This is a genomic window from Pseudomonas sp. JS3066 (genome assembly GCF_036328175.1).
Lineage (GTDB): Bacteria > Pseudomonadota > Gammaproteobacteria > Pseudomonadales > Pseudomonadaceae > Metapseudomonas.
The window spans coordinates 788,589-844,586 of the sequence record NZ_CP143312.1 but is presented as its reverse complement, the minus strand read 5'-3'; the positions used below and the strand labels follow the sequence as shown (position 1 = coordinate 844,586).

Annotated in this window: 55 protein-coding genes and 4 tRNA genes (2 of these 59 running past the window's edge); 30 read left to right on the top strand and 29 right to left on the bottom strand. The window is 63.3% G+C overall.

Features of this window, described 5'->3' with window-relative positions:
- Together SA496_RS04120 and SA496_RS04115 are read right to left on the bottom strand one after the other, a co-directional pair.
- Positions 1-1,444 carry the 5' portion of a cation acetate symporter gene (locus tag SA496_RS04120; RefSeq protein WP_120652628.1) on the bottom strand. The gene continues 215 nt to the left of window position 1, outside the view, so the window shows 1,444 of its 1,659 coding nt (coding positions 1-1,444); the start codon lies at positions 1,442-1,444; its stop codon lies off the left edge, out of view.
- On the bottom strand, positions 1,444-1,752 hold the full coding sequence (locus SA496_RS04115; protein WP_120652629.1) for a DUF485 domain-containing protein: 309 nt from the start codon (positions 1,750-1,752) through the stop codon (positions 1,444-1,446). The genes SA496_RS04120 and SA496_RS04115 overlap by 1 nt, the downstream gene beginning before the upstream one ends.
- Positions 1,753-1,975: 223 nt before the next feature.
- On the opposite strand from SA496_RS04115, the gene SA496_RS04110 reads away from it, so the two are divergent.
- Positions 1,976-2,200: a DUF2061 domain-containing protein gene (locus SA496_RS04110; protein ID WP_120652630.1), complete on the top strand. Its 225-nt coding sequence runs from the start codon at positions 1,976-1,978 to the stop codon at positions 2,198-2,200.
- A gap of 147 nt (positions 2,201-2,347) precedes the next feature.
- Positions 2,348-3,898 (top strand): glycoside hydrolase family 17 protein, encoded by a 1,551-nt coding sequence (locus SA496_RS04105; RefSeq protein WP_153921312.1) that lies wholly within the window; start codon positions 2,348-2,350, stop codon positions 3,896-3,898.
- Positions 3,899-4,032: 134 nt separating this feature from the next.
- Here SA496_RS04105 and SA496_RS04100 read toward each other — a convergent pair whose 3' ends face one another.
- The gene (locus SA496_RS04100) at positions 4,033-4,416 is read right to left on the bottom strand and encodes a hypothetical protein (protein WP_120652632.1); all 384 of its coding nucleotides are present in this window, start codon (positions 4,414-4,416) and stop codon (positions 4,033-4,035) included.
- A 268-nt stretch (positions 4,417-4,684) separates the two neighbouring features.
- On the opposite strand from SA496_RS04100, the gene SA496_RS04095 reads away from it, so the two are divergent.
- The 3 genes from SA496_RS04095 to SA496_RS04085 all read left to right on the top strand — a co-directional run bounded on the left by SA496_RS04095 (position 4,685) and on the right by SA496_RS04085 (position 7,737).
- Complete coding sequence (locus tag SA496_RS04095) at positions 4,685-5,980, top strand: serine/threonine protein kinase (RefSeq protein ID WP_120652633.1); 1,296 nt, start codon at positions 4,685-4,687, stop codon at positions 5,978-5,980.
- Positions 5,981-5,999: 19 nt separating this feature from the next.
- Positions 6,000-6,737 (top strand): MlaA family lipoprotein, encoded by a 738-nt coding sequence (locus SA496_RS04090; protein ID WP_153921335.1) that lies wholly within the window; start codon positions 6,000-6,002, stop codon positions 6,735-6,737.
- A 154-nt stretch (positions 6,738-6,891) separates the two neighbouring features.
- A complete protein-coding gene (locus SA496_RS04085; RefSeq protein WP_120652635.1) occupies positions 6,892-7,737 on the top strand; it encodes a pirin family protein in 846 nt (281 codons plus the stop codon).
- A gap of 11 nt (positions 7,738-7,748) precedes the next feature.
- On the opposite strand, the gene SA496_RS04080 is transcribed toward SA496_RS04085, so the two are convergent.
- Positions 7,749-8,951 (bottom strand): patatin-like phospholipase family protein, encoded by a 1,203-nt coding sequence (locus SA496_RS04080; protein ID WP_153921314.1) that lies wholly within the window; start codon positions 8,949-8,951, stop codon positions 7,749-7,751.
- A gap of 43 nt (positions 8,952-8,994) precedes the next feature.
- Positions 8,995-9,915: a lipid A biosynthesis lauroyl acyltransferase gene (locus SA496_RS04075; RefSeq protein ID WP_120652637.1), complete on the bottom strand. Its 921-nt coding sequence runs from the start codon at positions 9,913-9,915 to the stop codon at positions 8,995-8,997.
- Between the two features lie 121 nt (positions 9,916-10,036).
- Here SA496_RS04075 and minC point away from each other — a divergent pair, with 121 nt between their 5' ends.
- The 7 genes from minC to lpcA all read left to right on the top strand — a co-directional run bounded on the left by minC (position 10,037) and on the right by lpcA (position 15,324).
- Entirely contained in the window at positions 10,037-10,783 is a 747-nt protein-coding gene (minC, locus tag SA496_RS04070; RefSeq protein ID WP_120652638.1) for a septum site-determining protein MinC, read from the top strand.
- 99 nt (positions 10,784-10,882) lie between these two features.
- Positions 10,883-11,698 (top strand): septum site-determining protein MinD, encoded by an 816-nt coding sequence (minD, locus tag SA496_RS04065; RefSeq protein WP_120652639.1) that lies wholly within the window; start codon positions 10,883-10,885, stop codon positions 11,696-11,698.
- Positions 11,695-11,949: a cell division topological specificity factor MinE gene (gene minE / locus SA496_RS04060; protein WP_120652640.1), complete on the top strand. Its 255-nt coding sequence runs from the start codon at positions 11,695-11,697 to the stop codon at positions 11,947-11,949. Before minD ends, minE begins: the two co-directional genes overlap by 4 nt.
- A 63-nt stretch (positions 11,950-12,012) precedes the next feature.
- Positions 12,013-12,648, top strand: coding sequence for an RluA family pseudouridine synthase (locus SA496_RS04055; RefSeq protein ID WP_120652641.1), 636 nt, complete (start codon positions 12,013-12,015; stop codon positions 12,646-12,648).
- Positions 12,649-12,685: 37 nt separating this feature from the next.
- Complete coding sequence (locus tag SA496_RS04050) at positions 12,686-13,261, top strand: class I SAM-dependent methyltransferase (RefSeq protein ID WP_120652642.1); 576 nt, start codon at positions 12,686-12,688, stop codon at positions 13,259-13,261.
- A gap of 168 nt (positions 13,262-13,429) precedes the next feature.
- On the top strand, positions 13,430-14,719 hold the full coding sequence (locus SA496_RS04045) for a M18 family aminopeptidase (protein WP_120652643.1): 1,290 nt from the start codon (positions 13,430-13,432) through the stop codon (positions 14,717-14,719).
- A 17-nt stretch (positions 14,720-14,736) separates the two neighbouring features.
- On the top strand, positions 14,737-15,324 hold the full coding sequence (gene lpcA, locus SA496_RS04040; RefSeq protein WP_120652644.1) for a D-sedoheptulose 7-phosphate isomerase: 588 nt from the start codon (positions 14,737-14,739) through the stop codon (positions 15,322-15,324).
- A 255-nt stretch (positions 15,325-15,579) separates the two neighbouring features.
- On the opposite strand, the gene SA496_RS04035 is transcribed toward lpcA, so the two are convergent.
- On the bottom strand, positions 15,580-16,296 hold the full coding sequence (locus SA496_RS04035) for a UTRA domain-containing protein (protein ID WP_120652645.1): 717 nt from the start codon (positions 16,294-16,296) through the stop codon (positions 15,580-15,582).
- Positions 16,297-16,597: 301 nt separating this feature from the next.
- Here SA496_RS04035 and SA496_RS04030 point away from each other — a divergent pair, with 301 nt between their 5' ends.
- From SA496_RS04030 to SA496_RS04005, 6 genes are read left to right on the top strand one after another with little or no spacing between them, the layout of a single operon-like run.
- The gene (locus SA496_RS04030; protein WP_120652646.1) at positions 16,598-17,656 is read left to right on the top strand and encodes an ABC transporter substrate-binding protein; all 1,059 of its coding nucleotides are present in this window, start codon (positions 16,598-16,600) and stop codon (positions 17,654-17,656) included.
- Positions 17,657-17,707: 51 nt separating this feature from the next.
- A complete protein-coding gene (locus SA496_RS04025) occupies positions 17,708-18,514 on the top strand; it encodes an alkaline phosphatase family protein (protein WP_153921316.1) in 807 nt (268 codons plus the stop codon).
- On the top strand, positions 18,511-19,353 hold the full coding sequence (locus SA496_RS04020) for an ABC transporter permease (protein ID WP_120652648.1): 843 nt from the start codon (positions 18,511-18,513) through the stop codon (positions 19,351-19,353). Before SA496_RS04025 ends, SA496_RS04020 begins: the two co-directional genes overlap by 4 nt.
- Positions 19,340-20,137 (top strand): ABC transporter permease, encoded by a 798-nt coding sequence (locus SA496_RS04015; RefSeq protein WP_120652649.1) that lies wholly within the window; start codon positions 19,340-19,342, stop codon positions 20,135-20,137. Before SA496_RS04020 ends, SA496_RS04015 begins: the two co-directional genes overlap by 14 nt.
- Positions 20,134-21,123 (top strand): ABC transporter ATP-binding protein, encoded by a 990-nt coding sequence (locus tag SA496_RS04010; protein WP_153921318.1) that lies wholly within the window; start codon positions 20,134-20,136, stop codon positions 21,121-21,123. The genes SA496_RS04015 and SA496_RS04010 overlap by 4 nt, the downstream gene beginning before the upstream one ends.
- Complete coding sequence (locus SA496_RS04005; protein ID WP_120652651.1) at positions 21,123-21,776, top strand: HAD family hydrolase; 654 nt, start codon at positions 21,123-21,125, stop codon at positions 21,774-21,776. The genes SA496_RS04010 and SA496_RS04005 overlap by 1 nt, the downstream gene beginning before the upstream one ends.
- A gap of 232 nt (positions 21,777-22,008) precedes the next feature.
- Here SA496_RS04005 and SA496_RS04000 read toward each other — a convergent pair whose 3' ends face one another.
- Positions 22,009-23,340 (bottom strand): OprD family porin, encoded by a 1,332-nt coding sequence (locus tag SA496_RS04000; RefSeq protein WP_120652652.1) that lies wholly within the window; start codon positions 23,338-23,340, stop codon positions 22,009-22,011.
- Positions 23,341-23,594: 254 nt separating this feature from the next.
- On the opposite strand from SA496_RS04000, the gene modA reads away from it, so the two are divergent.
- Complete coding sequence (modA, locus tag SA496_RS03995; RefSeq protein ID WP_330115069.1) at positions 23,595-24,347, top strand: molybdate ABC transporter substrate-binding protein; 753 nt, start codon at positions 23,595-23,597, stop codon at positions 24,345-24,347.
- A 73-nt stretch (positions 24,348-24,420) separates the two neighbouring features.
- Here the strand turns inward: modA and SA496_RS03990 are convergent, their stop codons facing one another.
- The 4 genes from SA496_RS03990 to SA496_RS03975 all read right to left on the bottom strand — a co-directional run bounded on the left by SA496_RS03990 (position 24,421) and on the right by SA496_RS03975 (position 28,579).
- A complete protein-coding gene (locus tag SA496_RS03990) occupies positions 24,421-24,960 on the bottom strand; it encodes a hypothetical protein (protein ID WP_330115068.1) in 540 nt (179 codons plus the stop codon).
- A gap of 120 nt (positions 24,961-25,080) precedes the next feature.
- Entirely contained in the window at positions 25,081-26,637 is a 1,557-nt protein-coding gene (ahpF, locus tag SA496_RS03985) for an alkyl hydroperoxide reductase subunit F (RefSeq protein WP_330115067.1), read from the bottom strand.
- A 256-nt stretch (positions 26,638-26,893) separates the two neighbouring features.
- Positions 26,894-27,457: an alkyl hydroperoxide reductase subunit C gene (ahpC, locus tag SA496_RS03980; RefSeq protein ID WP_069082528.1), complete on the bottom strand. Its 564-nt coding sequence runs from the start codon at positions 27,455-27,457 to the stop codon at positions 26,894-26,896.
- Positions 27,458-27,613: 156 nt separating this feature from the next.
- A complete protein-coding gene (locus tag SA496_RS03975) occupies positions 27,614-28,579 on the bottom strand; it encodes an NAD(P)H-quinone oxidoreductase (RefSeq protein WP_120652656.1) in 966 nt (321 codons plus the stop codon).
- A 126-nt stretch (positions 28,580-28,705) separates the two neighbouring features.
- Here SA496_RS03975 and SA496_RS03970 point away from each other — a divergent pair, with 126 nt between their 5' ends.
- Together SA496_RS03970 and SA496_RS03965 are read left to right on the top strand one after the other, a co-directional pair.
- Positions 28,706-30,787, top strand: coding sequence for a carboxy terminal-processing peptidase (locus SA496_RS03970; RefSeq protein ID WP_153918867.1), 2,082 nt, complete (start codon positions 28,706-28,708; stop codon positions 30,785-30,787).
- Between the two features lie 83 nt (positions 30,788-30,870).
- A complete protein-coding gene (locus tag SA496_RS03965) occupies positions 30,871-32,643 on the top strand; it encodes a bifunctional diguanylate cyclase/phosphodiesterase (RefSeq protein WP_120652657.1) in 1,773 nt (590 codons plus the stop codon).
- A 1-nt stretch (position 32,644) separates the two neighbouring features.
- Here the strand turns inward: SA496_RS03965 and SA496_RS03960 are convergent, their stop codons facing one another.
- The 3 genes from SA496_RS03960 to SA496_RS03950 are packed head-to-tail and all read right to left on the bottom strand — an operon-like array spanning position 32,645 to position 33,788.
- Complete coding sequence (locus SA496_RS03960) at positions 32,645-33,112, bottom strand: tetratricopeptide repeat protein (protein ID WP_120652658.1); 468 nt, start codon at positions 33,110-33,112, stop codon at positions 32,645-32,647.
- Entirely contained in the window at positions 33,112-33,477 is a 366-nt protein-coding gene (locus SA496_RS03955) for a hypothetical protein (RefSeq protein WP_153918869.1), read from the bottom strand. Before SA496_RS03955 ends, SA496_RS03960 begins: the two co-directional genes overlap by 1 nt.
- The gene (locus SA496_RS03950; RefSeq protein WP_153918872.1) at positions 33,474-33,788 is read right to left on the bottom strand and encodes a helix-turn-helix domain-containing protein; all 315 of its coding nucleotides are present in this window, start codon (positions 33,786-33,788) and stop codon (positions 33,474-33,476) included. The genes SA496_RS03955 and SA496_RS03950 overlap by 4 nt, the downstream gene beginning before the upstream one ends.
- 223 nt (positions 33,789-34,011) lie before the next feature.
- On the opposite strand from SA496_RS03950, the gene SA496_RS03945 reads away from it, so the two are divergent.
- The gene (locus tag SA496_RS03945; RefSeq protein ID WP_256672943.1) at positions 34,012-34,671 is read left to right on the top strand and encodes a substrate-binding periplasmic protein; all 660 of its coding nucleotides are present in this window, start codon (positions 34,012-34,014) and stop codon (positions 34,669-34,671) included.
- Here SA496_RS03945 and SA496_RS03940 read toward each other — a convergent pair.
- The 6 genes from SA496_RS03940 to SA496_RS03915 all read right to left on the bottom strand — a co-directional run bounded on the left by SA496_RS03940 (position 34,659) and on the right by SA496_RS03915 (position 36,799).
- On the bottom strand, positions 34,659-35,093 hold the full coding sequence (locus SA496_RS03940) for a YkvA family protein (protein ID WP_120652662.1): 435 nt from the start codon (positions 35,091-35,093) through the stop codon (positions 34,659-34,661). The two genes, SA496_RS03945 and SA496_RS03940, sit on opposite strands and share 13 nt — an antisense overlap.
- 372 nt (positions 35,094-35,465) lie before the next feature.
- Positions 35,466-36,176, bottom strand: a complete 711-nt coding sequence (locus SA496_RS03935; RefSeq protein ID WP_120652663.1) for an FKBP-type peptidyl-prolyl cis-trans isomerase — start codon at positions 36,174-36,176, stop codon at positions 35,466-35,468.
- Between the two features lie 213 nt (positions 36,177-36,389).
- Positions 36,390-36,466, bottom strand: a tRNA-Asp gene (locus tag SA496_RS03930).
- A gap of 15 nt (positions 36,467-36,481) precedes the next feature.
- Positions 36,482-36,557: transfer RNA gene (locus tag SA496_RS03925), tRNA-Val, on the bottom strand.
- 74 nt (positions 36,558-36,631) lie between these two features.
- Positions 36,632-36,708, bottom strand: a tRNA-Asp gene (locus SA496_RS03920).
- A 15-nt stretch (positions 36,709-36,723) separates the two neighbouring features.
- Positions 36,724-36,799: transfer RNA gene (locus SA496_RS03915), tRNA-Val, on the bottom strand.
- 159 nt (positions 36,800-36,958) lie between these two features.
- Here SA496_RS03915 and rdgC point away from each other — a divergent pair.
- The 3 genes from rdgC (at position 36,959) to sugE (ending at position 39,336) form a co-directional block, all read left to right on the top strand.
- Positions 36,959-37,879: a recombination-associated protein RdgC gene (rdgC, locus tag SA496_RS03910; RefSeq protein WP_120652664.1), complete on the top strand. Its 921-nt coding sequence runs from the start codon at positions 36,959-36,961 to the stop codon at positions 37,877-37,879.
- A 56-nt stretch (positions 37,880-37,935) separates the two neighbouring features.
- A complete protein-coding gene (locus tag SA496_RS03905; RefSeq protein WP_120652665.1) occupies positions 37,936-38,880 on the top strand; it encodes a bile acid:sodium symporter family protein in 945 nt (314 codons plus the stop codon).
- Between the two features lie 141 nt (positions 38,881-39,021).
- The gene (sugE, locus tag SA496_RS03900) at positions 39,022-39,336 is read left to right on the top strand and encodes a quaternary ammonium compound efflux SMR transporter SugE (protein WP_120652666.1); all 315 of its coding nucleotides are present in this window, start codon (positions 39,022-39,024) and stop codon (positions 39,334-39,336) included.
- A gap of 42 nt (positions 39,337-39,378) precedes the next feature.
- On the opposite strand, the gene SA496_RS03895 is transcribed toward sugE, so the two are convergent.
- From SA496_RS03895 to SA496_RS03875, 5 genes are all read right to left on the bottom strand, one after another.
- Complete coding sequence (locus tag SA496_RS03895; protein WP_330115066.1) at positions 39,379-41,253, bottom strand: MFS transporter; 1,875 nt, start codon at positions 41,251-41,253, stop codon at positions 39,379-39,381.
- 231 nt (positions 41,254-41,484) lie between these two features.
- The gene (locus SA496_RS03890) at positions 41,485-41,814 is read right to left on the bottom strand and encodes an AzlD domain-containing protein (protein ID WP_153918884.1); all 330 of its coding nucleotides are present in this window, start codon (positions 41,812-41,814) and stop codon (positions 41,485-41,487) included.
- Entirely contained in the window at positions 41,796-42,527 is a 732-nt protein-coding gene (locus SA496_RS03885) for an AzlC family ABC transporter permease (RefSeq protein WP_120652669.1), read from the bottom strand. Before SA496_RS03885 ends, SA496_RS03890 begins: the two co-directional genes overlap by 19 nt.
- 36 nt (positions 42,528-42,563) lie before the next feature.
- Positions 42,564-43,406 carry an AraC family transcriptional regulator gene (locus SA496_RS03880; protein WP_120652670.1) on the bottom strand — a complete coding sequence of 281 codons (843 nt, stop codon included), beginning with the start codon at positions 43,404-43,406 and terminating at the stop codon, positions 42,564-42,566.
- Positions 43,407-43,408: 2 nt separating this feature from the next.
- Complete coding sequence (locus SA496_RS03875; protein ID WP_120652671.1) at positions 43,409-43,978, bottom strand: GNAT family N-acetyltransferase; 570 nt, start codon at positions 43,976-43,978, stop codon at positions 43,409-43,411.
- 251 nt (positions 43,979-44,229) lie between these two features.
- Between SA496_RS03875 and SA496_RS03870 the strand changes: the two genes are divergently transcribed.
- Complete coding sequence (locus SA496_RS03870) at positions 44,230-47,709, top strand: hybrid sensor histidine kinase/response regulator (RefSeq protein WP_153918886.1); 3,480 nt, start codon at positions 44,230-44,232, stop codon at positions 47,707-47,709.
- A 53-nt stretch (positions 47,710-47,762) separates the two neighbouring features.
- Here the strand turns inward: SA496_RS03870 and SA496_RS03865 are convergent, their stop codons facing one another.
- Complete coding sequence (locus SA496_RS03865) at positions 47,763-48,182, bottom strand: hypothetical protein (RefSeq protein WP_120655258.1); 420 nt, start codon at positions 48,180-48,182, stop codon at positions 47,763-47,765.
- Positions 48,183-48,350: 168 nt separating this feature from the next.
- Here SA496_RS03865 and SA496_RS03860 point away from each other — a divergent pair, with 168 nt between their 5' ends.
- Positions 48,351-48,941, top strand: a complete 591-nt coding sequence (locus SA496_RS03860) for a Crp/Fnr family transcriptional regulator (RefSeq protein ID WP_153918889.1) — start codon at positions 48,351-48,353, stop codon at positions 48,939-48,941.
- Here the strand turns inward: SA496_RS03860 and SA496_RS03855 are convergent.
- Positions 48,919-50,649, bottom strand: a complete 1,731-nt coding sequence (locus SA496_RS03855; protein WP_330115065.1) for an AMP-binding protein — start codon at positions 50,647-50,649, stop codon at positions 48,919-48,921. The two genes, SA496_RS03860 and SA496_RS03855, sit on opposite strands and share 23 nt — an antisense overlap.
- Positions 50,650-50,923: 274 nt before the next feature.
- Here SA496_RS03855 and SA496_RS03850 point away from each other — a divergent pair, with 274 nt between their 5' ends.
- A complete protein-coding gene (locus SA496_RS03850) occupies positions 50,924-51,280 on the top strand; it encodes a GlcG/HbpS family heme-binding protein (protein WP_256672946.1) in 357 nt (118 codons plus the stop codon).
- A 57-nt stretch (positions 51,281-51,337) separates the two neighbouring features.
- Here SA496_RS03850 and zapE read toward each other — a convergent pair whose 3' ends face one another.
- Together zapE and lysA are read right to left on the bottom strand one after the other, a co-directional pair.
- Positions 51,338-52,444 carry a cell division protein ZapE gene (gene zapE / locus SA496_RS03845; RefSeq protein WP_120652676.1) on the bottom strand — a complete coding sequence of 369 codons (1,107 nt, stop codon included), beginning with the start codon at positions 52,442-52,444 and terminating at the stop codon, positions 51,338-51,340.
- A gap of 156 nt (positions 52,445-52,600) precedes the next feature.
- On the bottom strand, positions 52,601-53,839 hold the full coding sequence (lysA, locus tag SA496_RS03840) for a diaminopimelate decarboxylase (RefSeq protein WP_120652677.1): 1,239 nt from the start codon (positions 53,837-53,839) through the stop codon (positions 52,601-52,603).
- A gap of 113 nt (positions 53,840-53,952) precedes the next feature.
- Between lysA and SA496_RS03835 the strand changes: the two genes are divergently transcribed.
- On the top strand, positions 53,953-54,879 hold the full coding sequence (locus SA496_RS03835; protein WP_120652678.1) for a LysR family transcriptional regulator: 927 nt from the start codon (positions 53,953-53,955) through the stop codon (positions 54,877-54,879).
- Positions 54,880-54,950: 71 nt separating this feature from the next.
- On the top strand, positions 54,951-55,998 hold the 5' portion of the coding sequence (gene pdxR, locus SA496_RS03830) for a MocR-like pyridoxine biosynthesis transcription factor PdxR (protein ID WP_120652679.1). It continues 449 nt past the right edge of the window; the window shows 1,048 of its 1,497 coding nt (coding positions 1-1,048); its start codon is at positions 54,951-54,953; its stop codon lies off the right edge, out of view.

Sequence of the window (55,998 nt, the reverse complement as noted above, 5' to 3'; positions counted from 1 at the left end):
CGAGAACCATCAGCGCAACGGCGGTGATCAGGCCCAGCCAGCCGCCGATCATGGCGCCACGGGTGGTCAGTTTCTTCCAGTACATGGAGAGGATCAGCACCGGGAAGTTGCAGCTGGCGGCGATCGAGAAGGCCAGACCCACCATGAAGGCGATGTTCTGCTTCTCGAACAGGATGCCGAGGCCGATGGCCACGAAGCCCAACACCACGGTGGTGATCTTCGATACGCGCAGCTCGTCCTTCTCGCTCGCCTTGCCCTTCTTGAACACGGAAGCGTAGAGGTCGTGAGACACAGCCGAAGCGCCAGCCAGGGTCAGGCCGGCAACCACCGCGAGGATGGTGGCGAAGGCCACGGCGGAGATGAAGCCCAGGAACAGGCTGCCGCCTACGGCGTTGGCCAGGTGTACCGCCGCCATGTTGTTGCCGCCCAGCAGTGCGCCGGTGGCGTCCTTGAAGGCCGGGTTGGTGCTGACCAGCAGGATGGCGCCGAAGCCGATGATGAAGGTCAGGATGTAGAAGTAGCCGATGAAGCCGGTGGCATAGAACACCGATTTACGGGCTTCCTTGGCGTCGCTGACAGTGAAGAAGCGCATCAGGATGTGCGGCAGGCCGGCGGTACCGAACATCAGTGCCAGACCCAGGGAGATCGCAGAGATCGGATCTTTCACCAGGCCACCGGGGCTCATGATGGCCTCGCCTTTCGGGTGGACCTTGATGGCCTCGCTGAACAGGGTGGCGATGTCGAAGTTGACGTGCTTGAGCACCATGATCGCCATGAAGGAAGCGCCCGAGAGCAGCAGCACGGCCTTGATGATCTGTACCCAAGTGGTAGCCAGCATGCCTCCGAACAGGACGTAGAGCACCATCAGGATACCGACCAGGACCACGGCCACGTGGTAGTTGAGGCCGAACAGCAGTTCGATCAGCTTGCCGGCACCCACCATCTGGGCGATCAGGTAGAAGGCCACCACCACCAGCGAACCGCTGGCGGACAAGGTGCGGATTTCCTTCTGTTTCAGGCGGTAGGAAGCCACGTCGGCGAAGGTGTACTTGCCGAGGTTGCGCAGCCGCTCTGCGATCAGGAAGAGAATCACCGGCCAGCCCACCAGGAAGCCGATGGAGTAGATCAGGCCGTCGTAGCCGGAGGTGAACACCAGGGCGGAAATACCCAGGAAGGACGCCGCCGACATGTAGTCACCGGCGATTGCCAGGCCGTTCTGGAAACCGGTGATGCTGCCACCGGCGGTGTAGAAGTCGGAGGCCGACTTGCTGCGCTTGGAGGCCCAATAGGTGATGTAGAGGGTGGCGCCGACGAAGGCGACGAACATGACGATGGCCGAGGTGTTCAGCGGCTGCCGCTGGACATCACCCTCGATGGCACCGGCAGCCCAGAGGGCCGGCGCCACAACCATCAGGCCGAGGACGGCAAGGATGCGCGCGATCATTACTGGACCTCCTTGAGGATTTCCGCGTTCAGACGGTCGAACTCGCCGTTGGCACGGCGGACGTAAATACCGGTCAGCACGAAGGCGGACAGGATGAGACCGACACCGATCGGGATACCCCAGGTGACAGGAGAGTCAGTGCTGATGCGAGTGCCGAGCAACTGCGGCTCGAAGGCGATCAGAAGAATGAAGGCCAGATAGAGGCCGAGCATGATGGCAGAGAGTATCCAGGCGAAGCGTTCTCGCTTGGACACCAGTTCCTGAAAGCGCGGATTCTCTTGAATCCGCTTGTAGGTGCTGTCGTTCATTATTGTTGTCCTCCACAGCGCGGGTTGCTGGTGAGCCAACAATAGAACGGCCGTACATGCGCAACAGACGACCTTAGTCTTACTCGGGGCGATTCTCGACCAAGGTCGTACTCCATCCATACAGCAAAACTATCAACGCCATGCTGGATGAACATTTCCATGTATAACGCAATGGACCTAGCCTGAGCTCACCGAATAATCATTCTCATTATCGAGGTGCGCCATGCTCAAGACCGTGACTTTCACCATCATGCACTTCTGCATCGCCTTCAGCGTGGCGTACGCCCTGACCGGCAGCATGACGGTCGGCGGCCTGGTCGCGGCGGTGGAGCCGCTGTGCAACTCGGTAGGTTTCTACTTCCATGAGAAATTCTGGAAGCGCTTCGAAAAGGCCGACAAGCCGACCCAGGAAATACCGAAGCACGCCTGGTTGCACCACCACGCATGACGCCGCGATCTCTAACTCGCGAGATCGCGGACTCTTTCTAACCCTCATGAAATCCCCTGTGCGGATTTTCCGGCTGCCGCCGTAGGAGTGTGGGGGGCTAATCCGCTAAGATGCGCGGCTTTGCCCCCCACGCAAGCACCCTTAGCCATGAGTCAGAACGACCGCTTCCCTGCGCTCCCCTACCTGCTTTCCTTCGTGATTGCCACGCTCGCCCTTGCCGGCCTCTGGTACGGCCTTGGCAAGCCGGTGATCCTGCCGGATGCCGCCACCCCCAGCCACAAGCTGCAGTGCGCCTCCTACAGCCCGTTCGACAAGGACCAATCACCGTTCGACCAGCCCTTCGTGCTACGCCCCGAGCGCATGGATGCCGATCTGGCCTTGCTGGCGACCCGTTTCCACTGCGTGCGCACTTATTCCATGACCGGTCTGGAAGCCATCCCTGAGCTGGCGCGCAAGCACGGCCTCAAGCTGATGCTGGGCGCCTGGGTGAACGGCAACCCGGTGGATACGCAGAAAGAGATCGACGCACTGGTCAAGGCGGCCAATGCCAACCCGGACGTGGTGCAGTCGGTGATCGTGGGCAACGAGACGCTGTTGCGCAAGGAAGTCACCGGCGCGCAACTGGCCACGCTGATCGGACAGGTCAAGGCCCAGGTGAAGCAACCGGTGACCTACGCAGACGTTTGGGAATTCTGGCTGCGCCATCCGGAGGTAGCGCCGGCGGTGGACTTCCTCACCATCCACCTGCTGCCATACTGGGAAGACGATCCCGCTGGCATCGACCAGGCCCTGCGCCATGTCGGCGAAATCCGCCAGGTATTCGGCAACAAGTTCGCTCCCAAGGACATCTTCATCGGCGAAACCGGCTGGCCCAGCGAAGGCCGACAGCGCGAAACCGCCGTGCCGAGCCGGGTCAACGAAGCCAAGTTCATCCGTGGATTCGTCGCCATGGCCGAGCAGAATGGCTGGGGCTACAACCTGATCGAGGCCTTCGACCAACCCTGGAAGCGCGCCAGCGAAGGTGCGGTGGGCGGTTATTGGGGTCTGTTCGACGCCGACCGCCAGGAGAAAGGCGTGCTCGCCGGCCCGGTCACCAATCTGCCTTACTGGCCCATGTGGCTGGGTGTTTCCGGCCTGATTTTCCTCGCGACCCTGGCGCTTGCCGGCCGACCCGCCTCCGCGCGCGCAGCACTGGTGCTGCCGCTGCTGGCGGCAACCGGTGCGGCGTGCATCGGCCTCTGGGGCGAAATGGCACGGGTCACCAGCCGCTTCGTCGGCGAATGGGCCTGGGCAGCCTTCCTGGTCGGTCTCAACCTGATGGTCCTGGCACACGGTGCCATGGCGCTGTCGGCTCGTGGCGGGGTACGCAGCCGCCTGTTCGACTGGCTGGAAGCCCGTGGCGGCTGGTGGTTGTTAGCCTCCGGCTTCGCCGGCGCGGTGCTGATGCTGGCGCTGGTATTCGACGCCCGCTACCGCAGCTTCCCCAGCGCCGCCCTGCTGCTACCGGCCCTGGTCTACCTGTTCCGCCCGGTAGCCGCCCCGCGCCGCGAAATCGCCCTGATGGCGGTGTTGGTCGGCGCCGGCATCGTGCCCCAGCTCTATGAAGAAACCCTGGGCAACGTCCAGGCCATCGGCTGGGCCGTCGTGAGTGCTCTGCTGCTGGGCGCCCTGTGGCGCAGCCTGCGGGTTCGCGGTTGATCCGGGACGTGGTCCGCCCCTATGGGAGCGAATTCATTCGCAATTGAAATCGCTCCCAGAGGCACGACATTCATCCTTCACCGGAAACAAAAAAGGACGCCCAAGGCGTCCTTTTTTACTGCGTGCTGGAAAACTCAGGCGTTTGCCGCCACCAGCTCAGGCTGGCGCCGCACCAGACGCAGGCCGGCGATGACGCAGGCGAACACGGCGAGGCTGGCGGTATAGAGCACCAATGCCGGCAGCGCGAACAGCAGGGCCAACAGGGCCAGGAGCCAACCGGCGCGACCCCGGACGAAGAAGGCGACGAGAGCGGCGCCCAGACCGATCCAGGCGATCACGCGGAAATGAATCAACAGACCCAGGCCTGCGCGAACCTGGCATTCCCAGCGCTGAGCCTCATCAACGCACAACCCGACCCATTGGCCGTCCTCCATCAGGACGAAACGAACGCCGTAGCTGGCGGCCAGCCAGAGCGGCAGCAGGATCAGCAGCAGGATGAGGGACGAACGGCTGGACATGGTGATCTCCGAATGGGTAAGCGGCGCCAAGGATACCCCCACGCCCACGCTATGCAAGGACCTTCCAACCATCAGTAACAACCTGGACTGACATACGGCCCGCACTCTCGGAACTTGCAGTTGTCATAGGCTCGGTATTCACTCATCACGTTCTCTTATAAGGAACATGGCCCGGCAGCCCTGAACGGGGCGGGACCAGGGGAGAGGCTGGAGCCTGCACACAACTGCGGGATCGGGCCTCCGCAGAAACTGTACAGGGACCCTTCCTATGCTCCGTCTTCGCCTCGCCGCCCTGCTGGGCAGCCTGACCTTCTGTGCCCACGTGCTGGCCACGGACCTGGATGCGGCAAGCTACGGCTTTCCGATCAGCAACCCATTCGAAGCGACCATCGCTACGACGCCGCCGGACTTGCGCAGCAAAGTGCCAGCGGACGAAGACATCGACCAGGCTGACTACGATCTGAAGCTGCGCCCAGAGCGTGAGACCGAATTACCCGACAATTTCTGGTCGGTGAAGAAACTGCGCTACCGCCTCGCCCAGCAGAAAGGCTCCGCCCCGCTGGTCTTCGTCATCGCCGGCACCGGCGGTAATTACACCAGCACCCACGCCGAGAGCCTCAAGAAGCTGTTCTATGGCGCCGGCTACCACGTTGTGCAGTTGTCCTCGCCCACCAGCTACGACTTCATGGCCGCTGCCTCGCGCCACGCCACGCCCGGACTTACAGCCGAGGATGCCGACGATCTCTACCGGGTGATGCAGGCCGTGCGCGCGCAGCATCCGGGCTTGGAGGTCACAGACTTCTACCTCACCGGCTACAGCCTTGGCGCCCTGCAGGCAGCTTTCGTCAGCCACCTGGATGAGACCCGTCGCAGCTTCAACTTCAAGCGCGTTCTGCTGCTGAATCCACCGGTGAATCTCTACACCTCGGTGACCAACCTCGACCGTCTGGTGCAAACCCGCGTGAAAGGCGTCGACGACAACACGACCTTCTATCAGGTGGTGCTCGGCAAACTGACCCGCTACTTCCAGCAGAAGGGCTACATCGATCTCAACGACGCGCTGATGTTCGACTTCCAGGAATCCAAGCAGCGGCTGTCCAATGAACAAATGGCAATGCTGATCGGCACCTCGTTCCGCTTCTCATCTTCGGATATCGCCTTCACCTCGGACCTGATCAACCATCGCGGCCTGATCACGCCGGTGAAATACCCGATCAGCGAGGGCACCAGCCTGACGCCTTTCTACAAGCGCGCCCTGCAGTGCGACTTCGATTGCTACATCACAGAGCAGCTGATCCCTTACTGGCGCGCCCGCTATGACGGCGGCAGCCTGACCCAACTGATCAACCAGGTCAGCCTCTATGCCCTGGAGGACTACCTGAAAGGCAACAGCAAGATCGCCGTCATGCACAACGCCGATGACTTGATCCTCGGCCCGGGCGACCTGGGTTTCCTGCGTCGCACCATGGGCGACCGCCTGACCGTCTATCCCCACGGCGGCCACTGCGGCAACCTCAACTACCGCGTCAACGGCGACGCCATGCTGGAGTTCTTCCGTGGCTAAGAAAGCACTCTTCGTCGCCCTGCTATTGACCAGCGGCCTGGCCTGGGCCCAGGAACCCGATCAGGACGGTTTCACCCAGCCACTCAAAGACCTGAAGTTCAACCCCGGCCTCGACCAGCGCGAGTTCGAGCGCTCGACCCTGGACGCATTGAACGTCTACGACCCCTACGAGCCCTGGAATCGGCGGATCTACCACTTCAACTACCGGTTCGACGAATGGGTGTTCCTGCCCGTTGTGCACGGCTACCGGTATGTCACGCCAGGGTTCGTGCGCAGCGGTGTGAGCAATTTCTTCAGCAACCTGGGCGATATTCCCAACTTGCTGAACAGCGTGTTGCAGCTCAAGGGCCAACGTTCCATGGAAATCACCGGGCGCCTGCTGCTGAACACCACCATCGGCGTAGTCGGTCTCTGGGACCCAGCCACGCGCATGGGGCTGCCCAAGCAGAACGAGGACTTCGGCCAGACCCTTGGCTACTACGGCGTGGGTGATGGCCCCTACCTGATGTTGCCGATCCTCGGTCCATCCAACCTGCGGGACACCGGTGGGCTGGTGGTGGATTACGTGGCCGACTACCAGATCAACTTCCTCAATGTGCCGGAAGTCAGCAGCGACCATCCAGAAATCACGGCGCTGCGGATGGTGGACAAGCGCTACACCACCAACTTCCGCTATGGCCAGCTCAATACCCCCTTCGAGTACGAGAAGCTGCGCTACGTCTACACCCAGTCGCGCAAGTTGCAGATTGCTGAGTAGGTCGCCGGCCTCGGCACCTGTGGGGGCGAATGAATTCGCCCCCACAGGAAATCAGAAATATCGACAAAAAAGATAGGAACAAAGAAAAAAGCCGCACCATTGATTCAATTATCAGGCGTAGCATCGCGCTCATTCCAACCTTGAGGAGGTTCAGATGAGCTATCGCCAGATTCTCGAACAACGCCCCGGCCAACCCGCATCCGACGGTGCCGGGGTCAACCTCACCCGTGTTTTCGCCGAGCAGGGCGTCCCGCGCTTCGACCCCTTCCTGATGCTCGACGAGTTCGGCTCGGCCAACCCGGACGACTATGTCGCCGGCTTCCCGCCGCACCCGCACCGGGGCTTCGAGACCATCACCTATATGATCGAAGGACGCATGCGCCATGAAGATCACCTGGGTAACAGCGGTCTGCTGCAGAACGGCGGCGTGCAATGGATGACCGCGGCGCGCGGGATCATCCACAGCGAAATGCCGGAGCAGGAGGAAGGCGTAATGCGCGGTTTCCAGATCTGGCTGAACCTGCCGGGCAAGGACAAGATGGGCGATCCTGGCTACCGCGACTTCGATCCGGCTGAGATTCCACGGATACGCACTGAACAAGGCGTCGAGGCGCTGGTAATTGCCGGCCGCTTCGACGATGGCCAGACCAGCCAGGACGGAGCCGTACAGCGCCCGCACAGTGAACCGCACATCTTCGACCTGGACCTGCCCGCCGGTAGCCGGGTGGCGCCACACCTCGCCGATGGCCTGCGGGTGATGCTCTACGTCTATGAGGGCGACGTAACGGTCAATGGACAGGCCATCGGCAAGGGTCGACTGGTACGCCTCGCCGAAAAAGGCGCACTGGAACTGGCCAGCGACATTGGTGCCAGGATCCTGCTGCTGGCGGGCCGTCCGCTGGGCGAACCCATTGTCCAGTACGGCCCCTTCGTAATGAACACCCGTGAAGAAATCGAGCAGGCACTGCGGGACTACCGCGACGGACGCTTCGGCGAGTAACCTGCGTCGGATCAGAGCGCCGGGAGCACCTGCGGGTGTACCGGCGCCGTCTCCAATCCGAGGAAGCTCTGCAGTTCGGCGCGTTTGGCCATGGCGTCCTGGTATCCCAGTTCGATCAACTCATTGCAATAGCCGGGCTCGAACAGCAGATAACTGAGCACCCCTGCCCCGCTCGCCCTGGTCGCTCCCGGTCCGCGCAGGAAGGTGCGGATGGCGCGCGGCATTTCGCGTCGATGGCGGGCAGCGATTTCATCCAGTGGCCGGCTCGGGGAAATCACCAGCACGTCCACCTGTTCCGAACTGAGGTTTCGCGGCCTCAACTCCGCCGGAATGGCCCGGCTCATGTGGTTGATCCTCTCCAGCAGTTCGATATCGCTTTCGAGGTTGTCGATGAAGGTGCTGTTCAGCAGGTGTCCGCTGATCTGCGCCAGGGATGGCGGACGGCCACTCTGGGGCTGCGGGATTTCCTGATTGGGGTTCATGCCCAACGGGTTGCCACTAACCCCGACCACCAGGACCCGGTTGGCCCCCAGATGCAAGGCCGGGCTGATTGGCGCCGTCTGGCGTACTGCGCCGTCGCCGAAGTATTCACGCCCCAGGCGAACCGCGGGGAAAAGCACCGGAATTGCCGCACTGGCCATAAGGTGCTCGACGCCTAGCCGTGTCGGCACGCCGACACGGCGATGGCGGAACCAGGGGTCGATGGTGGCGCGGCCCTGGTAGAAGGTCACCGCCTGCCCGGACTCATAACCGAAGGCGGTCACCGCCACGGCACGGAGTTGACGGGTGCGCACGGCGGCGGAAATGCCGGAGAAATCCAACTCGCGTTCCAGCAGTTCGCGCAATGGAGCGTTGTCCAGCAGGGCCGCGGGGATGTCGCGGCCAAGACCAAGCAGGTTATGGCCGAAGAAGCGCGAGCTCTGGTGCAGAACGCCGGGCCAGTCACTGCGATAGATCTGCCCGCAACGGAAGCCCTGCCAGACTGCGTTCAGGCGACGAATGGCCTGGCTGAAGTGCAGTGCGCCACAGGCCAGGCCGACGGCATTCACCGCGCCGGCCGAGGTGCCGACGATCACGGGGAAAGGGTTGCGCGCGGCATCCGGCAACAGGTCGGCGATGGCGCCCAGCACCCCAACCTGATAGGCCGCCCGCGAACCTCCACCGGAAAGAATCAGCCCTGTTACAGGCTTCGTGGTGGCGGCGCTGGCATCCATGGACTGCTCTCCGGGCGGGATTTTCCGAGTATAGGTTCAGCTTTCAGTAAAGCTTCGGCGCGCCTTCCGGCCGGGTCTTGAAGCGGCGATGGGCCCAGAGGTACTGCTCAGGGCATTCGCGTACGGCATCTTCGACCCACTGATTGACGCGCAGGCAGTCGGCCTCTTCGGTTTCACCAGGGAAGTCGGACAGCGGCGGATGAATCACCAGCCTGTAGCCGGTGCCATCGTCCAGGCGGCGCTGAGTGAAGGGCAGCACGATGGCCCGGCCCAGACGGGCGAACTTGGTGGTGGCAGTAACGGTAGCGGCCTCAATGCCGAACAGAGGCACGAACAGGCTCTGCTTGCGGCCATAGTCCTGGTCCGGCGCGTACCAGATTGCGCGACCAGCGCGCAGAACCTTGAGCATGGCACGCACATCCTCGCGTTCGATGGCGGTGGCATCCAGGTTGTGGCGCTCACGGCCGCGACGCTGGATGAAATCGAACAGCGCGTTCTTGTGCTCACGGTACATGCCGTCGATGGTGTGCACTTGTCCAAGCAACGCGGCACCGATTTCCAGGGTAGTGAAGTGCAGGGCCATGAGGATCACCCCCTGCCCTTCGGCCTGTGCCTTCTGCAGGTGCTCCAGCCCTTCTATATGAGAAAGCTGCGCCAGACGGGGCTTGGGCCACCACCAGCTCATGGCCATCTCGAAGAAAGCAATACCGGTGGAAGCAAAGTTCTCCCGCAGCAGACGCTCCCGCTCAGAGCTGGACAGCTCCGGGAAGCACAACTCAAGGTTGCGCCGGGCGATCTTTCTTCGCGAACCGGCCACACGCAGCATCAACGCCCCAAGTGCGCGCCCCATCCCCAGTTGCACCCGATAGGGCAACAAAGTGATCAGCCACAGCACGCCAAGTCCCAGCCACAGCGGCCAAAAGCGCGGCTGGAGGAACTGTGGGCGAAATTGAGGTCTATCCATCTCTGAATCCGCTTGAGCGAGAAAACCGCGCATTCTACTCCAAATGCGCCGCCCCCTTCCGGCTTGCTAGCGCCGGACGATCTCGCTATAAGTCCTCGCCATTCACGACCGCAGGCAGACCATGAGCCAAGCTGACCTTCTCGACCAAGACCCCGTGTTCCAGCTCAAGGGCAGCATGCTCGCCATCACCGTGATGGAGCTGGCACACAATGACCTCGAACGACTCGATCGGCAATTGGACGAGAAAGTCGCCCAGGCGCCCAACTTCTTCCAGAACACACCGCTGGTCATGGCGCTGGACAAGCTGCCAGACGGCGAGCAGCCGCTGGACCTGCCCGCGCTGCTGGAAATCTGCCGCCGCCATGGCCTGCGCACCCTGGCAATCCGCGCCAGCCGCGAAGAGCATATCGCCGCCGCCGATGCCCTGGACATCCCGGTCCTGCCGCCGTCCGGCGCCCGCGAGCGCCCCATCGACCCGGTAGAACCCGAGGCCAAGAAGAAAGTCGAGAAACCTGTCGAGCCGCCCAAACCCGAGGTGCAACCGACAAAGGTCATCACTACTCCGGTGCGCGGTGGCCAGCAGGTGTATGCTCCGGGCGGCGATCTCGTAGTGTTGGCTGCGGTCAGCCCCGGCGCGGAACTTCTCGCCGATGGCAACATCCATGTTTACGGTCCCATGCGCGGTCGTGCACTTGCAGGGATCAAGGGCGATACCAAAGCTCGCATTTTCTGCCGTCAACTGGCCGCCGAGCTGGTCTCGGTGGCGGGTCAGTACAAGGTTGCCGACGACCTGCGGCGCGACCCGCTCTGGGGTCAGCAGGTACAAGTCAGCCTGTCGGGTGACGTGTTGAACATCACCCGCCTTTAACGGATACTGCCGCGAATTTTCAGGGACCTGAAAGGGAAGAGGAATGGCTCGATCGGGCCGATAACTTCCCGATTTTCTTATCATTTGGGGTGAATCACCTTGGCCAAGATCCTCGTTGTCACGTCCGGCAAGGGTGGTGTGGGTAAAACCACCACCAGCGCCGCAATCGGTACCGGTCTCGCACTGCGCGGTCACAAGACCGTCATCGTCGACTTCGACGTCGGCCTGCGTAACCTGGACCTGATCATGGGTTGCGAACGCCGCGTGGTGTACGACTTCGTCAACGTCATCAATGGCGAAGCGTCCCTCACCCAGGCCCTGATCAAGGACAAACGCCTGGAAAACCTCTACGTCCTGGCTGCCAGCCAGACTCGCGACAAGGATGCTCTGACCCTCGAAGGCGTCGGCAAGGTCATCGAGGAACTGTCGCAGAACTTCGAATACGTGGTCTGCGATTCGCCGGCCGGTATCGAGAAAGGCGCCCACCTGGCCATGTACTACGCCGACGAGGCGATCGTCGTGACCAACCCGGAAGTCTCCTCCGTGCGTGACTCGGATCGCATGCTTGGCCTGCTGGCCAGCAAGTCCCGCCGCGCAGAGAAGGGCGAAGACCCGATCAAGGAACGCCTGCTCCTGACCCGTTACAACCCCGAGCGCGTCACCAAGGGCGAAATGCTCGGCGTCGAAGACGTCGAGGAAATCCTCGCCATCAACCTGCTCGGTGTCATCCCGGAATCCCAGGCGGTACTCAAGGCCTCCAACCAGGGTATTCCGGTCATCCTCGACGACCAGAGCGACGCCGGCCAGGCGTACAGCGATGCCGTCGACCGCCTGCTCGGCAAGGAGCTGCCCCATCGCTTCCTCGACGTGCAGAAGAAGGGACTCTTACAACGCCTGTTCGGAGGCCGTGAATGAACATTTTCGACTTCTTTCGCGAGCGGAAGAAGCAGAACAGCGCTTCGATCGCTAAGGAACGACTCCAGATCATCGTTGCCCACGAACGTGGCCAGCGTAGCCAACCCGACTATCTGCCTGCCCTGCAGAAAGATCTGGTGGACGTGATTCGCAAGTACGTCAACATCGACCAGGAACAAGTTCAGGTCATGCTGGAGAACCAGGGCAGCTGCTCCATCCTGGAACTGAACATCACCCTGCCCGATCGTTGATCGACGCAGTTGTGCAATAACGGCGGCCTCGGCCGCCGTTTGCTTTTTCGGACGCCCCAATCCATGCCGCTTTCCCAGATCGAGTTCATCCACAAGGACGATGCCCTGCTGGTGGTCAACAAGCCGACCCTGCTGCTGTCCGTGCCCGGCCGGGCCGACGACAACAAGGACTGCCTGATCACCCGCCTGCAGGAGAATGGCTACCCGGAGGCGCGCATCGTCCACCGGCTGGACTGGGAAACGTCGGGCCTGATCGTGCTGGCCCGCGACGCCGACAGCCATCGCGAACTGTCCCGGCAGTTCCACGACCGCGAGACCGAGAAGGCCTACACAGCCTTATGCTGGGGCGAACCGGAGCTGGACAGTGGCCGCATCGAACTCCCCCTGCGCTACGACCCGCCAACCAAGCCCCGCCACGTGGTGGACTTCGAGCAGGGCCGCCATGCCCTGACCTTCTGGCAGGTGGTCGAGCGCTGCGGCCATTACAGCCGCGTCGAACTCACTCCCATCACCGGCCGCTCGCACCAACTCCGCGTGCACATGCTCTCCATCGGCCACCCACTTCTGGGCGACCGCCTCTATGCCAACCCCGAGGCCCTGGCCGCCCATGACCGCCTGTGCCTGCATGCCAGCATGCTGTGCCTTACCCATCCGCAGACGGGTGAGCGCCTGAGATTCGAGTGTCCGGCGCCGTTCTGACCTAGGCTCAAGAAAAAGGCTGCAGTTCGGGAAAACCATGAGCTTCACCGAGTTCTACAACGCCACAGAAGGCCAACCTGCCCGCGTCACCCTGCGCACCGCCCTGGAACTCTGGGACGGGCCGCCCGGCCACGCACTGGACCTGGGCTGCGGTGCCGGACGCGATACCCTGGAACTGCTCAGGCGTGGCTGGCAGGTGCTGGCCGTGGATGCCGAGCCCGAAGCACTGGCCCGCCTCGAAGCCCAGGTGGACGACGAACGGCGCCAGCGACTGCAGAGCCGCTGTTGCCGTTTCGAAACCATGCCGCTGCCGGCGGCGCACCTGGTCAATTCGAGTTTCGCTCTGCCCCTCTGCCCGCCCGAGGCCTTTCCTTCCCTCTGGCAAGCGATCTGCGGCGCCCTGCCGACTGGCGGCCTGTTCGCTGGCCACTTGTTCGGCGAGCGGGACGACTGGGCCAACAACGGCATCACCATCCTGCGCCGCCGGCAACTGGAAGAACTGCTTTCGGGCTGGGATGTGCTGATGCTCGAAGAGAAAGAAGAAGACGGCATCACTGCCAAAGGCCGCAACAAGCACTGGCACCTGTTCTCGGTAGTCGCCCGGCGCCTTTGATCGGACATTCCATCCAGTGGGAGCGATTCCAATCGCGAATGAATTCGCTCCCACAACTGACGCAACTTCCCTCACTATCGGCCTGTTAGGAAAAATCACCGCTGCTCGCCCTCCTAATCCCCGGGGACGATGGGATAAACTCGCGCCACTGCTGTCTGGAGTCCCCCAATGCGCGAAGAGTTGAACCAGGGCCTGATCGATTTCCTCAAGGCCTCGCCCACCCCCTTCCACGCCACCCGCAGCCTGGCCAAGCGGCTCGAAGCCGCCGGCTATGTGCGCCTCGACGAACGCGAGGCCTGGCGTATCGAAAGCGGCGGCCGTTACTACGTCACCCGCAATGACTCCTCCATCGTCGCCATCAAGCTGGGCAAACGCCCGGTACTGGAAGGCGGTCTGCGCCTGGTCGGCGCCCACACCGACAGCCCCTGCCTGCGGGTCAAGCCGAACCCGGAGTTGCACAAGCAGGGGTTCTGGCAACTGGGCGTGGAAGTCTATGGTGGCGCCCTGCTGGCCCCGTGGTTCGACCGCGACCTGTCGCTCGCCGGCCGCGTCACCTATCGCGCCGCCGGCATGGTGGAAAGTCAACTGGTGGACTTCCAGGCGCCCATCGCCGTGATTCCCAACCTGGCCATCCACCTCAACCGTGAGGCCAATCAAGGCTGGGCCATCAACGCCCAGACCGAGCTGCCGCCGATCCTCGCCCAGCTCGCTGCCGGCCAGGCCCGCGAATTCCGCGACCTGCTGGCCGAGCAGTTGACTCTGGAACACGGCGTGGTCGCAGACGCAGTACTGGACTACGAACTGTCCTTCTACGACACCCAGAGCGCTGCGGTCATCGGCCTGGACGGGGACTTCATCGCCGGTGCGCGCCTGGACAACCTGCTGTCCTGCTATGCCGGCCTGCAAGCCCTGCTGGCCGCCGAGGCCGACGAGAGCTGCGTACTGGTCTGCACCGACCACGAGGAAGTGGGTTCCTGCTCCGCCTGCGGCGCCGACGGCCCGATGCTGGAACAGATCCTGCGCCGCGTGCTGCCCGAAGGCGACGCCTTCGCGCGCGTCATCCAGCGCTCGCTGCTGGTCTCCGCCGACAACGCCCATGGCGTTCATCCGAACTACGCCGACAAGCACGACGGTAACCACGGTCCGAAGCTCAACGCCGGCCCGGTGATCAAGGTCAACAGCAACCAGCGCTACGCCACCAACAGTGAAACCGCCGGCTTCTTCCGCCACCTGTGCCTGGAGAACGAAGTGCCGGTACAGAGCTTCGTGACCCGCAGCGACATGGGCTGCGGCTCTACCATTGGTCCGATCACCGCCAGCCAGCTCGGCGTCCGCACCGTGGACATCGGCCTGCCCACCTTCGCCATGCACTCCATCCGCGAACTGGCCGGCAGTCACGACCTGGCTCATCTGGTGAAGGTGCTGGCCGCTTTCTATTCCAGCCACGACCTGCCCTGAGCAGGAGGGATACCCGTATGCTCAGCCATATTCGCAACACCCTGGAAGAAGCCAGGCGCGCCCTGGACAACTTCATCGCCAACGAGCAGACGCTGAAGAACATCGAGCGTGCGGCGGAGTTCCTGGTCGAATCATTCGAGAAAAAGGGCAAGGCGTTTTCCTGCGGCAACGGTGGCTCCATGTGCGACGCCATGCACTTCGCCGAGGAGCTGACGGGCCGCTACCGCAAGAATCGCCCTGGCGTCGCTGCCATCTCCATCAGCGATGCCAGCCACATCAGTTGCGTGGCCAATGACTTCGGCTACGACCACATCTTCTCCCGCTATATCGAATCCCACGGTCGCGAAGGCGATGTATTGCTCGCGTTCAGCACCAGTGGCCGGAGCCCCAACGTGATCAAGGCCGCCGAAGCCGCCCGCGCCCTCGGTGTGAAAGTGATCGCCCTCACGGGTAAGCCCGGTTCTGCCCTGGAGACCCTGGCCGATGTGTGCATCTGTGCGCCCGGCGGCGACTTCGCCGACCGTGTGCAGGAACTGCACATCAAGGTCGTGCATATCCTCATAGAGCTGGTCGAGCGCAAGCTTTCCCCCGAGAACTACGCCTGAGGGGTGATCACCTCACCCCGTAAGGTTGGTTCTTAGCGCAGCAAGGCCCAACGATTTCCGGCATCAGCCACGAATCGTTGGGTTTCGTTCCTCTAACCAACCTACAAGTGCCGCCGTCTTCTGTGGGGGCGAACTCATTCGCCAAGGGCGGCGCAGCCGCCCCGTAGGTTGGCTCCGAGCGCAGCGAGGCCCAACGATTTCCGGCATCAGCCGCGAAATGTTGGGCTTCGTTCCCCTAGCCAACCTACAGTGCCCTCACTCCGGCACTTCGACGCTCACGTGAATCGCATCGTGCCGCCAGAACTCCAGGTCGCAGTCGATCAGCCGGCCATGCTGGTCACGGTTGATGCGGGTGATCCTCAGCGCCGGACTGCCGGCTGACACTTTCAGCGGCGCCGCAGCCTCCGGGTGCAGAGCGGTTGGCACCATGTCGAAGCGCACCCGGCCATAGCGGATGCCGTACTGATCGTCATACAGCTCGGTCAGTGAGCGGGTCAGGTCGAAATCGATGATGCCGGGGAAGTAGGCTGGATTGAGGTAGTGCTCCACATAGAGCACCAGGCGTCCGTCGACACGACGCGCGCGGCGTATTTGATAGACGCTGGACAGTGCCGGCAACTCCAGCAATTCGCAAATCTCCACACTGGCCGGAATCAACCGTGCCCCAAGCACTTCGGTCGCCGGAACCCGGCCCTGCCCGGCCACCATGGCGTGAAAGTGGCTGCGCACCAGTGGGTTGTAGAGCAGGCGGGGCGGCGAGACGAACCAGCCACGTCGTTCCTCGCGGTAGATCAGCCCCTGGGCCTCCAGTTGCCCCAACGCCTCCCGCAAGGTGATGCGGGTCGTATCAAACAGTTCGCTCAACTTGCGCTCGGCCGGCAGCTTGCTGCCCTGGGGTAGCAAGCCGTGTTCGATCTGTTCCTGCAGCGCACTACAGATGGCGGTCAGGGTGCGGGGCGCCTCATCGCGCATCGAAAAACTCCAATCTGGAATAGACCAGCACCACTTGGGTGCGTCATGGCCGGGCTTGCCGGCCATCCTAGGCAGCCTAGATGACTGCGGGATGACAGTCAGGCGCGCCTGCATGCGCCATGCCATCGCCAATCGCGACAACCCTGTGAATCAGCCACTGGGCCATGGTCTACGCTTTTCAGGCGTCTGCCGCCGCCAGACCGGGCGGCGACCCTGAAATCAAACCGTCATCCAAGGCTTTTAGATTTGGCCTGGGTCTTGCTGATCTAGACCAACCTCCAAACCTGCTAAGGAGCTTCACATGAAACGCCTGTTGCTGGCTTCACTGATGGGAACGGCCATCGCCCTGGGGACCCAGGCGATGGCAAGCGACGCAGATCTGAAGAGTCTCGAACAAGCTGCGCGCAAGGAAGGCGCGGTGAACAGCGTGGGCATGCCCGACAGCTGGGCCAACTGGAAGGACACCTGGATCGACCTGAACAAGCAGTACGGACTCAAGCACGTCGACACCGACATGAGTTCGGCCCAGGAAATCGCCAAGTTCGCTGCCGAGAAGGACAACGCCACCGCCGATATCGGCGACGTGGGCGCTGCCTTCGGCCCCATCGCCGTCCAGCAGGGCGTGACCCAGCCCTACAAGCCCAGCACCTGGGCGCAGATCCCCGACTGGGCCAAGGATGCCGACGGCCACTGGATGCTGGCCTATACCGGCTCCATCGCCTTCATCGTCAACAAGCAACTGGTGAAGGAAGCGCCCAAGTCCTGGGCCGACCTGAAGCAAGGCAAGTACAAGGTCGCTATCGGTGACGTCAGCGCCGCCGCCCAGGCTGTCAATGGCGTGCTCGCCGCTGCCATCGCCAACGGAGGTAACGAGAAGAACATCCAGCCGGGTCTGGACTTCTTCGCCGAGATCGCCAAACAGGGTCGCCTGTCGCTGTCCAACCCGACCATCCAGACCCTGGAGAAGGGCGAGGTGGAAGTGGGCATCGTCTGGGACTTCAATGGCCTGTCCTACCGCGACCAGATCGACCCCAGCCGCTTCGAAGTGCTGATCCCTTCGGATGGCTCGGTGATTTCCGGCTACACCACCATCATCAACAAGTACGCGAAGAACCCCAACGCCGCGAAGTTGGCCCGCGAGTACATCCTCAGCGACGCCGGCCAGATCAACCTGGCCAAGGGGAACGCCCGTCCGATCCGTGCCGAACACTTGACCCTGCCGGCTGAGGTCAAGGCCAAGCTCCTGCCCAACGAGCAGTACGCCAAGGTCCAGCCAATCAAGGATGCCAAGGCCTGGGAAGAAACCTCGAAAGCCCTGCCGCAGCTGTGGCAGGAGCACGTGATCATCGAGATGGAGTGAGTCATGGCCGGGCGCCCCTGCGGCGCCCGCCTGTCTCCAGAGGCAAGTCGAATGAAGAACAAAGTCATCCTCGTCCTGCTGGATGGCCTGAACTACGAGGTGGCCCGGCATGCGCTGGGTCACCTTCAGGCCTGGTGCGGCGCCGGCAAGGCGGTGCTCTACAAGCTCCAGTGCGAGCTACCGGCACTGTCCCGCCCGCTCTACGAATGCATCCTTACCGGCGTACCACCGATCGAGAGCGGCATCGTCCATAACGATGTCATGCGTCTGTCGAAGGAGCGCAGCATCTTTCACTACGCCAGCGCCGCCGGATTGAGCACTGCCGCCGCCGCGTACCACTGGGTCAGCGAGCTGTACAACAATTCGCCCTTCAATGCCGCCCGCGACCGCCACACAGAAGCGCCGCAGCTGCCGATCCAGAACGGCCACTTCTATTACGCGGATCATTACCCGGATTCGCACCTGTTCGCCGACGCGGAAAGCCTGCGCCAGCGCCACAACCCGGATTTCCTCCTGGTGCACCCGATGAATGTCGACGACGCCGGCCACAAGCACGGCCTGGACTCGCCGCAGTACCGCAACAGCGCGCGGGTCGCCGACATCCTGCTGGCCGAGTACCTGCAACGCTGGCTGGACGCCGGCTACCAGGTGCTGGTAACCGCCGACCACGGCATGAACAACGACCGCTCCCACAACGGCCTGCTCCCCGAAGAGCGCGAAGTTCCGCTGTTCGTGCTGGGCGATGCCTTCAGCCTGGACGCCACGGCGCAGCCGAAACAGACCGAACTGTGCGGCACCGTTTGCGAGCTGCTGGGCGCATCCCACGACAAGCCGGTCTGCCGGGAGCTGCTGAAGTGAATTCAACCAACCGGGGCAAATGGCTGGCACTGCTCTGCCTGCTGCCCTTCGCCCTGTTCTTCATCCTGTTTCAGATCGCGCCGCTGGCCTGGGTTGCTATCCACAGCCTGAACACACCGGAAGGCTGGGGCCTGGCCAACTACGCCAAGGTGTTCAGCTCCAAGTTCTACCTGCAGGCCATCAAGCACAGCCTGCAGATCGCGTTCTGGTCGAGCCTGTTCGGCATCGTAATCGCGGTGATCGGCAGCTATTCGCTGCGCAAGGTGGATTCGAAGCTGCGCGACTTCGTCATGGCCTTCTCCAACATGACCAGCAACTTCGCCGGCGTGCCACTGGCCTTCGCCTTCATCATCCTGCTCGGCTTCAACGGCGCGCTGACTATCCTGCTCAAGCAGTCAGGGGTGATCGAGGACTTCAACCTCTATTCCAAGGCCGGCCTGATCGTGCTCTACACCTACTTCCAGATTCCCCTCGGCGTGCTCCTGCTCTATCCAGCCTTCGACGCCCTGCGCGAGGACTGGCGCGAGTCGGCCGCCCTGCTGGGCGCCAGCCCCTGGCAGTTCTGGCGACACATCGGCCTGCCAGTGCTGACGCCCGCACTGCTGGGCACCTTCGTCATCCTGCTGGCCAATGCCCTGGGCGCCTACGCCACCGTCTATGCCCTGACCACTGGCAACTTCAACGTGCTGACCATCCGCATCGCGGCCATGGTCGCTGGCGATATCGCGCTCAACCCCAATCTGGCCAGCGCCCTGGCGATGGTGCTGGTGGGCCTGATGGCCCTGATCACCGTGGTCCATCAGTGGCTGTTGAAGAGGAGCTACCATGTCGCGCGCTGAACTCCGCAACGGCGGCCTCTACCATCGTGCGGTGGTCTGGATACTGTTCCTGATTCTGTTGCTACCGTTGGCCGGCACCTTGCTCTACTCGCTCTCCACCAGCTGGTCGGCGACGATCCTGCCGGACGGGCTGACGCTCAAGTGGTACCTGGCATTGTGGAGCGACGCCCGGTTCCTCACCGCCTTCGGTCAGTCGCTGCTGGTGTGCTTCGGAGCCCTGGCGCTGTCGGTGGTGCTGATCCTGCCGCTGCTGTTCGTGGTGCATTACCACTTCCCACGGCTCGACGGGCTGATGAACATACTCATCCTGCTGCCATTCGCGGTTCCGCCGGTGGTGTCCTCGGTGGGGCTGTTGCAGATCTATGGTTCCGGTCCACTGGCCATGGTCGGCACGCCCTGGATCCTGATCGGCTGTTTCTTCACCATCGCCCTGCCCTTCATGTACCGCGCCATCACCAACAACTTGCAGGCGATCAACCTGCGCGACCTGATGGACGCAGCCCAACTGCTCGGCGCCAGCACCTGGAAGGCCGCCTTCCTGGTGGTGCTGCCCAATCTGCGCAAGGGCCTGATGGTTTCGCTGTTCCTGTCGTTCTCCTTCCTCTTCGGCGAGTTCGTCTTCGCCAACCTGCTGGTGGGAACCCGCTACGAGACCCTCCAGGTCTACCTGAACAACATGCGCAACAGCAGTGGCCACTTCAACAGCGCCCTGGTGATCTCCTACTTCTTCTTCGTGCTGCTGTTCACCTGGGCAGCCAACCGTCTGAACAAGGACAACGCATGAGTTTTCTTTCCATCCGTGGCCTGCACAAGAACTACGGCCAGACCGTCATCTTCAGCGACATCCATTGCGAAATCGGCAAGGGCGAATTCGTGACCCTGCTCGGCCCCTCTGGCTGCGGCAAATCCACTCTGTTGCGCTGCATCGCCGGCCTGACCGAAGTGAATGGCGGGCAGATCCTGCTGGACGGCCAGGACCTGGTGCCCGTGTCACCCCAGAAGCGCGGCATCGGCATGGTGTTCCAGAGCTACGCGCTGTTTCCCAATATGACCGTACAGCAGAACGTCGCCTTCGGCCTGCGCATGCAAAAAGTCAGCGCCGCCGACAGCAAGCACCGAGTCGACGAAGTGCTGGCCATGGTTGAGCTGTCGGACTTCACAACGCGCTACCCCCACCAGCTCTCCGGCGGCCAGTGCCAACGCGTGGCCCTGGCACGCTCGCTGGTTACCCGCCCGCGACTGCTGCTGCTGGACGAGCCGCTGTCGGCGCTGGACGCGCGCATCCGCAAGCACCTGCGCGAGCAGATCCGCGCCATCCAGCAGGAGCTGGGATTGACCACCATCTTCGTCACCCACGACCAGGAAGAAGCCCTGACCCTGTCGGACCGCATCTTCCTGATGAACGCTGGACGCATCGTCCAGAGCGGCGATGCGGAAACCCTCTACACCGCGCCGGTGGACGCCTTCGCCGCCGGCTTCATCGGCAACTACAACCTGCTCGACGCCGATGCCGCCAGCCGCCTGCTGCAACGTACGTTCAACAGCCGCATCGCCATTCGTCCGGAGGCCATCGCCTTGAGCCGTGAAGGCGGCATCGAGGCCGAAGTGCGCAGCCACAGCCTGCTGGGCAATGTAGTGCGATATCGCGTCGAGGCACGCGGCGTGGAACTGGTGGTGGACGTACTCAACCGCTCCGCCGAAGATCTGCACCGCAAAGGCCAACGCATCGGCCTTCGAATAGACGATCACGCAATCCGGGAGGTGGCCTGATGGCCCTGGCAATCTTCGACCTTGACGACACCCTGATAGACGGCGACTGCGCCAGCCTGTGGAGCGCCCACATGGCCGAACTGGGTTGGGTCGATGGGGAATCCTTCGTCCGCAAGGACCATGAACTCATGGCGCTGTATGCCGAGGGAAAACTGGCCATGGAGGACTACATGGCCTTCAGCCTGTCGCCCCTGGTGGGCCGCACCGCTGAGGAAGTGGAGTTCGTGGTCGGTCCCTTCGTCGAGGATGTGGTCGAGCCCCTGATCCACTCTGATGCCATGCGCTGCCTGGCCCGGCACCGTGCCGCTGGTGATCGCATCCTGATCATTTCCGCCTCGGCGCATTTTCTGGTCAGCGCCATCGCCGAACGCCTGGGCGTGGAAGAAGTCCTGGCCATCGACCTGGAGGAACAACACGACTGCTACAGCGGCCGCACCCGCGGCGTGCTCACCTACCGTGAAGGCAAGGTGACCCGGCTCAATGCCTGGCTGGAAGAACAGGGCGAAAACCTGGAAGGCGCCTACTTCTATTCCGATTCGCGCAACGATCTGCCGCTGCTCTCGCTGGTAGCCAACCCTCATACGGTCAACCCCGACGCGGCTTTGCGCACCCACGCCGAGCAAGCCGGCTGGCCGATTCTGGACTGGCGCTGACCGTGCGTGGGGGCGAATTCATTTTCCAAGGACCGCGCAGAAGCCCCGTAGGTTGGCCCGAGCCTGCAAGGCCCAACACAACGAAGCTCCGGGCGGGCCTTATTTGCCTCCCCCCAACCCTCTCCCGCAAACGGGAGAGGGAGTCGTCCGTGCTGAGGCCTGACATGGGAACCATCCCTGTAGGAGCGAATTCATTCGCGATTGAAATCGCTCCCACAGGCCCCAGGGCGCTTTACAGCAAGGTCAGGGTGTAGCTCAGGATCAGCCGGTTCTCGTCCTGGTCGCGGGCTGCGTCGCTGCGCAGTGCGGCGTTGCGCCAGGACACGCCGAGCCCCTTCAGCGGACCGTCCTGCAGCACGTAGTCGAGGCGGAAGTCGCGCTCCCACTCGCCCTGGTCGCTGCCCTGGGTCTCGATGTTGCTGCCCTTCAGGTAGGTGCCCACCGCCTTCAGCCCCGGCACGCCGAGCTTGGCGAAGTCGTAGCCGTATTCGGCCACCCAGGTGCGCTCGCCGGCGCTGAGGAACTTGCCGATCTGGCGGTCGGTGATCAGGTAGGCGGTGGCGCCATCCCCCTGGTTGAGGAAGGGGAAGGCACTGTCGCCGGAGACCTGCTGGTAGCCCAGGCTGGCCGCGTGGCCGCCGAGGGTGTAGGTGAACAGCGCGCTCCAGGTGCGGTTGTCCACTTCATAGCGGTCCGGGTCGTTGGCCGCCCAGTTGCCCGAGCTGCGGAAGCCTTCGCGGCGGCCGGCCACGCTGGCGTTCTTGCCGTCGGAATCGCTGTAGAAGTAGCGCAGGTCGGACTTCAGCGCGCCCACCGGCAGCGCCCAGTTGTGGGTCAGGCCGAGGAAGTGCTGGTTATAGAAGTCTTCCAGGTTGCCGTAGTAGTACTGCGCGAGCAGGTTGTCGCTGACCTTGTAGTCGCCCCCGGCGAAGTAGAACTTGTTGACGAACTGGCCGCTGCGGGCGTTGTTCGCGCCGGCGATCGACAGGCCACGGGCGTCGCTGGAGTTACGCCCCTTGGCGTGTTCCAGCTGGCCACCGACCAGGGTCAGGCCGGCGATCTCGCTGGAGGTCACCTGGCCACCCTCGAAGGTCTGCGGCAGCAGGCGGCCGTCGTTGTAGGTCACCACCGGCAGCTTCGGCAGCAGGGTGCCGATACGCGCTTCGGTCTTGGAAATGCGCACCTTGCCGGTCACGCCGAGGCTGCCGAAATCGTCCTTGGCGCGGCCGTCGTTGTCGGTCGGGAACACGGTGCCGCCGTAGCTGGCGCTGGTCGGGTTGTAGTGGCGGCCCTTGCCGGAATCCAGCTTCACGCCCAACAGGCCGAGGGCATCGACGCCAACCCCGACGGTGCCTTCGGTGTAGCCGGAGGCGTAGTTGAAGAGGAAGCCCTGGCCCCACTCTTCCTGCTTGGACGGCGCGTCGGCGAACTGGCGGTTGTCCGAGTTGATGTAGAAGTTGCGCAGGGTCAGGCTGGCCTTGCTGTCTTCGATGAAACCGCCAGCGGCGGCCTGCTGGGCCAGCACGCCGAGGGCGACGGCCAGGGCGAAATGAGAGCGTTTCATTGCTGTACTCCGATGCATTGGGTCTTGAAGTCCTCCCGAAACCAATCGCACATCGCTGTATTATTTTGTATATAGCGCTAGGCGAACATCATCGACCTGATCAAAAGGTCACCGAAGCAGATTGGCGGGCGGTGCAGATCAAACAGAAACTTGACTTTGAAGTCAACCAATCCCAACAATGCGTCGCAATCGCTATATAGATATATACATAACGCTAAAACAAGAACCTCAGCACTTCACCAAGGAGTCGTCTCATGAGTCATCACCTTTCCCGCGCCGCCGCCGCGCTCGTAGCTTTCGCCTTGGGCAGCGCGTCGGCCGCGGAAGTCCAGGTGGCTGTCGCCGCCAACTTCACCGCGCCGATCCAGGCCATTGCCAAGGACTTCGAGAAAGATACCGGCCACAAACTGGTCGCCGCCTCCGGTGCCACCGGCCAGCTCTTTACCCAGATCAAGAATGGCGCCCCCTTCGAGGTCTTTCTTTCGGCCGACGACACCACTCCGGCCAAGCTGGAAAAAGAAGGCGATTCGGTGCCTGGCTCACGCTTCACGTACGCCATCGGCACCCTGGTGCTTTGGTCGGCGCAGGACGGCTATGTGGACGCCAAGGGCGATGTGCTGAAGAGCGGCCAGTACAAACACCTGTCCATCGCCAATCCGAAGACTGCACCTTACGGCCTGGCGGCCACCCAGGTGCTGGACAAGCTGGGCCTGGCCTCTGAAGTCAAACCCAAGCTGGTGGAAGGCCAGAACATCACCCAGGCCCTGCAGTTCGTTTCCAGCGGGAATGCCGAGCTGGGCTTCGTCGCCCTGTCCCAGGTGTACAAGGACGGCAAGATCACCAGCGGCTCCGCCTGGATCGTGCCGGCCGACATGCATGAGCCGATCAAGCAGGACGCACTGATCCTGAAGAAGGGCGAAGCCAATCCGGCCGCCAAGGCACTGGTGGACTACCTGAAGGGGCCAAAGGCTGCGGAAGTGATCAAGTCTTACGGCTATCAGCTGTAACGACGGCACGGGGTGACGCTCCCTCACCCCCGGCCCCTCTCCTGGAGCGAAAGGGGCGCCTGTCGGCGACGACTCAGTCGTCGCCCTCCTCCATCGCGGCCTTGAGGGCCTCGTACGCCGGGGCGGCGTAAATACCGACGTCCACGGCCAGTTGCATGACCTTCTCCAGATCGTTCTTGTAGACCAGTACGCACTGCAGTTCGTCATCCAGCGGCTCGCTGAAATCCACCAGCACGTAGCCACCCTTTTCCGGGTAGAGACTGCCCATTTGAACCTGGATGCGGTTGAGGGCCTTGAGTGGCTCGACCTTCACCAGTTGCTTGGGCTTGAGCACGAAATTCACGCTCGGACCGAACGAATCCACCACCTGCTGGAACAACTGGTCGTAGCTGTCTGCCTGGAACAGCACGGTATCCGGTAGGCTGCCCACCACCACCCACTCGCCGAGGGGGATGGGGAAGCTGTCGTCGTAGTTGATATCGGGGTTGGCGGCGAGGAAGGCGTCCGCATCGGCGTAAGCCTGGGACGCCTCAGAGGCGACGCGTTCGATCTCATCCTCGGCCATGCAGCCGGAGCTGATTGCCGCGATCAATTCGATAAGTTGCTGTTTCACGAGAAGAGCCCTGCCGCTTGAGGAACGAAAGCGCGAAGGATACAGGGAAGCCACACGGACATAAAAAAAGCGGAGGACCCTTTCGGGCCTCCGCCATATCAGCACACCACGCTGAGTAAATCAGGTCGTACGGATCAGGTGATCGAAGGCCCCCAGCGACGCCTTGGCGCCCTCACCCACGGCGATCACGATCTGCTTGTACGGAACGGTTGTCACATCGCCCGCAGCGAACACGCCGGGGATATTGGTCTGCCCCTTGGCGTCGACGATGATCTCGCCGCGCGGGGACAGCTCCACAACGCCCTTCAGCCACTCGCTGTTGGGCAGCAGGCCAATCTGCACGAAGATGCCTTCCAGTTCCAGGGTGCGCAGCTCGTCAGTGGTGCGGTCCTTGTAGACCAGGCCATTGACCTTCTGGCCGTCGCCTTTCACTTCAGTGGTCAGCGCGCTCTTGATGACGTTGACGTTGGGCAGGCTGGCCAGCTTCTTCTGCAGCACGGCGTCAGCACGCAGCTTGTCGTCGAATTCGATCAAGGTGACCTGGGCAACAAGGCCGGCCAGGTCGATAGCAGCTTCCACGCCGGAGTTGCCTCCACCGATCACCGCCACACGCTTGCCCTTGAACAACGGGCCGTCGCAGTGCGGGCAGTAGGCCACGCCACGGCCGCGGTATTCCTGCTCGCCGGGCACGTTCATTTCGCGCCAGCGGGCGCCGGTGGAGAGGATCACGGTTTTCGCCTTCAGCGACGCACCGCTCTCGAACTTGACTTCATGCAGCTCGCCCTCAGCCTTGGCCGGGACCAGCGCACTGGCGCGCTGCAAGTTCATGATGTCGACGTCGTATTGCTTGACGTGCTCTTCCAGGGCGCGGGCCAGTTTCGGGCCTTCGGTCTCCTGAACGGAGATGAAGTTCTCGATGGCCATGGTGTCCAGCACCTGGCCACCGAAGCGCTCGGCGGCAACGCCGGTGCGGATGCCTTTGCGCGCCGCGTAGATGGCTGCGGAAGCACCAGCAGGGCCACCGCCGATCACCAGCACGTCGAAAGGCGCCTTGGCATTCAGTTTCTCGGCATCGCGAGCGGCGGCGCCGGTGTCGATCTTGGCGAGGATTTCTTCCACGCCCATGCGGCCCTGGCCGAACAGTTCGCCGTTCAGGTAGATGCTGGGCACAGACATGATCTGGCGCTGCTCGACTTCATCCTGGAACAGTGCGCCGTCGATGGCGACGTGGCGGATGTTCGGGTTGAGCACGGCCATCAGGTTCAGCGCCTGCACCACGTCGGGGCAGTTCTGGCAGGACAGCGAGAAATAGGTTTCGAAAGCGAACTCACCTTCGATCGACTTGATCTGCTCGATCACGTCGGTGCCGAGCTTGGACGGGTGACCGCCCACTTGCAGCAAGGCCAGCACCAGCGAGGTGAACTCGTGGCCCATGGGAATGCCGGCGAAGCGCAGGGAGATGTCCGCGCCAGGGCGATTCAGGGAGAACGACGGACGACGGGCGTCGCTACCATCGGTCTTCAGGGTGATCTTGTCGGTCAGGCCGACGATGTCTTGCAGCAGCCCGAGCAATTCGCGGGATTTGTCGCCGTCATCGAGGGACGCGACGATCTCGAACGGCTGGGTGACCTTTTCGAGGTAGGCCTTCAACTGGGTTTTAAGATTGGCGTCCAACATGTGCGAATTCCTTTATTGCGGGCATGAGTCACCCCTCGGCGGCCGTCGCCAGCCGCCCGAAACGGGATGAGGGGTGATGCAGACGGATGGCAAGGCCATCCGCCGAAGCAAGAAGCGAAATGGGATGGAACACGTCGCGAGCGACGGCAGTGCAAGGCGAAATCAGGCGAGGGCGCGGAGTTTACGAGCTGTAAATGAGCAGCCCGAGCCTGATTTCAACGCAGCAATGCCTAGCGCAGCAGCGTTCCGCCCATTCTTAGATCTTGCCTACGAGGTCGAGGGAAGGAGCCAGAGTGGCTTCGCCTTCTTTCCACTTGGCCGGGCAGACTTCGCCCGGGTGAGCGGCAACGTACTGGGCAGCCTTGACCTTGCGCAGCAGCTCCTGGGCGTCACGGCCGATACCGCCAGCGTTGACTTCAACGATCTGAATCTTGCCTTCCGGGTCGATCACGAAGGTGCCACGGTCAGCCAGGCCTGCTTCTTCGATCAGTACTTCGAAGTTCTTGGACAGAACCCAGGTGGGGTCGCCAACAAGCGGGTACTGGATCTTGCCGATGGTGTCGGAAGTGTCGTGCCAGGCCTTGTGGGTGAAGTGGGTGTCGGTGGACACGCCGTAGATTTCCACGCCCAGCTTCTGGAACTCGGCGTAGTTGTCAGCCAGGTCGCCCAGCTCGGTCGGGCAGACGAAGGTGAAGTCGGCCGGGTAGAAGAAGAATACGGACCACTTGCCCTTCAGGTTGGCTTCGGTCAGTTCGACGAACTTGCCGTGGTGGTAGGCGGTGGCTTTGAACGGTTTGACTTCGGTGTTGATCAGAGACATCGCAACGTCCTCGTTGGGTTAGAAATTTACCCGACAAAGACTATTGGGTTATTCCAAAAAGAGCATATTGAATGACCCCATCAGAACGATTGATTACCTCAATGCAACTCCTCGACGCCCCGGACCACGGGGGCTTGAGCGTCGAGGAAAGGGACGTCAAACCAGGCTTTCGTCCAGCACAAGCACTAGCTTTCCTTCCACTTGGTTGCTCGCCAGGGCTTCGAAAGCCGCCTCGGCGTCCTTGGCAGGGAAGGCTCGTTCCAATCTCGGTTGCAGGCGGCCCTCCTCGAACAGCGGCCATACGTGCTGGCGCAATTCGCTGATGAGATCGGCCTTGAACTGCTCGTCGCGGCTGCGCAGGGTGGACCCGATCAGTTGCACGCGCTTACCCAGCAGCAGAGCCATGTCGAGCTCGGCCTTGCGTCCGCCCATCAGGCCGATGTTCACCCAGCGGCCATCGGTGGCAGCCAGGGCGAGGTTGAGACTGGCATAGTTGCCCCCCACCGGATCGAGGATCACGTCGAAGGGCGCGAAGTCACGCAGGCTTTCCAGAGCTTCGCCACGCAGCGCACCGCCCTGGGCCCCAAGGGATTCGCAATAGGCCAGGCGCTCGGCCGACCCCACACTGACCCAGCAGGGATTGCCGAAAGCCTTGCACAGCTGGATGGAGGCGGAGCCGACGCCGCTTGCGCCAGCATGCAGCAGCACCTTTTCGCCCGGCCTGAGAGCGGCCAGCTGGAACAGGTTGAGCCAGGCGGTCGCATAGACTTCGGGCAACGCGGCGGCTTCGGCCAGGGATAGCCCCTCTGGCGCCGGCAGCACATGGCGCGCATCCACCACGACTTCCTCGGCCATGCCCCCCCCGGCGAGCAGGCAGCAGACACGGTCACCTACCTGCCAGGCACCACTGCCCGGGCCCACTTCGGCGATCACCCCGGAGGCTTCCAGCCCCAGGATATCGCTGGCCCCTGGCGGCGGCGGATATAGTCCCGCACGTTGTAACAGGTCGGCTCGGTTCAGACCGGCGGCGGCCACACGAATCCGCACTTGCCCCACATCACAGGCCGGGCTGGCCCGCTCCCCCCACTCCACGCGCCCTTCGACGCCTTGCAATGCCTTCACGGTGCCTCCATAGTGAGCTTGGACCTGGCCCGGCGACCTGCTGGGCCTTCGCGTTGCGCCAATGGAACCCGGCGCCCTCAAATACGGCCTAATATGCGTTATCACCTGTCCCGACGTCGAATCAGCATGAAGCGCTCCCTGATCAGTTCTGCCCTTGCCTTGGCCCTCAGCGTCAGCGTCCTGCCGTTGCATGCCGCCCCTACCGCCCCGAACAGTTGGGACTCCATTCAGCCCGACCGTGAACAGGTGATCGCCAGCCTCAATGTAGTGGAGCTGCTCAAGCGTCATCACTACAACAAGCCGCCGCTCAACGACGAGCGCTCGGTGAAGATCTACGAGGGCTACCTCAAGCTGCTCGACCCGGCACGGATGTATTTCACCGCCGGCGATATCGCCGAGTTCGACAAATGGCGCACGCGTTTCGACGACCTGCTGAAAAGCGGCGACCTGGAGCCGGGCTTCATCATCTACAAACGTCATCTGGACCGACTCAAGGAGCGCCTGGACTTCGCCCTGGCGCTGCTGGACAAGGGCGTCGACAAGATCGACTTCAATGTCGACGAAAGCCTGGAGATCGATCGCGAGAAGGCGCCCTGGGCCAAGGACCGCGCCGCCCTCGACGACCTCTGGCGCAAGCGCGTGAAAGATGAAGTGCTGCGCCTGAAGATCGCCAAGAAGGAACCCAAGGCCATCCAGGAGTTGCTGGTCAAACGCTACAAGAACCAGCTCTCCCGCCTCGAGCAGACCCGTGGCGAGGATGTGTTCCAGGCCTACATCAATGCCTTTGCCCAGACATACGACCCGCACACCCAGTACCTCTCCCCGGACAACGCGGAGAACTTCGACATCAACATGAGCCTGTCCCTCGAGGGCATCGGCGCCGTGCTGCAAAGCGACAACGAGTACGTGAAGGTGGTGCGCCTGGTCCCGGCGGGTCCGGCCGAGAAGAGCAAGCAGGTAGCACCGGCGGACAAGATCGTCGGCGTCGCGCAGGGCAATGGCGAAATGGTCGACGTGATCGGCTGGCGCCTGGACGAAGTGGTCAAGCTGATCCGTGGCCCGAAAGGCTCTGTGGTTCGCCTGGAAGTGATCCCGGCCAGCAACGCGCCAAACGACCAGACCAGCAAGATCGTCGCCATCACCCGCGAAGCGGTGAAGCTCGAAGAACAGGCTGCGAAGAAATCCGTACTCAACCTCGAGCATGAAGGCAGCAAGTTCAAGCTCGGCGTGATCGAGGTACCGGCCTTCTACCTGGACTTCAAGGCGTTCCGCGCTGGCGACCCCGAGTACAAGAGCACCACCCGCGACGTGAAGAAACTCCTCGGCGAATTGCAGAAGGAAAAAGTCGACGGCGTGGTCATCGACCTGCGCAACAACGGCGGCGGCTCCTTGCAGGAAGCCACCGAGCTGACCGGCCTGTTCATCGACCAGGGCCCGACCGTATTGGTGCGAAATAGCGACGGCCGCGTCGACGTGCTGGCCGACGAGAACACCGGCGCCTACTACACCGGCCCGATGGCCGTACTGGTCAACCGCCTGTCCGCGTCGGCTTCGGAGATTTTCGCCGGCGCCATGCAGGACTATCACCGCGCGTTGATCATCGGTGGCCAGACCTTCGGAAAAGGCACCGTGCAGACCATCCAGCCGTTGAACCACGGCGAGCTGAAGCTGACCCTGGCCAAGTTCTACCGCGTCTCCGGCCAGAGCACCCAGCACCAGGGCGTGCTGCCGGACATCGAGTACCCCTCGGTTGTGGATACCAAGCAGATCGGTGAAAGCGCCCTGCCAGAGGCCATGCCCTGGGACAGCATCCGTCCGGCCATCAAGCCTGAACTGGACCCGTTCAAGCCGTTCCTGGCTGAGCTGAAGTCTCGCCACGATGCGCGCACCGCGCAGGATCCGGACTTCGTCTACAGCCGTGAGCGCCTGGCGCTGGCCCAGAAACTGCTGAAGGAGACTGAGGTCAGCCTCAATGAGACCAAGCGTCGCGCCCAGCAGTCCGACATTGAAGCCAAGCAGTTGGCGATGGAAAACACCCGTCGCAAGGCCAAGGGCGAGGAACTCTTGAAGGAACTCAAGCCGGAAGACGAAGACGCCGCACCGGTAGAAGAGGAAAAGACCAAGCCGGAAGACGACGCCTACCTGACTGAAACCGGGCAGATCCTGCTGGACTATCTGGGTCTGAACGCAGCTGTGGCGAAACATTGAAATGATGTCATAACGCCGTCACACAACTGTCGTGAAATCCGGGGGCCGCAATTGCGGCCCCTTTCTTTTTCACGAGTAACAGCATGACCGTCACCGAGCAGTTGAGCGCACTGGGCCTGATCCTCGCTCACGGCGACTTGCACAGCCTGTTTCAGCCGATTCTGTCGCTGTCGGAGCGACGCATCCTCGGCTACGAGGCGCTGACCCGCGGCCCCTCCAACAGCCCTTTGCACTCCCCCATGACCCTGTTCGCGGTGGCGCGCCACGCCGGACGTCTGAGCGAACTTGAAATGGCCTGCCGCAAGACTGCGTGCCACCGCTTCAAGGACCTCAAGCTCGATGGCCTGCTGTTCCTCAACGTGTCTCCGGAGTCCCTGCTGGACCCGGCGCACCAGCCAGGCCGCACCTTGAAGATGCTGCAAGCCTTCGGTATCCCTCCGAGCCAGGTGGTGATCGAACTGACGGAGCAAACTCCGACCGAAGACTTCAACCTGCTCGATACCGCCCTGCACCATTACCGCGCCATGGGCTTCTCCATCGCCCTCGACGATCTGGGTGCAGGCTATTCCAGCCTCCGCCTCTGGTCCGAACTGCGCCCGGACTATGTGAAGATCGACCGCCACTTCATCGACGGTATCCACCAGGACGCGGTGAAGCGAGAGTTCGTCGAGTCTATCCTGAAGATGGCAAAAGCCTCGCGGGCCCAGGTCATCGCCGAAGGTATCGAACTGCCGGAAGAGCTCGCGGTGCTTGCGGAAATGGGGGTCGACCTGGTCCAGGGCTACCTGCTTGGACGCCCCCAGGAACGTCCCTCGCGAGACGCCCGCGCGTTGTTGCCGACAATGGAATCGCTCAGCAGCATGAACGAGGAGAACCGCGACCTCTGCGCACTACTCAACGAACAGCTGGCGGTACATGAGGACACGCCCATCCACGAGGTGCTGGAAACGTTCCGGGCCCAGGCCAACCTCAACTCGCTGGCTGTGCTGGACGCCCATCAGCGCCCGGTTGGCATCGTGCATCGTCATCTGCTCTCCGAAGCCCTGCTGCGTCCTTTCGCTACTGACCTGTTCACCCGGAAATCGGTGAATCGACTGATGAGCGCAGACTTCCTCGCCGTGGAGATGGGGCAGTCGCTGCAACAGGTCAGCCGCCTTATCACCAGCCGTGCGCGGCAACGTATCGAAGAGGACTTCATCATCATTCTCGACGGTCGCTACCGGGGCCTCGGACGGGTGATCGACGTGCTCAAGCTGATTACCGAACTGAAGATCCAGCAAGCCCGCCATGCCAATCCACTGACCCTGCTACCGGGCAACGTGCCCATCCAGCAATGCCTGACACGCCTGCTGCAACAACGCCGTCAGGCGGTGGTTTGCTACGTAGACATCGACAGCTTCAAGCCCTTCAACGACCTCTATGGCTACGCCAAGGGCGACGAGGTGCTGCTGTGCCTGGCCCAGTGCCTGAGCGAGCGCGTGGACCCGGCACGGGACTTCGTCGGTCATATCGGCGGTGACGATTTCATGCTGGTACTGGGATCGGACGATTGGCGCATGCGGCTCAACCATCTGCTGGAAGACTTCCAGGGTCAGTGTCGGCGCTTCTACCGCAACGATCATTTGGAGGCGGGCTGCTTCGTTGCCCACAATCGCCACGGCCAGCGCGAGGAGTATCCGCTGCTGTCGCTGTCCATCGGTGTAGTAACACTCAAGGCCGAAGACTGCGTGCGGCTTGATGCCTCGCAACTGGCGGGGCTCGCCTCGGAGGCCAAACGCCACGCCAAGACAATGCCAGGCTACAGCTTGCACATCATCGAAGCGGTTTCATCAGGGGCGGAGTCAATCCCCCAATGAGTCAGAGACCGAGCTCACCTGCGCGCTGCTCAGCGCGCCTGGCCGAATCGCCATCGGGCTCCAGGCCCGGGCCGCCGTCGCGGTAAAGGTCGACCAGCTTTCGCGCCGCCAGTGGATGACCGGCATCGGCCGCCAGCTTCCACCAGCGTGCAGCTTCCGCGGCATCCGGAGCCTGGCGGGCATCGCCGGCCAGACTCAGCACACCGAGCTGATAGGCGGACTTGCCATCTCCGGCCTGAGCTGCCAGACGGAGCAGGCGAATACCCTCTTCCCGCGCGCCGAAGCCATGTCCCCGGTGCAGCAGGAGATGGCCGTAAAAGCTCTGTGCAGGAACATCGCCCAAAGCAGCCATGCGCGCGAACTGGCCTTGCATCCACTGCCAGGCACGCGGATGGGCCACCAGCTTGGGGAAGCGCATGAGCCGGCGTGCCACCAGGTAGCCGAGCCGAGCCCGCAGCTTCCAGAGCATCACTGCTCCTCGGGGTAGGTGAACTCGAACACCCGTGCCACTTCAGCCGCATGCCAGGACGCGGCAGCGGTGCCATCCGGTGGACCGGCGAAGCGGCCAAGGCGTTCCACACACTCGAAGAAGCCGGTACGCGGCAGGCGGCTGGCGCCCTGGCTGATCACCAGGGAGCTACGCAACGGGCGCTCGGCGCGTGCATCGAGGGCGGCCAGGTGTTCGAGGGCCGCGGTGAGAGTCTGCATCGCCGGGGACGGCAATTGCAGGCGCTCGATCAACGCGCGGTAGGTCAGCAGGTGACGCTGGCGGCGAGCATCTTCCAGTTCATCCAACAAGGCTTGCCAGTGCTGGCGGCTGATTCGCAGACTCAAGATCCGGACTCCCAGCCGGATACGCCGAGGACACGCGCCAGACTACGCTTAATGGCTTCGTCGGGCTCGCGTTCGCCGCTTTCGATCAGCCCGAGGTAGTGAGGGCTGATCCCCACGGTGCGGGCCAATTGCTCCAGACTCTGGCCTTGCGCTTCGCGCAGCGACTTCAGTTGTCCGAGCGCAACCTTGGCTTGTTCGGTGGCCGACTCCGTAGTGGCCTGGCCGGCGGCGCGCAGCAGCGCCTGGTATTCGGACCAGGGCAGTACCGCGTACTCCGCCTGGCCGTCACGCATGATCACTTGCACACTCATTGAAGCTCCCCGTGGAACGCAGTGCCGACTGCTTCAGCACCTCCATGCAGGCGGCCATATTATCAGGCCGAGGGCCCGCAGAGGGTGAACTATACTGCGTCCACCTGGCGGGGGAAGGCTCGTGACGCGGCATTTTCTTATAGTTCTCTGGATACTTGTCAGCCTCTGGCCCGGACTATCACTGGGCGAGGAGTTGCGCTGGGGTTTTGGCCCGGCCGATGGCATGCCCTACGCACAGGTAAGCGACCATGCCCTGCTCGGCGGTTTCATCCGTCATCTGGGCGAACGCATCGCCAAAGACCTGTCCATAAAAGTCAGCTTCATCGAAACGCCGAACAAGCGCATCGAGGAATCCCTGAAGAACGGGCGCATCCACCTGATCTGCAATTCGAATCCGGAATGGATGGTGGACGCAGCTGCGTATCACTGGTCGCCATCGCTGTTCGAAGAGGAAGACGCCCTCCTTCAGCATCGTGATAGCCCGCGCATCGCCAGCCTTGCCGACCTCAAGGGCAAGGTACTGGGTACCAGCCTGGGCTTCGCCTACAGCATGCCGCTGATGGAAGCCTTCGCGAACAACGACGTGGAACGCAAGGACGTGCGCGATCTCGACACCCGCCTGAACTTGCTAAGCCACAAGCGACTGGACGCCATCATCGATATGCGCCGCGCCCTTGCCTATGAACTGGCCGTGCGACCCGACGCCCCGCTGGTATTCAGTCCCTGGGTAGTGGAACGCTACCGGCTGCACTGCGCCTATGGCCGTCAGCTGCCGATACCGGCCGAACAACTGGACGCCGCCCTGCAACGCCTGAGGGACAGTGGTGAAATCGAATCATTGCTACAGGGCGAGCAACAGCGCGCGGGACTTCAGGATCGCTGAGAATCCGGCGCCGGCAACTGTTCCAGGGCTGCTCGTACAGCCGGCGTCTGTCCATCGCGCCACGCACGGAAGGCATCCAGTTCGCCACCCCAGGTTTTCAGGACCCACGCCAGCACCGCCAGATCGTCGACAAAGCCCATGCCTACCAGCCAATCCGGCAGCGCATCGAGCGGCGTGACGAAGTAAATCAAGGCTCCCACCACGGCGAGAAACGCCTTGGGGTTGATCTGCCGGTACTCACCGCGCAGCCAGGCATTGGCGAGGGACAGTAACAGTCGCAGGTCATCCTTCACCGCACCAAGCCGGCCGCTCTGACTCGAGCTCTTGCGCGATACCGCCAGCAGCAGTGACGGCAATCGCCCACCGGCGAGGAAACGCTGCGCCAGGGTCAGGTAACGCTGGAAATTCCAGGGTGCTTTCACGGCTACTCCTCGGCAGAAGCCTGGCCTAGAGGGCTTGGCGCGGTTATCCACGAAATCTGTGGATAACCTTGTTAACAGTTTTCCACATTACAGGGAAAAGGCCCATGTCATGCGGCTCCGCGACAGATCGGGCAAATTTTGCCCACTACCAAAAGGCCAGGAAAATCAATCATTTGACCAGACGGTCTGCAATGCGACTGCAAGTCGCACCGAGCACAATCGTGGTTACCCGGTCATGTGCATAACCGTAACACCTTTTCGACGCTCTACTCCCGATGTGACTGAAAAGTCGACTTCAGGCTCAGATGAGACTGGCGCTGGAAACGAAAACGCCCCGTCGAGACGGGGCGTTCACGCGAAGGCAACTGCCGCTTATTGCTTGTCGGCGGCCGCCGGATCCTTGATGCCGAGCAGTTCCAGGTCGAACACCAGAACCGAGTTGGCCGGAATGGCCGGGCTCGGGCTCTGCTCGCCATAGGCCAGCTCGCTGGGGATGAAGAGTTTGACCTTCTCACCCACGTGCATCAGTTGCAGACCTTCGACCCAACCCGGGATCACGCCATTGACCGGCAGGTCGATGGGGCTGCCACGCTGGACGGAGCTGTCGAAGACGGTACCGTCAGTCAGCTTGCCTTCGTAGTGAACGGTCACCACGTCAGTCGCCTTGGGCTGGGCACCCTCGGCCTTCTTGACGATCTCGTACTGCAGGCCGGAAGCGGTGGTCACAACACCTTCGCGCTTGCCGTTGTCTTCGAGGAATTTCTTGCCGGCTTTTGCGTTCTCGGCATTCAGCGCGGTCATGCGCTCTTCGGCACGCTTCTGCAGGAAGGCGAAGGCTTCAACCAGCTCTTCGTCCTTCAGGCGCTGCTCTTTCTTGCCGATGGCATCTTCGATGCCCTGGGCGACAGCCTTGGGATCGAGGTCGTCCATACCTTCCTGGGCGAGGCTCTTGCCCATGTTCAGGCCAATACCGTAGGAGGCTTTCTGGGCCGGAGTCTTGAGTTCAACGCTGGTCTGCGAATCGCAGCCCGCGAGAACCAGGCCCACCAGGGCCACAGCGGCCGCCAACCGATGTTGTTTCATGCTGAATCCTTGTCTGTCGCCATGATGGCAATACGATGGAGCGGCGAGCTTAGCAGGCCGCCGCGAGAGGTGGCTATGGGCAATAAGAACGGAGAGTCTGCAATAAGTTCAGCAGCTTGCGCGGCATCACGTAAGCATTGACTGCAGTGTTGCCGGGGATTTTCGACAGGCAAAGAAAAAGCCCCCAGGCATTGCTACCTGAGGGCTTTTGTATGGCGCAGCGGACGGGACTCGAACCCGCGACCCCCGGCGTGACAGGCCGGTATTCTAACCGACTGAACTACCGCTGCGCGTAACCTTGAAACTGGTGGGTGATGACGGGATCGAACCGCCGACCCTCTGCTTGTAAGGCAGATGCTCTCCCGGCTGAGCTAATCACCCCAATATGCGCCCAATGAAGGGTCACACACTAAATGAAAAACCCTCAGGCATTACTACCTGAGGGCTTTCGAATATGGCGCAGCGGACGGGACTCGAACCCGCGACCCCCGGCGTGACAGGCCGGTATTCTAACCGACTGAACTACCGCTGCGCGTAACTGCGAGATTGGTGGGTGATGACGGGATCGAACCGCCGACCCTCTGCTTGTAAGGCAGATGCTCTCCCGGCTGAGCTAATCACCCTTCACTCTCGAAGTGGGGCGCATTCTAGAGAGGTATCCCGCCTCTGGCAAGTCCCTTTTGAAAAAAAATTATCAGGCCTTCCAAAGGCTTAGCTCAGGGTTGAGCCCGACGCCTCCCGATGAGAATAATGCGCGCTTTGTGTCCGGAGGTTTTCCCCTTATGTGGTTTCGCAACCTGCTTGTGTATCGCCTCACCCAGGATCTGAATATTGATGCCGAGGCGCTGGAAGCCGCGCTGGCGACCAAGCCCGCACGGCCATGTGCCAGCCAGGAGCTGACCACCTACGGTTTCGTGGCGCCGTTCGGCAAGGGCGCGGATGCACCACTGGTGCACGTTAGCGAAGGCTTCTTCCTGGTTGCCGCGCGCAAGGAAGAACGCATCCTCCCCGGCAGCGTGGTGCGTGACGCCCTGAAAGAAAAGGTCGACCAGATCGAGACCGAGCAGATGCGCAAGGTCTACAAGAAGGAACGCGACCAGCTGAAGGACGAGATCGTCCAGACTTTCCTGCCGCGCGCCTTCATCCGCAAGTCCGCTACATTCGCAGCTATCGCGCCGGCCCAGGGCCTGATCCTGGTCGATGCGTCCAGCCCGAAGCGCGCCGAAGACCTGCTTTCCACCCTGCGTGAAGCGATCGGTTCGCTGCCGGTGCGTCCGGCTTCAGTGAAGATCGCCCCCACCGCTACCCTCACCCAGTGGGTCCAGACCCAGGAAGCGGCCAGCGACTTCTACGTGCTGGACGAGTGCGAACTGCGCGACACCGACGAAGACGGCGGCGTGGTGCGCTGCAAGCGCCAGGACTTGACCAGCGACGAAATCCAGCTGCACCTGACTTCCGGCAAGTTGGTCACCCAGCTTTCCCTGGCCTGGCAAGACAAGCTGTCCTTCATCCTCGACGACAAGCTGGTGATCAAGCGCCTGCGCTTCGAGGATCTGCTGCAAGAGAAGGCCGAGCAGGATGGTGGTGATGACTCCCTGAGCCAACTCGACGCCAGCTTCACCTTGATGATGCTGACTCTGGTGGAGTTCATCCCGCAGCTCTTCGAAGCCCTGGGCGGCGAAGAGATTCCGCAGGGCGTCTGACCCCTCCGAGCGCCGGTCCCGAGCCGGCGCTTTCACAACGGAGAGAAGGAGGCGCCATGCACGCCCTCGTCACTTTCAGTCGCTTCGTCGGCAACACCTTTGCCTTCTGGATCCTGCTGTTCGCGGTACTGGCCTTCTACCAGCCCGCCTGGTTCCTGCCGGTCATCCACTGGCTGGTCCCGCTGCTCGGCCTGATCATGTTCGGCATGGGGCTGACGCTCAAGACCGAAGACTTCCGCGAGGTGTTGCGACGCCCGTTGCGGGTGCTGATCGGCGTACTGGCGCAGTTCATCATCATGCCGGGACTGGCGTGGCTGCTTTGCAAGCTGATGCAACTACCGGCAGAGATCGCCGTCGGCGTCATCCTGGTGGGCTGCTGCCCAGGCGGCACCGCCTCTAACGTGATCACCTGGTTCGCCCGTGGCGATGTCGCCCTGTCGGTAGCCATTACCGCTGCGACTACGCTACTCGCCCCGCTGGTAACGCCGGCGCTGATCTGGCTGCTGGCCACGGAGTGGCTGCCGGTCCAGTTCGGCGCCCTGTTCACGTCCATCCTGCAGGTGGTGGTCCTGCCCATTGCGCTCGGACTGGTCGCCCAACGGCTGCTGGGAGAACGCGTCCGCCTGGCGGTCGACGTGCTGCCGCTGGTATCGGTGGTGTGCATCGTCGCGCTCGTCGCCTCGATCGTAGCCGCCAGCCAGGCGAAGATCGCCGAATCCGGCCTGCTGATCATGGCCGTAGTGGTCCTGCACAATGGGCTCGGTCTGGCCCTGGGGTACTTGGCGGGCCGCCTCTGTGGCCTGCCGCTGGCCCAGCGCAAGACGCTCTCCATCGAAGTCGGAATGCAGAACTCGGGACTCGGCGCGGCCCTTGCGACCGCGCATTTCTCGCCGCTGGCCGCAGTGCCCAGCGCGCTGTTCAGCGTCTGGCACAACCTCTCAGGATCGCTGCTGGCTGCGGTGTTCCGGCGCATGGATGAGCCCCGGAAGGAACGCGAGTAACCCCATCCCACCTGGCCGGTCGGACTTGTCCAACCGGCCAGGATGTGCAAAATACTGCGCAACGTAAGGACGACCTTACCACTCTGCGAGTGATCGACGGGGACGGCCCCATTTCAATCTGTCGTCCAACTGGAGGTCACCATGTCCTGGATCATTCTCTTCTTCGCAGGCCTGTTCGAGGTGGGTTGGGCCGTCGGCCTGAAGTACACCGACGGCTTCAGCAAGCCACTACCCACGGCCCTCACCGTCATCGCCATGCTCATCAGCCTGGGCCTGCTTGGCCTGGCCATGAAAGAGTTGCCGCTGGGCACTGCCTACGCTATCTGGACGGGGGTCGGCGCGGTCGGCACTGTCATCGCCGGCGTCATCCTGTTCGGCGAATCCATGGCGCTGGTACGCCTGCTCAGCGTCGCGTTGATCATCGGCGGCCTGATCGGCCTCAAGCTCAGCCACTGACCCCTACAACGGAAAAGCCCGCCATTCGGCGGGCTTTTTCATTCAGCGGGCATCGCCTCGCAGTTCGGCCACCTGCAACTGCAGGCTCTGCCTGTCGGCCAACTCAGGCGATACCGGAGCCCCCGCCACCAGGCGTATGCGTGACCAGAAGCGCTTGAAGAGTCCTTTGGACGGATCACGGCTGAAGAAGCTGCCCCAAAGCCCCTGCAGCGCCATCGGGATTACCGGCACCGGGTTCTCCTCGAGGATACGTTCGATGCCGTTCTTGAACTCGTTCAGTTCGCCGTCGCCGGTCAGCTTGCCCTCGGGGAAGATGCATACCACCTCACCATTGCGCAGATACTCGGCGATCTTCTTGAAGGCCGCATCGTAGACCAGCAGATCCTCGTGGCGCGCCGCGATCGGCACGGTACCGGCGGTGCGGAAGATGAAGTTCAGCACCGGAAGCTGGTAGATCTTGTAGTACATGACGAAGCGCACCGGGCGCCGCACCGCGCCGCCAATCAGCAACGCATCGACGAAGGACACGTGGTTGCACACCAGCACCGCCGGCCCTTCCTCGGGAATCGCCTCAAGGCCTTTGTGTTCTACGCGATACATGGAATGGCCAAGCAGCCAGACCAGGAAGCGCATCGTGAACTCGGGGACGATCTTGAAGATGTAGCTGTTCACCGCGATGTTCATCAGCGACACCACCAGGAACAGTTCGGGGATCGACAGCCCGGCGACGCTGAGGAAAAGGATCGAGGCGATGGCCGAGACCACCATGAACAGCGCGTTGAGAATGTTGTTCGCGGCGATCACCCGCGCGCGCTCGTTCTCCGCCGTGCGCGACTGGATCAGCGCGTAGAGCGGCACGATGTAGAAACCGCCGAACAGCCCGATGCCGAGGATGTCGGCAAGGATCAGCCAGGACTGGCCATGACTGAGCAGCGCCAGCCAGTCGTGCGGCGTCGCACCTTGCGGGAACTCACCGGAATGCCACCAGAGCAACAGGCCGAACAGGGTCAGGCCAATGGAACCGAAGGGCACCAGGCCGATTTCCACCTTGCCGCCCGAGAGGCGCTCGCAAAGCATCGAGCCCAATGCAATCCCCACCGAGAACACCGTGAGGATCAGTGTCACCACGCTTTCGTCGCCGTGCAGCAGCTCCTTGGAATAGGCCGGGATCTGCGTCAGGTAGACGGCCCCGAGGAACCAGAACCAGGAGTTACCCACCAGAGAGCGCGATACCGAAGGGCGCTGACCAAGCCCCAGGCGCATGATCTGCCAGGACTGGCGGAAGATGTTCCAGTCGAGCGCGAGCCCCGGCAGCGCTGCCGCTGCGCGCGGAATGCCGCGACTGGCCAGGTAGCCGAGACTGGCAGTGAGCACGATGGCGCAGGCCACGATCGGCTCGTAGCGCTCGACGGACATCATGAGGCCGGCACTAATGGTGCCCGCGAGAATGGCCAGGAAGGTGCCCATCTCCACCAGGGCGTTGCCCCCTACCAGTTCGTCCTCACGCAGCACCTGCGGCAGGATCGAGTACTTCACCGGGCCGAACAGCGCCGAGTGGGTGCCCATGGCGAATAGCGCCAGGAACAGCAGCGGCAGACTGTCGAAGAAGAAGCCCAGGGCCCCCACCGCCATGATGGCGACCTCGGCCAGCTTGATGGCGCGGATCAGCGCGTCCTTGGCGAACTTCTCGCCGAACTGTCCGCCCAGTGCGGAAAACAGGAAGAACGGCAGGATGAACAGCAGCGCGCAGAGGTTGGTGAAAACACTCTTGTCGCCGGAAATGGCGAGTTTGTAGAGGATGGCGAGAATCAGCGACTGCTTGAAGATGTTGTCGTTGAACGCGCCGAGCAACTGAGTCACGAAGAACGGCAGGAATCGCCGTGTGCCCAGCAGGGCAAATTGCGAGTGTTGGCTCATCTTCCTTGGTACCTGGTCATTAGCAGGGATACGGCCCCGTGCGCATGAATTCGCACGTCGCTGATTGGACTGCAGGACTATGGCGGAAAGCCACATTGGCCAGAAGGTTGTTTGTGCGAATTCGCAAAAGACCGTCTGTGTAGGGGCGAATTCATTCGCCAAGGGCGGCGAGGCTGCCCCCTGCAAAGTCAAAGGGCGAACCTGCTGTCCGCTTGGCGATTAAGATCGCCCCTACATCGGCAGTTGCCCCAGCACCCAGCGCAGCAGGAAGAACAGCACCAGCCCACCAAGGATGGTCGCCAGCAGGTGGCGGCTCAGGGCAGCAATCAGGATTGCACCAAGCCCGGCCAGCAGGTAGGCGTTGTCCAGCGCCAGGTGAAAGTGCTGGCCGTCGGGCATCAGCATTCCCGGCACGACGATGGCGGTGAGCACAGCGGTCGGCACGTAGTGCAGGCCCTGGCGCACCACCGGCGGGAAACTGAGGTTCGGCCAGGCGAACAGGCTGTAGCGGATGGCGAAGGTGATGACCGCCATGCCGAAGATCAGGCTCCAGGTTTGCATGAGATACCCTCCCCCAGCAGGTCGAGGCGATAACGACGTTCCAGCACCACCCCGACGACGATGCCGCTCAAGGCAGCCGCCATCAGGCCCAGCTTGTAGGGCAGGCCATGACAGATCAGCGCCACGGCGCCGGCCACGAGCGCGGCAGCCACCTGCGGCTTGTTGCGCAGCATGGGCACGACGATGCCGATGAATGTGGCGAGCATGGCGAAATCGAGGCCCCATGCCGCCAGGTTGGGCACCGCCTGGCCAAACAGCACGCCCACCAGGGTGCAGAGCTGCCAGTTCAGGTACATGGCCAGGGCCCCGCCGAAGAAGTACCAGTGTTTGTGCGGCGAGTCGTCCTTCTCGGCATAACGATGCTGGACCACCGCGAAGGCCTCGTCCGTCAACCAGAACGCCAGAGGCATGCGCCAGCGCGTCGGCAGGTGGCGCACGTACGGCTGCAGGGTTGCGCTGTACAGGGCGTGGCGCAGGTTGACCACGAAGGTGGTCAGCAGCACCACGGCCATCCCGGCGCCCCCGCTGAGCAGGGTGATGGCGATGAACTGGGACGAGCCGGCGAACACCAGCAGCGACATGCCGATGGTCTGCCAGGCGGACAAGCCGGCGCCCGCGGCCAGGGTGCCGAAAATGATGCCGAACGGAATCGCGCCAACGATCATCGGAACGATGTCGCGGGCGCCGTGGATGAACTCAGTGATACGGGACATGTGGCCTCCTTGTCCCGAAAGGCTAGCGTCAGGCCATCAGTGCGTCTTGAACGATCTTGCGCACGCGTTGCGATATTCGCCCGGCCCAACGCCATAAGCCTGCTTGAACTGGCGGGTCAGATGGCTCTGATCGGCGAACCCCAGCTGTGCCGCCACACCGGCTGGCGCGCAACCGGCCTTGAGCAGGGCACGGGCCTGATCCAGGCGCTGCTGCTTGAGCCAGGCGTGGGGCGGCATGCCGGTGGCGCGGCGGAAGGTACGAGCGAAATGGAATGGCGAGAGCTTCACGGCAGTGGCCAGTTCCTCGAGGGACGGCGGCTCGGCCAGGCGTTCACGCAGCAGTTCCTTGGCACGCAGCACAGCCAGAGGCTCACGGCCCGGGGCGCCGGGCTCGGGCAGCCTGGAATGACGACGGAACAGCGACAACAGGGCCTCGCGCCAGGCAGTCTGCTGTTGCAGGGCACTGGCATTTGCCTCCAGCAGCCGATGCAGATGGGTGAACATCTGGACCAGGTCGGGATCGTGATGAACGCTGCCGATAAAGGCCGGCATGCCAGCCAGAGGAAGCTCGAGCTCCTCCAGGGCGCTGCGTACCAACGCGATATCCGGATAGAACACCCGGTAGCGCCAACCGTCGTCGTGTCCCTTGGAACCGGTGTGCACCTCATCCGGGTTGATCAGCGCCAGGCTGCCGGCACCGGCCAGGTGATCGACGCCGCGATAGCGATAGCGCTCGGCCCCTGCCTCCACCACGGCGATCACATAGCCGTCGTGTACATGGGGGGCGAAGCGATGTTCGATGTAGCGAGCAGACAGCAGCTCCAGGCCATCCAGATGGCCCGCCTGCCAGAAATGCGCGTCTTCCCTATGCTCGCCCAAGGTTATGCGCTGAACAGCGCCTCCAGCCGTTGCTTCACTCCCGGCCAGTCGTGGTCGGTGATGCTGTATAGCACGCTGTCGTCAAGGCGGCCGTCAGCCAGGCGACGATGGTTGCGCAGCACGCCCTCGCGCTGGGCGCCGAGCTTTTCGATGGCGCGCTGGGAGCGCAGGTTGCTGGCGGCGGTTTTCAGTTGCACCCGCACCACTTGCCACTCCTCGAATGCATGGCGCAGCATCAGATACTTGATCGAGGCATTCAGGCCACTGCCGTGCTCACCGGCGGCGAGCCAGGTCCAGCCAATCTCGGCGGCCGGCAGGTTGGGCATGAAATCGGAGAAACGCGTGGTGCCTACCAGGTTGTCACCCAGGCGAATGGCGAAGACCACCGCCCGCCCTTCCCGCTGGTCGGCCAGGGCGTGGCGATACCAGTCGGGTCGCAGGGGGCCGTTCATGTAGGCCAGGGCTTCGCGGTTGGCCTCAGCCAGGGTAACCAGCGCCGGGATGTCGGCCTCTGCCAGCGGTTCGAGGCGCAAGGCGCCGCGCTGCAGGATGACCGGTTGTGGATTGAACATCTGCGCCCTCCTCAGGCGAAAGAACCCTGCCGGATGAGAACGTCGCGCCAAGCGGAAGTGCCGTGCAGGTTCCCACGCGAGACAAACAAAACTGCGCGGGCAATGGAGCACGCTAGCAGCCCCGGTGCGGGGGCTCAATAGCGCCTGCGACCTTGGTAGCAGCGGCCTGACGAATTGCCGACTTTGGTGCGAAACTGCTGGAAGTCGAAATCTCGCGGGCATGCCCCGCCACCGCACCATCCGGAGCTGCAATGTCGCTGTCCAGCGGGCTGATCGCCACGGTCGCCTTCCTCTACATGGCCATCCTCTTCGCCATCGCCTTCTATGGCGACCGACGCAGCACACCCCTGTCGCCGCGCATGCGCGCCTGGGTCTACAGCCTGTCCCTGGCGGTGTACTGCACCAGCTGGACCTTCTTTGGCGCTGTCGGCCAGGCCGCCGGTCAGGTCTGGAACTTCCTGCCCATCTACCTGGGCCCCATCCTGCTGCTGCTGTTGGCGCCCTGGGTGGTGCAGAAGATGGTGATCATCAGCAAGCAGGAGAACATCACTTCCATCGCCGACTTCATCGCCGCGCGCTATGGCAAATCCCAGGCCCTGGCGGTAGTGGTGGCTCTGATCTGCCTGGTCAGCGTGCTGCCCTACATCGCCCTGCAGCTGAAGGGCATCGTCCTCGGGGTGAACCTGCTGATCGGCCCAAGTGCCGAATCCTCTGGCACCCGCGCCCAGGACACAGCGCTCATCGTGTCGCTGGTGCTCGCCCTGTTCACCATCCTCTTCGGCACCCGCAACCTGGACGCGACTGAACACCACCGCGGCATGGTGCTGGCGATCGCCTTCGAGTCCCTGGTCAAGTTGCTGGCCTTCCTCGCAGTGGGCGCCTACGTCACCTTCGGCCTGTTCGACGGTTTCGACGACCTGTTCACCCGTGCCCGCAGCGCTCCGCAGCTGGAGCACTACTGGTCGCAATCCATGGACTGGTCCTCGCTGCTGGTGCAGACCGGCGTCGCGATGCTCGCGATCATCTGCCTGCCCCGGCAATTCCACGTGACGGTGGTGGAGAACATCGAACCGCGTGACCTCCGCCAGGCACGCTGGGTGTTCCCCATCTACCTGGCCCTGGCGGCGCTGTTCGTGGTGCCCATCGCCCTGGCCGGGCAGATGCTGCTGCCCAGCGGTGTGATCCCGGACTCCTTCGTCATCAGCCTGCCGCTGGCCGAGGCGCACCCGGCCCTGGCGCTGCTGGCCTTCATCGGTGGTGCGTCGGCCGCCACCGGCATGGTGATCGTCGAAGCCGTGGCCCTGTCCACCATGGTTTCCAACGACATGCTGCTGCCATGGCTGCTGCGCCGGCAGAACGCCGAACGCCCGTTCGAAGTGTTCCGCCACTGGATGCTCTCGGTACGCCGGGTGAGCATCGTGGTGATCATCCTGCTGGGTTACGTCAGCTACCGCCTGCTGGGCTCCACCGCGAGCCTGGCGACCATCGGCCAGATCGCCTTTGCCTCCATCGCCCAGCTCGGCCCGGCCATGATCGGCGCGCTGTTCTGGAAGCAGGCCAACCGCCGTGGCGTGTTCGCCGGCCTCGCTGCCGGCGCTGCCCTCTGGGCCTACACCCTGGTATTGCCGGTGATGGCTCGCGGCCTCGGCTGGCCGCTGGAAAACTTCCCCGGCCTCTCCTGGATGATGGAAAACCCCCTGAACCTGCCCATCGAACCCCTGACCCAGGGCGTGGTGATCTCGCTGGCGGGCAACTGGATCCTCTTCGCCTGGGTGTCGGTGTTCTCCCGCACCCGCGTGTCCGAGCACTGGCAGGCCAGCCGCTTCGTCGGCCAGCAGGTTTCCGCACGAGCCAGTTCCCGCACCCTGCTGGCGGTCCAGGTGGACGACCTGCTGATGCTCGCCTCGCGCTTCGTCGGTGAAGAGCGCGCGCGGCAGAGCTTCATCCGTTTCGCCTATCGCCTGGGCATCAGCTTCAACCCGGCGCAGAACGCCAACCAGGATTGGATCACCCACACCGAACGCCTGCTCGCCGGCGTACTCGGCGCCTCGTCGGCGCGGGCCGTGGTGAAGGCGGCCATCGAAGGCCGCGAGATGCAGGTGGAGGACGTTGTGCGCATCGCCGACGAGGCGTCCGAGGTGCTGCAGTTCAACCGAGCCCTGCTTCAAGGCGCCATCGAGAACATCACCCAGGGCATCAGCGTCGTCGACCAGTCGCTGCGACTGGTGGCCTGGAACCGCCGCTATCTGGAGCTGTTCGACTATCCCGAAGGCCTGATCAGCGTCGGCCGCCCCATCGCCGACATCATCCGCTACAACGCCGAACGTGGACTCTGCGGGCCCGGCGAGGTGGAATCCCATGTCGCTCGCCGCTTGTTCTGGATGCGCCAGGGCAGGCCGCACACCTCGGAGCGCCTGTTCCCCAATGGCCGGGTCATTGAACTGATCGGCAACCCCATGCCCGGTGGCGGCTTCGTCATGAGCTTCACCGACATCACCGCCTATCGCCAGGCCGAACAGGACCTCAAGGATGCCAACGAAGGGCTGGAACGACGGGTCACCGAACGGACGCTGGAACTCTCCCAACTCAACCACGCGCTGATCGAGGCCAAAGGCACGGCGGAAGCGGCCAACCAGTCCAAGACCCGCTTCCTCGCCGCCGTCAGTCACGACCTGATGCAACCGCTCAACGCCGCGCGACTGTTCTCCGCCGCCCTTGGCCACCAGCAGGAGGTCCTGCCCCGCGAGGCCCGCGAACTGGTCAACCACCTGGACAGCTCGCTGCGCTCGGCCGAGGACCTGATCACCGACCTGCTGGACATCTCGCGCCTGGAGAGCGGCCGAGTCACTCCCGACCGTACCGCTTTCCCGCTGGCTTCGCTGTTCGACACCCTCGGCGCCGAGTTCAAGGTGCTGGCCCAGGAGCAGCACATGGACTTCCGCCTGCGCGGCAGCAAGCTGCGCGTGGAAAGCGACATGAAACTGCTGCGCCGAATCCTGCAGAACTTCCTGACCAACGCCTTCCGCTACGCCAAGGGACGCGTCCTGCTGGGTGCCCGGCGCGACGGCGACAATCTGCGCCTGGAGGTCTGGGACCGTGGCCCCGGTATCCCGGAAGACAAGCGCAAGGTGATATTCGAGGAGTTCAAGCGCCTGGACAGCCATCAGACCCGCGCCGAGAAAGGCCTGGGGCTGGGCCTCGCCATCGCCGACGGCCTCTGCCGCGTGCTCGACCACAAGCTGGAAGTGCGCTCCTGGCCGGGCAAGGGCAGCGTGTTCAGCGTCACCGTGCCGCTGGCGCGCGTTCAGCAACCCTCGCCTGTGGTGCAGAAACTGGCCGAAGCCAACGGCCAGACGCTCAACGGCACCCAGGTACTGTGCATCGACAACGAGGACAGCATCCTCACTGGCATGCACAGCCTGCTGTCACGCTGGGGCTGCCAGGTGTGGACGGCGCGCAACCGCCTGGAATGCGAACACCTGCTGGCCGAGGAAGTGCGGCCGCAACTGGCGCTGGTGGACTACCACCTCGATGAAGGCGAGACCGGCACCGAACTCATGGCCTGGTTGCGGACCCGCCTGGGTGAACCGTTGCCCGGCGTGGTGATCAGCGCCGACGGCCGCGCCGAGCTGGTGGCCGAAGTCCACGCCGCCGGCCTGGACTATCTGGCCAAGCCGGTGAAGCCGGCCGCGCTACGGGCACTGATCAGCCGGCACGTGAACCTGCGCTGAAGGCGATCTCCGTTCGTGGGAGCGAATAGATTCGCGATGAGCCGGACGGCAGATCAGTCTTCCTCGTCCTCACGCACCAGCACACAGTGCATGCCTTCTTCGTCTTCGTTGCAGTCGTAGAGGTAGAACATCTGTACCTCGCCGGAAGCGGCGACCACCGCGACGAAGTCACCGGCATCGGCGAGGAAGAAATCACGCGTCGACGGATCGGCCTGGCATTCGATCAGCGCCGTGACGAACGAGGCGGGATCGATGTCGCCGAAGTAATCCTCGCGGTCCTGCGCGCTCCATTCAGCCGGAGCCTTGAATGCACCGGTAAAGAGAATGCGCGCATCGCCCAGGTCTTCTTCTTCCGCGTCCAGGTCGTTCTCGTCGGGACGATAGAGTGAGCAATCCAGGGCATCGGCATGACCCAGCACGGCCTCGCGGGCAGCCAGGCGCTTTTCCGGATCGAGTCCGGCGGCCAGGCAAATCTGGGCCCAGCTGTCTTGTTCGCGTGGGGACACGGGAGAGTTCCTTCTTGGTTGGGGCTGAAAAAAGGAGTCTAGTGTCAGGCACACGGAGGCGACGGGCAATTGCGGATTGGGAGCCGAGCGCCCGCCTGTGCTTAGATGAGTTCAGTACCTCCAGGCCAGCCCCCCATGATCCCCGCCGACATCCAGCTCCAGTTGCAGGACATCTTCCACGCCCACGGCATGGCCGACCCGGCGCTGCAGGAGTGCCTGTTGCAGGTGCTCAAGCTGCGCGACTACGACCATGATCAACCGATCATCCGCGCAGGCGAGCGTCCCACCCACTTCTACGTGATCCTCTCCGGCGTGGCGCGCTACTACTACCTGTCCCCGGAAGGCCGCCAATGGAACAAGACCTTCTTCCGCGAAGGCCAGTTGATTGGCTCTCTCAGCGCCCACCTCAAGCAGCAACCCTGCACTTACAGCATTGCCGCGGTGGAAAGGTGCCGGCTGGCGAGCCTGCCCCTGGCGATACTCGACCAGTACGGCAAGCGCTTCCCGCAGCTGCAGCAGATGCAAGACCTGGTAACCCGGCAGATCATGCTGCGCAACGAGGACCGCGAGGCACTGCTGCTCACTCGCAATGGCGAGCAGCGCTACCAGTGGCTGCTGGATAACGAGCCCTGGCTGCTGGACCGGGTGCCGCAGTACCAGTTGGCCAGCTACCTGGGGATGGACCCGGTGTCCTTCTCACGGGTCAAGCGCAAACGGGCGGGCTGAGCGACTCGCGCACTCGCAGTCCCAGCGCTTCGGCCCGCTGAACGCAGAACTCACGCTGCCCAGCAGGTACATCCGCCAGACTTATCCACAGGCTGCCATCGGCGCCCTGGGTTACCTCGCAACCCAGGGTCGGGCAGGCGCTGCCAACCCGATCGCGATAAACGCTGGCTGCCGCCAGCTCCCGCAGCTTCTGCTTGTAGATCTTCCCCACCACCGTCACCGGCAGGGCATCCACCAGGAATATCCGTTTCGGGCAGGCCGGACGTTCAGCGATGTGCTCGAAGGCGAACCGCTGCAGTTCGTCGAGGCTGGCCGCCTGACCCTGGCGCAGCTGCACGAACACCACCGGCAGCTCGCCGGCGTACTCGTCGGGCATGCCCACGGCAGCAGCCATGGAGACTGCCGGGTGGCTTTCCAGGCAGTTCTCGATCAGCGCCGGATCGATATTGTGGCCGCTGCGGATGATCAGGTCCTTGGCACGCCCGGTGATGAACAGATTGCCGTTTTCGTCCAGGTGCCCCAGATCGCCACTGCGCAACCAGCCTCCCTCCAGTGGCGACCGGTCCTGCCCCAGGTAGCCGGGAAAAACCGTGGGGCCGCGCACGCAGATTTCCCCGCCGTCGATCCGCACTTCGATTGGCGCCGCCACATGCCCGGCACTGCCCGGAATCGCCGGACGACTCAGATTGGGCAACGCGATCACGCCGCTGCATTCCGTCATGCCGTAGGCCTGGTACAGCTCCAGCCCTGTCTGTGCCTTCACCTTCTCGCACAGGGCCGCCGGTACCGGTGCGCCGCCGGAAAGCATGAAACGCAGACTGCTGATGTCGTGCCCGTCGATCGGGACTTCCAGCATTGCCGCCACCGAGGTGGGAATGCCGCCACTGAGGGTGATGCCGTAATGCTCCACCAGACGCCAGTGTTGGCGGATCACCTCCGGATTGCGGAAGCCGCCCAGTGTCGGCAGCAACACGCGCAACCCGCTGGCCAGGCCGCCCAGGCTATTCACGAGGGCACCGGCTACGTGGAAGATCGGCAAACCGTTCAGCGCCACATCCTCAGGGCCGGCCTCCATGCAGGCGCGATAGGCGCAAGCGGCGGCTACCTGGTTCGCATGGGTCTGCCGGGCGAGCTTGGGCACCCCCGTGGTACCGCCGGTATGGAAGTAGGCGGCAATGTCGTCTGGCCGAGGCAGCAGTGCCGGCTCCAATGCCGCGCCGGAGTAGCGTTCGAGCAACTGGTCGTAGAAAAACTCGCCGCCCTGTACCAGTACCGACACGCACCTGGGTAGCTTCGACAAGCGCAACGAAGCGCCCAGCGCCTTTTGCCACAGGTCCGAGCCCGGCACCGGACCGAGCGCCACCAACAGATCCGTGCCGGCCTTGTCCATCAGGCTGGCCAGGGCTTCTTCGCTCAGCAGCGGGTTGATCGGGTTGGCGATGCCGACGCTGGCGGCGGCCCACAGCAGGCACTGGCTCTGCGGTATGTTCGGCAGCAGCAGCGTGATCACCGGCCTGCGCGTGCCGGCCAGGTCCAGCAGCATCCGCGCGCTGCGATTGAGCTGGTCAAAGAATGCCCAATAGCTCAGGTCCTGCTCGCCCATCTCCTCCCCGAGGTTGTGGATAAAGGTCAGCGCCATTCGTTCCGGGTGAGCGGCCGCCGAGGCCTGCAATAGTTCGTAGACAGTGGTGGGAATCTGGCTGGACATGGCGGCCTCCTGGACCTGCGCGTTGTTGTGCGCCGATTCTTGGGGGCCGCCGCAAAGGCGGCATTAACAAATGTTAAGAAGGCTGGCGAGGCTTGTAACCCTCGGCCAGCGCCTACCTGACGACATCGTTTCGCCGTCCCTGTCTCCCGGCCAAAGGCAAAGGTTTCATGCGTGCCGCGACAGGAGAACCCGCCATGAAATCACTCCAGTACCTCGCCCTGGTGGTCTTGCTGCCTGCCTGAGCGCCCATGCCAAAGTCGCCAGCGAAAAGAACATGACCCTCAAGATCGCCAGCGACATCGCCAATGCCGCGGTGCAGGCCTGCACCGCCAAGGGCTACAACGTCACGGCCGCAGTGATGGACCTCGCCGGCAGTGTGCGCACCATCCTCCGCACGGACAAGGCGGGCCCGCACACCCTCGACTCTGCCCGGCGTAAGGCCTACACCGCCGCCTCGACCAAGCGCAGCACCACCGAAATGCTTGAGAACGTGCAGAAGAGTCCTGCGGCCCAGTACTTGCCGATGATCGACGGATTCCTGGTAGTGAGCGGCGGCGTACCGGTGAAAGTGGGCGATGAGGTGATCGGTGCCGTGGGCGTGGGCGGCGCGCCTGGCGGGCACCTGGATTAACAGTGCGCCAACGCAGGCCTGGAAGTGGTTAAGGATCAGCTCAAGTAGTACCGGACGTCAGAACCGCGCCAACTGCATCTCCTTCAGCCGGCTCAGGGTGCGGCGGAAGGGGAACTCCAGATAGCCCTCGGTGTAGAGGCGGTCCATGGCCACGGCCGCCTCGAGGTAAAGCGGCACCCGGCGGTCGTAGCACTCGTCCACCAGCGCGATGAAACGGCGCACGCCGTCGTCATGCACCGACAACTGCGGCAATTCGCGGTCGCCGGCGTCGACCCGTTCCGCACCATCTTCGGTACCCCGGGCGATACGCCCTTCGCGACGAGACGCACTCAAGTTGGGCACATCCCCCAGCAGAATCACCGGGAAGCGGTCACACAGGGCGATGAAATCCAGGGCCGCCAGCGGTTGCTGGCAAAGGTCTTCATAGCGGAACCAGACCGCCGCCGCGCATTGGCGCACCACCGGTATCGGGCGATGGCCGAGCTCCACCGGCTGGTTGGAACTGCCCTGCCCCGCTGCGAGCCGTTCGAAGACTTCGGCGAGGAAACCGGGCTTGCCCGGCTCGGCCACCCAGTAGCGCTGATGGGCCGTACCCGGGTGCAGGCGATGATCCTCACCGCCGTCCACTGCCACCACCTGCATGTGCCGCTCGATGGCGTCGATGGCCGGCACGAAACGCTCGCGGTTGAAGCCATCGGCGTAGAGTTGCTGCGGAGGCTGATTGGAGGTGGCGACCATGGCTACGCCTTCATCGAACATCGCCCGCAACAAGCGGCCAAGCAGCATCGCGTCGCCGATGTCATTGACGAACAGCTCGTCGAAGCACAGCACCCGCACCTCTTGCGCCAACTCACGGGCCAGCGCTTGCAGCGGGTCCGGCGTGCCGGTGAGCTGGAACAGCCGCTGATGGACCCAGCGCATGAAGTGATGGAAATGCTGACGCCGTGCCGGGACCCTGAGGCTCTGGTGGAAGCGGTCCATCAGCCAGGTCTTGCCGCGCCCTACCGGCCCCCAGAGATAGACGCCTGTTACCTCGCCGGCGTGGTGCAGCGCCTCATGACAGGCCTGTAGGCAATCGACCGCGCGCCGCTGGGCCGGGTCAGGCAGGAAACCACCCTGCTCGAGGGCGTGATGGTAGGCGGCGAGTGGGGAATCGAAGGTCATGGCGCGGCATTGTGGAGGTTGCAGACGCCTTCGGGAAGGTTCGTAGGTTGGCGCAGAGCGCAGCGAAGCCCAACGCATTCTGCCTCGGATACTTCCGCGTGGCGGGAAAACCCTCACCCTGCCCCCCTCTCCCGGAGGGAGAGGGGGGCAGAACACTCAGAACTGCTCGAGCGCCAGCAGGTCCGCCAGGGGCTGGCGGCGGCGAATCAGGCGGGCTTCCTCGCCATCCACCAGCACCTCCGGCAGCAGCGGCCGGCTGTTGTAGTTGGATGACATCGACGCGCCATAGGCGCCGGTGTCGTGGATCAGCAGCAGGTCGCCAACCTGGGCCGCCGGCAGGGCGCGCGGCGCCACCAGGCCACCGTCGTGCTGGGTGAAGACGTCGCCGGATTCGCACAGCGGGCCGGCGACCACCGTCTGGCGCTGCGGGGCGGTAACCGGGTTGCCGGCATCATCCAGCAGGCTCATGTCGTGGAAGCTGCCGTACATGGACGGGCGCATCAGGTCGTTGAAGCCGGCATCCACCAGGATGAAGTGGTTGCTGCCCACATCCTTCACCGCGCGCACTTCGCTGAGCAGACAGCCGGACTCGGCTACCAGGAAGCGACCCGGTTCCAATTCCAGGCGCACCGGATGCTTGACGATGCCTTCGATCTCGCGACGGGCCTGGTTCCACAGTTCCGCATAGCGCGGAATGTCCACCACCGGGTCGCCCTGGCGATAGGGAATGGACAGGCCGCCACCGGCGGAAATGGCTTCCAGGTCGCAACCCAGGTCACGTACCGCGCCGACCATTGCCCCGCAAACCTCTTCCAGGTGGCTGTAGTCCACACCGGAGCCGATGTGCATGTGCAGGCCCACCAGAACCAGACCGTAATCACGGATCACCGCCATCGCGGCGTCCAGCTGGCTGTGCCAGATGCCGTGTTTGCTGTTCTCGCCGCCGGTATTGGTCTTCTGGCTGTGGCCATGGCCGAAGCCGGGGTTGATGCGCAGCCACACGCGATGGCCGGGGCTTGCCTGGCCGAGCTGGGTGAGCATGTCGATTGAGCCGACGTTGACCTCGATACCCAGTTCAACGGCGCGCTTGAGGGTGGCACGGTCAAGCAGGTCGCAGGTCAGCACCACGCCCGCCGGTTCACCCTTGGGCGAGTAGCCCGCCAGCAGAGCGCGCTCGATTTCGCCGAGGGATACCGCGTCCACCTGCACACCCTCTTCGCGCATCAGGCGCAGGATGCTCAGGTTGGAGCAGGCCTTCTGGGCGAAACGGATCACATCGAAGCCCTTGAGCTGGGCGATTCGCTCGCGGATCACAGCCGCGTCGTAGCACCACAGCGGGGTGCCGTGTTCACGGACGAGGTTGGCGAGGGTAGCGGCGGGAATGTTCGGGCGCATGGCGGCCTCCGGAATCGAGATGCCGCCATGATCGCAAGCCGTACTGATTCATAAAAATACCAATTCATCACAACTCGATTCATTATTGATATGCAAACCACTCGGTACCGCCCATGGACCTTTCCCTCCGCCATATCGAAATCTTCCGCGCCGTGATGACTGCCGGCAGCGTCACCGGCGCAGCGCGCCTGCTGTTCACCTCCCAGCCCACCGTGAGCCGCGAGCTGGCACGCTTCGAGCACCTGCTGGGCTTCCGTCTGTTCGATCGCGAAGGCGGGCGCCTGTCTCCCACTGCGCAGGGGTTGGCGCTGTTCGACGAGGTGCAGCGTGCCTACACCGGCCTGGAACGCATCGCCGGTGCGGCCCAGGCGATTCGGCGCTACGACCAGGGCCAGTTGGCCATCACCGGGCTGCCGGTGTTTGCCCAGACCCTGCTGCCAGCGTTTGCCCAGGCGCTACAGGAACGCCACCCCGGCGTCAGCCTGAGCATCGCTGCACAAGAGTCACCGCTACTGGAGGAGTCCCTGAGCGGCCAGCGCCACGACCTCGGCCTCCTGGAAACCGAACTGGTGCCGCGCGGCACCCAGGGCAGCACCCTGCTGGCAGCTGACATGGTATGCATCCTCCCCGCTGGCCACCGTCTGCTACAGAAGCCGGTGCTGGACCTGGCCGACTTCCATGACCAGCCGTTCATCAGCCTCTCGGGCCTGGACATCTATCGCCAGAGTCTGGATACGCACTTCGTCACCGCCGGTGTGCAACGCCGCCTGGTCGTTGAAACCAGCACCGCCGCCTCGGTCTGCGCCATGGTGCGCCAGGGACTGGGCCTGGCCATCGTCAACCCGCTGAGCGCCCTCGATGAAGCCGGACGGGGTCTGGAAATGCGCCGCCTCGCCGTATCGGTGCCCTTCCGTGTGCAACTCATCCGCCCCGAGTTCCGCCCTGCTTCGACCCTGGTCGACACGGCGATGCAACTCTTCCGCGAACAGGCCGAGGCGATCCAGCAACGACTGGCGCATCGCCTCATCGGCAACCCTTGATACCTCCCCGCAGCCAGCACCGGCGCGCACAATAGGCGCCCGGCGCACTCCGTGCAGAAGGCAGGACCCGAATGAAGACCCCCGGCGGCATGTTGCTCTCCGGCATCGAACTGGACCGTTCCAGCGCGGTGCCGCTCTATCGTCAGCTCTACCTGCAAGTGCGCAAGCAGATCCTCTCCGGGCGGCTGCCAGGTGGTACCCGCCTGCCCTCCACACGAACCCTGTGCAAGGAGCTGGCGCTGTCGCGCATCACATTGCTCAATGCCTTCGACCAGCTCACCGCCGAAGGCTTCCTGGCACCGCGCACCGGAGCCGGCACCTACGTAAGCGATGAATGGGAGGGCCGTGACGCCGCTGCCGACGCCCCGCGTAAACCACCGCGCCTGTCGAGCCTGAGCCAGGCGGTGCATTCCATGCGCAGCGAGCACTTTGGCGGAGTGTCCTACAACGCCTGGGCGGCGGATTGCCCGACCTCCTTCCTGCCCAGCCACCCGGCCTACGATGCCTTTCCGATGCCTGTCTGGAAGCGCCTGGTCGACCGTCACCTGCGTAAGCCGAGCAAGGCGCAACTGGGCTACGGCGAACTGAAGGGGCTGCAGCGCCTGCGCGAAGCAATAGTCGAATACGTGTTCGACGCCCGCGGCATCGACTGCAGCGTGGATCAGGTCGTGATCACCTCTGGTGCCCAGCAGGCCTTCAACCTGCTGGGCATGCTGCTGCTCAACCCCAGCGACAGCGTATGGATGGAAGACCCCGGCCACATAGCCGCGCGTATCGCCTTCCAGGCCCTGGGTTGCCAACTGGTGCCCCTGCGTATCGACGAGCAGGGACTGGACGTGCAGCAGGGACTGCGCGAATGCCCGGACGCGCGCCTGGCCTTCACCACCCCCTCTCGGCAGCACCCGCTGGGTACCACCATGAGCTATGCGCGCCGCCAGGAACTGATCGACTGGGCTGGACGCGGCCAGGGCTGGATAGTCGAAGACGACTGTGACAGCGAGTTCCGCTACGTCGGTCGCTCGCTGCCGGCGCTCTACGCCATGGACCCATGGCAGAAGGTCATCTACGTCGGCACCTTCAGCAAAGTGCTCTACCCCTCGCTGCGCCTTGGCTACGTGA

Coding starts and splice junctions, on each gene's coding strand:
- SA496_RS04115 (WP_120652629.1), bottom strand. CDS start 1,752: ATGAACGACAGCACCTACAAGCGGATTCAAGAGAATCCGCGCTTTCAG.
- SA496_RS04110 (WP_120652630.1), top strand. CDS start 1,976: ATGCTCAAGACCGTGACTTTCACCATCATGCACTTCTGCATCGCCTTC.
- SA496_RS04105 (WP_153921312.1), top strand. CDS start 2,348: ATGAGTCAGAACGACCGCTTCCCTGCGCTCCCCTACCTGCTTTCCTTC.
- SA496_RS04100 (WP_120652632.1), bottom strand. CDS start 4,416: ATGTCCAGCCGTTCGTCCCTCATCCTGCTGCTGATCCTGCTGCCGCTC.
- SA496_RS04095 (WP_120652633.1), top strand. CDS start 4,685: ATGCTCCGTCTTCGCCTCGCCGCCCTGCTGGGCAGCCTGACCTTCTGT.
- SA496_RS04085 (WP_120652635.1), top strand. CDS start 6,892: ATGAGCTATCGCCAGATTCTCGAACAACGCCCCGGCCAACCCGCATCC.
- SA496_RS04080 (WP_153921314.1), bottom strand. CDS start 8,951: ATGGATGCCAGCGCCGCCACCACGAAGCCTGTAACAGGGCTGATTCTT.
- SA496_RS04075 (WP_120652637.1), bottom strand. CDS start 9,915: ATGGATAGACCTCAATTTCGCCCACAGTTCCTCCAGCCGCGCTTTTGG.
- minC (WP_120652638.1), top strand. CDS start 10,037: ATGAGCCAAGCTGACCTTCTCGACCAAGACCCCGTGTTCCAGCTCAAG.
- minE (WP_120652640.1), top strand. CDS start 11,695: ATGAACATTTTCGACTTCTTTCGCGAGCGGAAGAAGCAGAACAGCGCT.
- SA496_RS04055 (WP_120652641.1), top strand. CDS start 12,013: ATGCCGCTTTCCCAGATCGAGTTCATCCACAAGGACGATGCCCTGCTG.
- SA496_RS04050 (WP_120652642.1), top strand. CDS start 12,686: ATGAGCTTCACCGAGTTCTACAACGCCACAGAAGGCCAACCTGCCCGC.
- SA496_RS04045 (WP_120652643.1), top strand. CDS start 13,430: ATGCGCGAAGAGTTGAACCAGGGCCTGATCGATTTCCTCAAGGCCTCG.
- lpcA (WP_120652644.1), top strand. CDS start 14,737: ATGCTCAGCCATATTCGCAACACCCTGGAAGAAGCCAGGCGCGCCCTG.
- SA496_RS04035 (WP_120652645.1), bottom strand. CDS start 16,296: ATGCGCGATGAGGCGCCCCGCACCCTGACCGCCATCTGTAGTGCGCTG.
- SA496_RS04030 (WP_120652646.1), top strand. CDS start 16,598: ATGAAACGCCTGTTGCTGGCTTCACTGATGGGAACGGCCATCGCCCTG.
- SA496_RS04025 (WP_153921316.1), top strand. CDS start 17,708: ATGAAGAACAAAGTCATCCTCGTCCTGCTGGATGGCCTGAACTACGAG.
- SA496_RS04015 (WP_120652649.1), top strand. CDS start 19,340: ATGTCGCGCGCTGAACTCCGCAACGGCGGCCTCTACCATCGTGCGGTG.
- SA496_RS04010 (WP_153921318.1), top strand. CDS start 20,134: ATGAGTTTTCTTTCCATCCGTGGCCTGCACAAGAACTACGGCCAGACC.
- SA496_RS04005 (WP_120652651.1), top strand. CDS start 21,123: ATGGCCCTGGCAATCTTCGACCTTGACGACACCCTGATAGACGGCGAC.
- SA496_RS04000 (WP_120652652.1), bottom strand. CDS start 23,340: ATGAAACGCTCTCATTTCGCCCTGGCCGTCGCCCTCGGCGTGCTGGCC.
- modA (WP_330115069.1), top strand. CDS start 23,595: ATGAGTCATCACCTTTCCCGCGCCGCCGCCGCGCTCGTAGCTTTCGCC.
- ahpF (WP_330115067.1), bottom strand. CDS start 26,637: ATGTTGGACGCCAATCTTAAAACCCAGTTGAAGGCCTACCTCGAAAAG.
- ahpC (WP_069082528.1), bottom strand. CDS start 27,457: ATGTCTCTGATCAACACCGAAGTCAAACCGTTCAAAGCCACCGCCTAC.
- SA496_RS03970 (WP_153918867.1), top strand. CDS start 28,706: ATGAAGCGCTCCCTGATCAGTTCTGCCCTTGCCTTGGCCCTCAGCGTC.
- SA496_RS03965 (WP_120652657.1), top strand. CDS start 30,871: ATGACCGTCACCGAGCAGTTGAGCGCACTGGGCCTGATCCTCGCTCAC.
- SA496_RS03960 (WP_120652658.1), bottom strand. CDS start 33,112: ATGCTCTGGAAGCTGCGGGCTCGGCTCGGCTACCTGGTGGCACGCCGG.
- SA496_RS03950 (WP_153918872.1), bottom strand. CDS start 33,788: ATGAGTGTGCAAGTGATCATGCGTGACGGCCAGGCGGAGTACGCGGTA.
- SA496_RS03945 (WP_256672943.1), top strand. CDS start 34,012: ATGCCCTACGCACAGGTAAGCGACCATGCCCTGCTCGGCGGTTTCATC.
- SA496_RS03935 (WP_120652663.1), bottom strand. CDS start 36,176: ATGAAACAACATCGGTTGGCGGCCGCTGTGGCCCTGGTGGGCCTGGTT.
- rdgC (WP_120652664.1), top strand. CDS start 36,959: ATGTGGTTTCGCAACCTGCTTGTGTATCGCCTCACCCAGGATCTGAAT.
- SA496_RS03905 (WP_120652665.1), top strand. CDS start 37,936: ATGCACGCCCTCGTCACTTTCAGTCGCTTCGTCGGCAACACCTTTGCC.
- sugE (WP_120652666.1), top strand. CDS start 39,022: ATGTCCTGGATCATTCTCTTCTTCGCAGGCCTGTTCGAGGTGGGTTGG.
- SA496_RS03895 (WP_330115066.1), bottom strand. CDS start 41,253: ATGAGCCAACACTCGCAATTTGCCCTGCTGGGCACACGGCGATTCCTG.
- SA496_RS03890 (WP_153918884.1), bottom strand. CDS start 41,814: ATGCAAACCTGGAGCCTGATCTTCGGCATGGCGGTCATCACCTTCGCC.
- SA496_RS03885 (WP_120652669.1), bottom strand. CDS start 42,527: ATGTCCCGTATCACTGAGTTCATCCACGGCGCCCGCGACATCGTTCCG.
- SA496_RS03875 (WP_120652671.1), bottom strand. CDS start 43,978: ATGTTCAATCCACAACCGGTCATCCTGCAGCGCGGCGCCTTGCGCCTC.
- SA496_RS03870 (WP_153918886.1), top strand. CDS start 44,230: ATGTCGCTGTCCAGCGGGCTGATCGCCACGGTCGCCTTCCTCTACATG.
- SA496_RS03860 (WP_153918889.1), top strand. CDS start 48,351: ATGATCCCCGCCGACATCCAGCTCCAGTTGCAGGACATCTTCCACGCC.
- SA496_RS03855 (WP_330115065.1), bottom strand. CDS start 50,649: ATGTCCAGCCAGATTCCCACCACTGTCTACGAACTATTGCAGGCCTCG.
- SA496_RS03850 (WP_256672946.1), top strand. CDS start 50,924: ATGACCCTCAAGATCGCCAGCGACATCGCCAATGCCGCGGTGCAGGCC.
- zapE (WP_120652676.1), bottom strand. CDS start 52,444: ATGACCTTCGATTCCCCACTCGCCGCCTACCATCACGCCCTCGAGCAG.
- lysA (WP_120652677.1), bottom strand. CDS start 53,839: ATGCGCCCGAACATTCCCGCCGCTACCCTCGCCAACCTCGTCCGTGAA.
- SA496_RS03835 (WP_120652678.1), top strand. CDS start 53,953: ATGGACCTTTCCCTCCGCCATATCGAAATCTTCCGCGCCGTGATGACT.